A 57,500-nucleotide genomic window follows, 5' to 3' on the forward strand; every position below is an offset into this window, starting at 1 on the left:
TTAGTTTATATTTTTCTGAAATCTTATGTATTCCAACATTCAAAATCCAACGCTCAAACTCCGCATATTTTTAAACTCCGAGGTTTGTTTTTTGAGTTTAATTTTTTATATAATTCATTGCTCAATTTCTATTTATTTCAATGAGCTTTTTGTGTAATTTCTCATACAATTAAATGATTTTGAATTAAATAACTCAAAATAAGGAATTCAGAGAGAATTCCGATGGCATTTTACATAACTGGCTTTTATAAGATTTGTGCGACTGGAAAATCGGAGATTTATCGGACGTAGCAAATCGTTAGTTGAATGTTTGTCAGTTCGTTATTTAGTTTAAATGTAAGCATAAATTTTATGAGTTGTTGGCTGTAGTTTTAAATCTTTTCCATTATTTCTTTTGGAATAAATTGTTCTAATAAACTCTTTTGTTTTTCCTCAACAGTTATAAATTTCCAATTATCAATCCCATTTTCAGATAGAGAACAAACACTTTTTGTTGCTAAAATTTCAAAAAAATCAGTTTCATCATCTAATTTTACATTTTCAACTCCAAATGTGCTAACTAAACTGTTTCTTATCAAATTTAATCTAGCGTTTTTATCATCAGTTGTTTCATTTTCGGAATCTGAATTGAACTTCATATTCATTAAGCTTGAATATGTCAAAATAGAGTAGGATTTATCATTAATCGTCTCAATATCACCAATACTCAATATTTTTGGAGTTGTCAATTTAAACTCATAGGATGGGTTATTATATATTTGTTTCATTAAAACAATCAATTGTTCTTTTGGAATAATTTTAAAGAAATCATCTATCAGATAATCCATAGATTTTTCAATCTCTTCGTTTAAGATCAAAGTTAAATAATCATTAAAATCATTTTTAAGGTTTTCTTTTGAGTTCTGTCCAACTAAAATTGTTGTAAATAGAAGGAATATAATTCCTAAAGTTAAGTTTTTCATATTTGTTTTTTTTGCGTTATTACAGCCAACTTGTTATATACTTCTATTATATTGGTTTATCCGTATTATTTTTTTGGGATAAACGTGGGTTTTAGTTGTGCTATTCAAATATAAAAATAACATTGCAATAATGTTGAGGTTTTGAAATAAACTATTCTAGCAATTTATTACTTGCACGAATGTTTGTGGTTTGTTGGGACTATTCTAATGGAAATGGATTTGTTGGGTGTTCGAATTATGAGACCCCCAGTCAAGCTGAGGGTGACGATAAATAGGGTAAAGGCAAAGAGTAAGTGTTGACTGCTAAGGAAACTCTTACTGTGCGGAATTGGAAGCTGTATGCAATGTAGTGCAACGGAATGGGATACTGCTGGAAATGGGGATTTTATTTATAACACAAGAGCAATTAAAATGTTAAACTGCATCTTAAATTATTTTAAGTTTATTGTTAAATATCGATTGACTTTTCTTTTGTACTCTAAATAATTTATTTTATGCACAGACTGTAAATATTCCTCTTCCTCTAAAATCATTTTGTGAAAAATGACTACAAGTAGCACATATAAAACGATTATGATTCTAGAAGGAAAAATTAGAATGTATCCTAAAAAAAGAATGTTATAAGATAAAAAATAAGGGTTTCGACTAATGCTATAAATTCCTGTTGTAATTAATTTGGTTTCTTGATCATATTTTATACCTACTCTCCAAGAATTTTTCATTTCAATTAGTGCAAAAACACCTATCATAAAACCAATAAAAACAAGTCCAAGCCCTAATGTTTTAACCCAAGCGTATTCTGATAGGTCAATTTCAATAAACCATTTTGATTTAAGTAATGTTAAACGGAGCATTATGATTACATACATCATTGTCGAAATAAATATCGACATTGATAATTTTATAGATTTACCTCTTATGGATTGCTTTGTAGCTACATATGTCTTTATATTTCTAATTGCAAAAGCAAGAATAAAAAATACAAGTATGAACCCTAAATATATTTTTTCTAACATTATTAAAGTTGATTACATTATTATTTAGTGAAATAAATTATCAAAACGAAGAAGCACAGCTAAAATAATTATAATGAAGAGGATTGCTAAAACAATAGAACCAACTATTTTTTCTTTATAAGAAAGTTTAATTTTTACAGGGACTTCCTTTTTTTGCTTATACCGTTTTCCTTTATAATTTACAGGCATATTTATTCTATAAAAGTACTTTGATTTATTTAATTCCACTTCATTTTTTGGATACGAACGGCATTTAAAATGGCTAATAATGCAACTCCTACATCAGCAATAACAGCTTCCCACATTGTTGCCATACCCCAAGCTCCTAAAATTAAAACGAGTATTTTTATACTTAATGCCAACCAAATGTTTTGCCATATAATTTTGTTGGTTGCATTACCGATTTGTATGGCAGTTACAATTTTTGAAGGTTGATCTGTTTGTATTACAACGTCGGCAGTTTCAATGGCTGCATCACTTCCTAAACCTCCCATTGCCAACCCTACATCAGCTATTGTAATTACTGGAGCATCATTAATTCCATCGCCAATAAATGCAATTGTTCTTCCCATTGCCTTTAATTTTTCTACTTCTGAAATTTTATCTTCAGGAAGTAAATCTCCAATTGCCTTATCAATCCCTAATTCATTTGCAATGGTGTCAACAACTGTTTGTTTATCGCCCGAAAGCATTACTATTTCAATTATTTTTGGGATTTTATGTAAATTGGTAATTGCCTTTTGTGCATCCTCTTTTAAGGTGTCGGAAATAGTAATATATCCTGCATATTGCTGGTTTATAGCAACAACAATAATTGTTTTGTCATTTGAATTTATAGTTTCATCAAATGGAATATTGAATTTTTGTAACAATTTAGAATTACCAGCCAAAACTTCATACTCCCCAATTTGTCCTTTCATTCCATAACCTGAAATTTCTTCAATAGTTGTTGCCTTCAATTTTGAGTTATCAATTTTAACATAATTGACAATAGCTTGTGCAATGGGATGTGTAGAATTGGATTCTAAGACAGCAACTAATTCTAAAAATAAATTCTTATCAATGTTTGAGGTTACAATTTCCTGCACTTCAAATACACCTTTTGTTAAAGTGCCTGTTTTATCCATAACCACGGTATCGACTTTGGTTATTAAATCTAAATAATTAGAACCTTTAAATAAAATACCATTTTGTGATGCTGCACCTATTCCACCAAAGTAGCCAAGTGGAATAGAAATTACCAAGGCACAAGGACACGATATTACTAAGAATATTAAAGCCCGTTGTAACCACATTTGAAATATATAAGCATCCCCAAGAAAAAAGTAGGGCACAATTACTAATGCAATTGCCAACCAAAAAACAATGGGGGTATAAATTTTAGCTAAACGACTAATTAAGAGTTGAGTTTTTGCTTTTTTACCAACAGCATCTTGCACCAATTTAAGAATTTTGGAGAGTTTGGTATCTTCGTATTTAATGGTCACTTTAATTTCGATGACTTTGGTAAGATTTACCATTCCTGCCAGCACTTGCTCTCCTTTGTTGCAGTTTTTAGGAACGGATTCTCCTGTTAATGCAGCTGTATTTAAAATGGCATCATTTGAAATTAATTCGCCATCTAAAGCAATTTTTTCACCTGCTTTTACCCGTATTATTTGTCCAATTTTAACATCTTTGGGATGTTTTATTAAGGTTAATTCATTTTCTACAATGGTTACCTCTTCAACCTGAACTTTTAATAAGGCTTCAATAGAACGTTTGGCTTTGTTGACTGCACTTTCTTGAAATAGTTCTCCTACCACATAAAATAACATAACTGCAACACCTTCTTCATAAGAGCCTATTAAAAATGCACCTAAGGTTGCAACCGACATTAGAACAAACTCATTGTATATTGATCCTTTAACGATTAATTTTACAGCTTTTAAAAGAACAGGACCACCAATAAGCATATAAATTATACCAAACCAAATTAAAGGAACAGGTGCTCTAAAAAAAGGTGCTTCAAAAAAATCAAAACCAATACCCAACACTAGAAAAAGCAAGCTAATTATTGGAATTATGTAAGCTTTGTTTATAGCTAAAGTGTTATTAGAAACTACAGTTTCTTTAGTATAATCTACTGCACAGGCACCATCTTGACATTCGTTATTTTTACTCATCATTTGAACTATTTAATTCAAAATTAAGTAAATAGTGTGTGCAACGGAAGTGCATTAATTTGAATTACATTTGTTACAAATGCCTTTTACAACAAGATTTACATCTTCGGCAATAAAATCTTTAGGTAAGTTAATGTTTGGAATTTTGTGGTCTGTTAAACAAACAGTTTCATTGCATTGTTTACAATGAAAGTGTAGGTGTAAATCGGTATCAATATCACAATGGCAATTTTCTTCGCATAAAGCGTATTTTGTAATGCCTGTTCCATCGTCAATTTTATGAGCTAATTCACTTTCAACAAATGTTTTTAAGGTGCGATACAATGTTGTTCTGTCTGATTTAACAAAATACTCTTCAACATCGGTTAAGCTAATAGCGGATTTTTTATTTAAAAGAAATTGTAAAACCAACAGTCGCATTGCTGTTGGTTTTACGTTATTTTTCTTTAATATTTGTTCTAATTCAATCATATTAAACATCAATTTTTTTTATTGACTTCCCTGTTTTTATCTTATAAGCATCATTCACATCAGAGACATAAATAATACCATCGGTTGGATAAGGGGTTTTTGCGTTTTCACAAATTATTTTAACTGCTTTTTTAACTTCTTCATTTTGACAAATCAATTCTAATTTAATAACCTTGCTGTCTGCAAAATGAAATTTTAACGAAGGTACTGAATCTTCTCTTTTATAAGCGCCTGTTCCTTCACATTCAGATAATGTAACACTTTCAAATCCATTTTCTTTAAGAGCTTCTACAACATTTTCTAATTTTGTAGGTTTTATAAATGCTTTAATTTCTTTCATTTTAAAATATTTTAATGGTCGTGTTCTTCAAATTCTCCTTTGTTAAGTTCAGAATTTACATAATAAGCACCTTTTGTAACTATTAAGTCGTTTTTATCAATAGGGTTTGTAAACTGAACTTCCGTGAATCCTAAATCAGACACACCCTTAATTACTTGAATTTTTTCAAGTTCTATATCATTTTCATCTTTTACTCTTTGGATAAATACATAATCGAGACCTTTGTCGTTTACAAAAGCTTCATCTGGTAATGCAGCGGTCAATTTACTATCTGTTGCGATTCTAGCTTCAACAAACATCCCCGTTAACAAACCTTCGTGTGTTCCAATAATTTTAGCGTGAACTTTAACTGTTCTGGTATCCATATCAAAAGCTTTTCCTAATGCAAAAATTTCAGCTTCATACATTTTATTGGGACGTGTTGAGAGTGTAAAAGCTATTTTTTGACCGATGCTTAATTTTTCTATGTCTTTTTCAAAAACATTTAAGCCTAAGTGTAGGAAATCATTATCTACAATTTCAAACATTTCTTGTTCAGGAGCTACAGATTTTCCAATGTTAATTTCAATTTTTTGAATGTAACCTTGTATTGGTGCGATTACAGGAATTGAAGCAATTATTTCACCTTTATCAATAGTAGCAACATTAATCCCTATAAGATTTAGGGTAGCTTTAGTCGCATTTAAATCGGCTTTTGCATTTAGATATGCCGCTTCAGCTTCTTGAAATGCGCGGGCAGAAGTAATACCTTCTTTCTCTAATTCTTTTTTTCTCACATAATCTTTTTCTAAATAAGTTAAATTACTTTTAGCAGCAAGATATGCGCGTTGCATTGCTATAAATTCTGGATTGTTTAATGTTGCTATTACTTGCCCTTTTTTTACAAAATCACCTTCAACTACTGACACACTTTGTACACGCCCACCTATTATGGCGCTTACACTTGCCATATTTTGAGGAGGTAATTCTAATTGACCATTAACTTTTAATGATTCACCTAAATTTAACTCGCTTAGATTGTCTAATGCAATACCCATTATTTCTAATTGGTTTAGTTTTAAAGCAATTTTATTTGACTTTTCTTCATCATTATGATCACTATCTTCGGTTTGTTCATTTTTATGGTCATCACTGTCGTTATGTTTTGATGTACCATTTGCACAACTTATTATGGTCATAAAAAGTATCAATAGTGCGCTTATTTTTAAAATATTTTTCATCTTAATTGTATTTTCCTGTTAAGTAATTAATTTCGTTAACTATTTGATTATGAAGGTTAAGTGCGGTTAAATAATTGGTTCTTATGTCGATAGACTGTTCCATTATAGCAATGTATTCTACATAGCCAATTTCACCTTCTTTGTATGCTTTTATAGCTGATGAAAATAGTTTGTCGGCTAATACAATACCTGTTGAATCATAATATGCTAAAGCTGCTTTTTGTTTTTCGTATTCATTGAGTTTAGTTTTTAAAAACGTATCTATTTCTAATTTTGTTTCTTGATAATTTAAAGCTGCTATTTCAACATTTTTTTTAGCTGCTAGGGATTTTCCATTTTGAGACCAAAAGAATAATGGGATTTTTGCACCAACTTCAAAACCAGAAAATCCTTTAATACCATCAATTTGTTGATTGAAATAACCAGCAGATAGCTCTGGAAGAAATTTAGCATTCTCCAATTTATACTCACGTTCTTTGACATCAATTTCGTTTTGTTGTAATTGAAGTATTGGATTTTCAATATTTTCTTGGTTAGAAAATTCAAACGGAATTTTTGCTAAATCTTCATTTGAAATATCGAAGTAAACATTGGTATTCATTAATGATTGCAATTGCTTAGTTAAGCTTTCTATATCCAGTTCTACATCAGATTTCAATAAATTTACCGCTTCTTTTTTACCTTCTGCAGCAATTTTTTCAATTAAATTACTTTCGCCAAAAGCATATTTTTTTTCAGCAATTAAGACGAAGTTTTCATATTCTTTTTCTAGACTAGTAATTAAATTAGACTTACTTTTTGCATACCATAACTCTAGATATACAGCTCTAACATTACGTTCTAACTTATTTTTTTGAACAATTAAATTCGTTTCACTTAGTGTTAATTTTTCTGCTTGTAATTTAGCTTGTGTACCATAAATTGTTGGAAATTTAAAATCTTGTGAAATATTCCATTCATAATCTATTTGTGGTGAATTTATTTGACCACGTGTATAATTAACAGCTGTTTGATCAAGATCAAAATTTGTTTTTTTCAAGCTTTGTTGCTTTTCAATTTCTAAATAAGCGCTTTTTATTGAAGGGTTATTTTCTATTGCATTTTTAACTGCCTCATCAATAGATAAATTGATGGGTGCAGATTGGGCATAGGTTTTATTTAATGTCATACTTAATATGACACCAACAATTACAAGAGTTGTTTTATGATTTTTCATTTTAAGTTTAGATTTTAAAGAGGTGCCATTTTCAACAAAATAATACAGAATTGGTACTACTAAAAGGGTTAATAGCGTTGATGAAATTAAGCCACCTATAACAACAGTTGCTAAAGGGCGTTGTACTTCTGCACCTGCAGATGCTGAAATAGCCATTGGCAAAAATCCCATAATAGCAGCAATTGCAGTTAACAAAATAGGTCTTAATCTTTCTTCAGTAGCAGTAAGGATTCGGAGTTTTAAGTCGGTCATCCCTTCTAATTTTAAGCTATTAAATCTACTTACTAAAACCAAACCGTTTAATACAGCCACCCCAAACAAAACCACAAAGCCTACACCAGCTGAAATGCTAAAAGGCATACCACGTAAGGATAAACTTAAAATACCACCAATGGCTGCCAAAGGCACAGCCATATAAATCATAGTAGCTTGTTTTATGGAGTTTAATGCAAAGTATAGTAATATAAATATTAAAAATAGGGCAATAGGAACTACAATAGAAAGACGTTCTTTAGCTCTTAATAAATTTTCAAAAGACCCTCCATATTCAATAAAATAACCTTCGGGTAATTTCAATTCTTCATCAAGTTTCAATTGGATATCTTTTACCATAGATTCAACATCTCTACCTCTCACATTTACACCTACAGAAACTCTTCTATAAGTATTGTCACGAGAGATTTGCATTGGACCAGGTTTGTAACTAATATCGGCTAACTCTTTTAAAGGTATTTGTGTATTTGTATTTGGAAGGTCGACAAAAAGATTTTTTAGGTCTTCAATACTCTCTCTATTTTTTTGTGAGAAACGCACCACTAAATCGAAACGTTTTTCACCTTCGAAAATGATACCTGCATTTGCCCCTGCAAAAGCAGCACTTACATATTTATTTAATTTATCAATGTTTAACCCGTATTTGGCTAATTTTTCACGTTGATAAATTACGGTGATTTGTGGCAACCCTTCAGTTGCCTCGGCTCTTACATCGGCAGCACCTTCAACAGTTTGAATAATTTTAGCCATTTCTTCAGCTTTTACCGCTAAAATATCTAAATCATTTCCATAGAGTTTAATTGCAACATCTTCACGAACACCTGTGAGTAATTCATTAAAACGCAATTCAACAGGTTGGCTAAATAAAAAATTAGCCCCAACAATTGTTTTTAATTTTTCTTGCATTAGTTCAATTAGTTCTGCTTTATTATCTGCGGATGTCCATTTATTTACATCTTTTTCTAATATGATAAAGCAATCAGCAATATCCATAGGCATTGGATCGGTTGGAATTTCAGCAACACCAATTCGACCCACAACAGTTATCACTTCAGGAAAATTATTTTTGATAATATTTTCTACCTCTTCAGATACTTTTATAGATTCTGATAATGAACTACCTGGCTTCATAATAATTTGCATTGCAATGTCTCCTTCATCTAATTTTGGAATAAATTCTCCTCCCATATTTGAAAAGATAAACGCAGCGATTATAAATAGACCACCTGCAACTGCAATGGTAGTTTTTTTAAATTTTAAAGCACCTTGTATTAAAGGTTTATATACTTTAAAAATAGCCGCCATTACTTTGTTGCTAATATTGTTTAGCCAAGTTTCAGTACGTGTAAAAATATTGTTTTTGCCTTGTGGTGTTGGTTTCATAAATAGGGATACCATTACAGGCACATAGGTTAAACACAATAACAAAGCACCTAATACTGCAAAACCAAAGGTATATGCCATTGGAGTAAACATTTTACCTTCAACACCTGTTAAAAATAAAATTGGGGTAAATACAATTAGAATGATAAGTTGTCCGAAAAAAGCAGCATTCATCATCATACTACTCGATTTATAGGTTAACTCATCCATTTCAGCAGTAGTGATGTTGTTTTTGTTTTTCTTGAGGCGTTGCTCAATATGATGTACAGTTCCTTCCACAATAATTACCGCGCCGTCAACTATAATTCCGAAATCAATAGCGCCTAAGGACATTAAATTTGCCCAAACGCCTGTTGCTTTCATTAAAATAAAGGCAAACAGTAAAGAAAGTGGAATAATTGAAGCCGTTAATAATCCACCTCTTAAACTTCCTAATAAAAGTACGAGTACAAAAATTACAATTAAAGCACCTTCAATTAAGTTTTTAGAAACGGTACTTGTAGTACGTGCAATTAAATCACTTCGGTCTAAAAATGGTTTTATTTCTAAACCTTCAGGAAGTGATTTTTGGATATTCGCAATTCTTTTCTGAACATTTTTTATAACCTCATTTGGGTTTTCGCCTTTTAACATTAACACTTGTCCACCCACAGATTCTTGACCATCTTCTGTAAAAGCTCCATAACGTACCGCTGCTCCAAAACGCACTTCATCAGCCACATCTTTTATTAAAATAGGGGTGTTTTCTACATTTTTTACAACAATATTTTCAATGTCGGTTAAACTTCTTGCAAGACCTTCGCCACGAATAAAGCTTGCTTGGTGGTTTTTTTCGATATATGCGCCACCCGTATTTGAATTATTGGTTTCTAGGGCTTCAAAAACCTCATTGATACTAATACCCATACTGTTTAATTTGTTTGGGTTTAAAGCAATTTCGTATTGTTTTACATTTCCACCAAAAGAGTTTATTTCTACTACACCAGGCACTAATGCCATTTGACGTTTTACAATCCAATCTTGAATTGTTCTTAAATCAGACGGGGAGTATTTAGTTTCATAACCCTTTTTTGGAACAATAGAGTATTGGTAAATTTCGCCTAACCCGGTTGCGATTGGAGCCATAAAAGGTTTTCCAAAACCTGCAGGGATACTTTCTTGAATAGCTGTTAATTTTTCTTGTACTAATTGACGTGGTAGGTAAGTTCCCATATCATCGGAAAAGACAATAGTTACTACTGAAAGTCCAAAACGAGAAACGGAGCGTAATTCGATTACGCTGGGTAAATTGGCTACTGCCAATTCAACAGGATAGGTTACAAATTGTTCAATATCTTCCGTTCCTAAATTGGGAGCTACTGTAATAATTTGAACTTGATTATTGGTAATATCGGGTACTGAACCCAGTTTTATAGTTAACATTGAATTTATTCCAGCTCCTATAAGAACTAAAATAAATAGGCCTACAATTAATTTATTATTAATTGAAAAGCGAATGATTTTATCGATCATTGTTTTTTAAGATTAAGTTGTTAATATTTAAAATCAACCTTCAAAAATGAAAGTAGATTAAATTGTATTTATAACTTAAACTTGAGGAGGGAGGTAAATTTTGGAGTAATAGTTATTGGTGAAAGAAGTATTGTAAAAGGTAGCTACTTCTTTTGAAGGTTTTTCAGCATACACCACATAATCAATATGTTTTAATGGTCCAGTAACACTAACTGAACAGCAACTACACATACAAAAAGGAGAGCATAAATCGGAATGAGAATGATTGTCTAGATTGACAATTTCAGATACTGTTTCTGATTGTTGGTTGTTATAGCTTACATCGTCGCAAGGTAATGCAGACAATGAGAGTATAAATAATGCTAGTATGGTTGCTAAAAATTTCATTATGAATGCAAATATAGTAAAATTATATGTGCAATGGTGTTGCAAAAAAAACTTAGAGCCTAAGGTTTTGTAAAGGTTAAATTTTTAGTTGAGTAAGGAACAGATTGCTTCCCTGCGGCGCAATGACGTTTCAAACCTTCGATAAACTAAGGACAGGCACAGCACAGTGTGGGCTGTTACAAAAGGTTCTCGATACAATTTTTGTTCCTTTACAATACACAAAAATCACTCGAACTGACGTTGGGTTTGGTACTATTGGATGAGATACCGCATCAAGTGCGGGATGACGTAATTGTTGTGTTTTCGATGCTTTTTTATTCTGTTTTACTGCATAAAAACACTTGAAAATCCGTTGGGCTTATGAGCTAACAGCAACTTTTATTTTGTTGAATTGGTGGGCAAGGCACTGTTCCATAAGAGCAATAAACACAACAATCTCCTTCTTTTGGTTTTAGTACCGTTTTACAATTTTCACATTCATAAAAAAATTGACATGCGTTTGTTGGCATATCTTCTACTTTTTTATGTCCGCAATTTGGGCAGGTAATTTCTGATTTTAATTGAATTTCCATTCGGTTTTTTGTTGATTATTTTGTAAGTAGACTTAATTCTCTTAAAAATATGATTCTTAAATAAATTCAGATTTAAATTTATATTAAAATTACTACTAAAAATTGGGTATAAATAACATTTCTCATCTCAATAAGATTTGTTAACCTAAACCACTAGAACAGGGTTGGTAATATATTAGGCACGTGTTCTTTAAATTACTTAGTGTTATTTTGTTTTATTTTCTTGTTTTTCTCTTTGTAAAGTGCCCCTAAATCTATTACTGGGAGAGTGTATTTACCAAGTGGGTTGTACATTGTTATATTATCTATATAACTACGTAAATTATTAATGGCAATACTCAAACCTGAAATATTTATTAAATCATCTTTTTGTTTTTGAGCTACTATTTTGACTTCTTCAATTTCAAAAATAGACACACCTTCAATAAACATTTTATAACCTGGTAAGGCATTTTTAATGTTGTTGATTTCAACTTTTACAAATATATATATTTGACCATTATCTTGTAGTTTATGAGCAAAATCAAAGTCAATTTTATAGTTCCCAAATGTTTCAGTAATGTTCGTAGAATCTTCAGAAGGTTCAATAAAATTGTAGTTACAGTTTAATACAAAAAAGTCGGTTTGAATTAACGGTGATTTGGTTATTTTCATTTTTGATTTTTTAAGCTGATTGGTAATCTACTGTACTAAAGTTATAAGGACTAGCGCTATTTTTAATACGATTTGGTTTTGTGTTAAATGGTTTGTTTTTTATTATTTTTATATAATCGCCATTGTGAGATTGATAAAACTTATTTAAATACTGTGAAATATCGTCCTCTGAAATTTGAGAATTAATTTCACCTTCTAAAGCTATGCTAAAATCTATATTTAACACCTCTTTAATTTTGGCTAATGTTAAAAAATTAGGGTATTTATTTCCTCTAAACAATTGGGTAATATAACTTGCCGAAGTACCAATACTTTCTGCTAATTCTTTTCTGTTTCCATCGTTTTTATCCAATTCTTTTTGAATGATTGATAAAAATTTGGATGCCAATAATTTTGCTTCTACCTCCCATTTATCTTCTTTGTTTTCGAAGTTAAAAATACTGTCAAATTCATTATGCATTTCTTTCAACGATTTCGTACTCATAGTTTGAAATTTTGTTTATAATGTGTGTGATTTTTGGTGAGTTTTTTTGTGTTTTCTTTTTCTCAAATAGCTCAACGGCTACTACGGTAAATGTCTTATCGTCTTGTGTAAATTCTTTACAATAAATTCTATCATTAGAACGGCCTTTAAAAAATTTCATAGCTGTAACATTTTTTGCCTTTTTATTGATATTTTCTTTATCGTATAAATCGGGTACTCTTAGCTGATTTAGGATAATGCCAACCATATGATTGAATTTCTTTTGATGTAATTTTGCATACGCTAAAATGGTTTCAAAATTTTCAACATCAACACAAACACATCATTTGCCATCGCTACTTTTTCTAATTATTAATGCTTTTCTTCGCACAAAATTAAGCTATTGGTTAATTATTTCAAAGTTTTTAGCAATTTATTAACAGTACATTGTTAATAATTTTTGATTTGTAGTTGTTTAACAGTTTCTTTTTCATAGGTTTTCAATTTTTATATTCATTTTAATTTTATGAGTATGTTGTATTTAAACTACAACTGCAATTTTTTTTGTATAAAAATAAGGTTAATATATTATTTAACAAACATTAATTTGTACTTAATTGTTGTTGTTTAGTAGCTTAAAAAAAGGTGCTCATTTTAAATTAAAAAAGCTTCCTAAAAAGGAAGCTTTTAAAAAAATTGCTATGAAAAATATTAGAGGAACTTTCGTTCCTTAACAATTTTAATATAAAAACTATTACTGAACTCTATTTAATAATCAGCATTATTTCTTTGTTTACTTAGTGCCTTGAAAATGAAAATTACCATTTTCCATTTTAAAGGTATAGTCAAAAGTATGATTTTTCATATTAAAACCACCAAAGTGTTCATCAGTATCTTGGTGTTCATTGTCTAAATGTTGCATCCACTGAGAACCCATATTTTGCATATTTCCATTCATATTAGATTGCCCCATCATATGACCATACATGTTTTCAAATTCAGTACCTGTTAAACATGTATTTATCATATCTCCATCTTCATATAAATTTAACATAATTGTTGTGTCAAAATTATCATTGAAACAATGAACCTCAATTTGATTACCAACCATAGTTACTACCGCTGTAGCAGTATTATTGGATTTTGAACTTATTGATTTACCTGCTACATCAGTTGTTAAAGTGCCTTCGTAAACACCTGCAACATCACTAGTTACTAAATCATCATTATTATTACAGGCTGTGAAGAACAACGCAACGGTTATTACTAACATACCAGTTATACTTATATTTTTATGTAAATTCATTTTATTATTTTTAAATTGTTATACTATTTCAATTTGCATAACTAACATGCAAATTTTAAAAAGTAACATTTGAGGAATTTTTAATTTTACCTTATTTATGTTACTACATTGTTTTGGTTTGTTTTTTGTGCAGAAATTGCACTATAAGGTTTTAAATCAAATTCTAAAACACTGTATAAAAACTAGTATATCTTTAAAAATTAGCGGAGGTGAGTAGTTTTGATAATAACTACTTTTTTTAGCAATACCAATGAATACATTAAGGCTGTTAACATAGTCAATTGAAATATACTTGGAAGATTGAAAATTGAATTTAGTATCAAGATTTTTTTCAAAGATTGAACCTAACTTGCTATCAGAAACATTTGTACAACAACTTGATTTTGAAATGGAAGTATTATGGTTCTCCAATTTACAAATTGGCATATCCATATCACATTCATCGGCTTCTCCAAATAACGAAAAACTCTTTAACTTACCTTGGCAATAGTGCTCATCAATTATAACAAACGAGGATGAAAACAACACTAAGATTGTCATCAAAAAAGCCGATATTTTGATAGGTATATTTTTCAATTTTATAAACTTAATTATACTATCAAAAATACTTAAATATTGCAATTCTATAAGCAACTTAAGTTACATAACTCATTCTAATTTAGAAGTATTTAATCCATTTTTAAATCAACTTATTTAGTAGAGTTTTAAGACACCCTCTTTTTATAAAAAATATGATTTATGCAGCTAGTATTCTGTTTTTACAATCTTAAAAGAGCTAAAAAAAGCCTTCAACAATTTAATAAATTCTTGAAGGCTTTGATTCAAATATTAGAACCCAATTTCTTCGGGTTCATATTCTCTTATCCCTTCAAAATAATATTCCACTCCATCAATTAAAAATGTATAACTTAAGCTGTTATTTAACATATCAAAAGAGCCATAATGTTTGTCACTTTCTTTATGCTCTAATTCTAAATGTTGTATCCATTGCAAATTGTTGTTTTGCTTATATCCAACAATATTGGTTTGGGATAAACTGTGACCATACATTTTTTCAAATTCTTCCCCTACAAAACAAGTCATCATAAAATCACCATTTTCAAAAATATTAAGGCTAATGGCCGCTTCAAAATCTTCGTTGTAGCAATAAACTTGAATATTGTCGCCAACTACCGTTACTACTGCCGTTGCAGATTTTGGACTATCTTGAATGCTTGATTTACTTCCTAAGTTTGTTGTTAAACTGCCGTTGTAAACACCAATTACATGTGTATTGCTAATGACATCATCCTTATTACAAGAAATTATAACAATACCAATTGATAAGATTACTAAGCATTTAAAAATTATATATTTTTTCATGATTTTACTTTTTAATTAATATTTAGAAAGAAAGTGTTAAAGAAATGTATCATTTAGCACTTTCTTTCTTGTCTTTGGCAGGTTACTAGTTTGCTGATTTAATAAAATCAAATATTTTTTTTGACTCATCGGCTGTTAAATTTGCTCTAACTCTCATATGCATTTCGATTGTTGACCAATCAGTATCATTAAAATCTGCAGGTGATGGTGTGCTGTGACATCTCATACAAGTTTCTCCCCATAATTGTACACCTGATTTTCCTTCTACTAAAGCAGCTCTTTCAGGTGAACACGATATTGCTACTATTCCAATTAATCCTATTGCTATTACTGTTAATATTGTTTTCATAATTTTAAGTTTTTTAATTATATACCAAATGCCCATTGAATGGTAAATTGTTTTTTATCAATTAAACCACCACCGTGACCACCTGTACCATCAGTTATTTGATAATTGACTTTGATTGCTGAACGCCAACTTAACCAATAATTTATACCGAAGGCTGTTTGGTTTTGATTTGTTTCCCATTCTGCACCTTCAGGTGTGTTTAATTCAGAATAACGTCCTACAAACTCTAAGTTTTTAATAAAGTTACTACTTGAAGTTGTTGGTTTGTAACTTAATTGGGCGTAAAATGAATCACTTTTGTTATTAAATGTATATTCTTCTGAACCACCTAATCCATCAGGTTCATAATAGTTAGCATCATCAACAATAGATTGGTTGTATTGTGCTCTAATATCAATAATACCTCCCAGAGGATTAATTTTTTTAATAAAAGTGAAGTCATATGCAATTAATTTAGCGCCAACATTTTCATAATCAGAATCTGAATTTCCAACTTTTGAGTTCAAAAATGAAAATCCTAATTCAACAGAAGAATCTGTAAATGGTAAATAACCTAATCGACCTCCTAATGATTTATTTTTGTTGTTATCTTCATAATTGTCAAAATGTAAAATACCAGCTTCATCTGGCTCCATACTTCCGTCATTTAATTTAGGCCCATTTGTTGAATAAAGAGCATAATTAAATTTAGATCCGTATACATCAAAAGCACCTCTTAATTCAACACCTACTCCAGAAGAAGGAACAATACCATCGTGACCGAAACCTAAAGGGACAGAAGATAACTTATTAATCCACGAAGGATGTAAACGTTCCATAAAAGTACCAAAAGGCAGTAAAAATTTACCTGCTCTAATTGTCATATAATCGTTTAATGAATACATTACATTAGCATATTCAAGTGCTGTTTCTAATTCTCCATTTTCATAGGCAAATTCCAATTCAGTTTCAAACATAAACTTATCAGAAAATTTAAATAGTATTATGGGGGCAAAAGTTCCACTATTAAATGAAGACTCTTTTTCTCCTTCATCATTTAAAGATTGAAAACCTGCGCTACCATAACCTCTAATCATAAATTGAGTTTTGCTTGGTTTATCTTCTTGTTGAGCATATACTATTCCAACAAAAAAGATTGCTATTAAGGGTAAAATAATTCGTTTCATTTTATTATTATTTAAGTGATTTAAGATAACTTACTAGTTGCCAGCGTTGGCTTACCGATAGCGATTCTTTATAAGAAGCCATAGGAGCTTTACCTTCTGTTAGTTTCCAAAAGACAGCTCCATCAGTTTGTTTTTGAAATTTTTCAGATAAAAAATTGGCAGGTTTTGGGTTTAAGGATGCACTGGCCAGACCATCACCTTTACCTTTATCACCGTGACAGACGGCACATAATTGTTGGTAAATTGTTTTTCCTTTTTTAATTGCCGTAAGATCGTTCTTTAATGGGTTGGTAATTGCATCCGCACTTTTTGGAGCTACCCAAGTAGATTGAGCATTTGCACTTAAGAACCCTATGAATAGGCTAATGGTAATTAAGATTTTGCTTAAAGATTTCATATTTGTATAAATTGTTATAATTTTTATCAAAGTTATACTTTGCAGCAAGTAAACTTATACCCAAATACCCCCATAAAACATTGTTTAAAAAAAATACCAAGTAATACGTAGTTTTACGATTTTATTAAAATAACTGAAATTATTTTTTTTGAAAATTGGTTAATGAAGCTGGATTTTATGTAAAAAAGTAAGAAAGGAAATAATTAAATCAAATTATTTTGAATTGCATAATGTACTAATCCAATGGTGCTTTTTGCATGTAGTTTTACCATTATGTTTTTCCTGTGAGTTTCAACGGTTCTTATACTAATAAAAAGCTTATCTGCAATTTCTTGATTGCTGTAATCTTTAACAATAAGTTTTATTATATCAATTTCTCTATTGGTTAAAGGGGTTTTTTCATTAATTTTTATCTTCCCTTTATCCAAAATCGCATCATGTTTTAGGATCTCTTTATTATCATCACTTTCTCTTTGGTTATAAGCAATATATAATATACCTGTTTTTTGATTATTGCTATCGTAAATAAATGATTTAGAAAAAGTTACTGGTATGGCCTCATTTTCTTTTGTAAAATAAGTATTGAAAATATTTTGTGCAGATTCATCTTCAGTTGTAGTTGGTATATTTTTGTTTTCGCCTAAAAGAATCTTATTAATAGTTTCACCAATTAGCTCATTTTCTTGATATTTTAATAATTCTAATGTAGACTTATTAACTATCAAAATATCTCCATCAAGATTTGTAATTATTAATGATTCCTCAATTCTTTGAAGTATACTATTAAGGTAATCTTTTGATACCGTATTTTCAGATAATGCACGAATCATATTTTTAAATAAATTAGAAAAATTATCAATCTCATCTTGGATAACAGGTAGTTCTTTTATATTTGAATTTGGTGGAATGATTTTTTCAGCTATTAATGTTAAATTTTTTATTGGTCTTGTAATTTTTTTTACATAAAAGTATCCACCAACCAATAAAAGAATCATTATTATTACCATTATTATAATAATTAACCTTGATGCTTTTGAATTTGTGATTTCGTTTTTATTTATGTTAGTGTTAATCAATGTGGAAGAGGATGTTAATAATATATCAATTTTTTTTTGTGCATCAACAGCAACACCATCCATAACTTCCATCATGATAGCTCCTTCATTATTCCCAATTGGTTCTTTTAAATCAAATATATTTGCGCTTAATTTTTCAATTTCTTCTAGGATTTCTTCAATTTCCTCTAAAAAATGTTCGTTAAAATGATTGTTTTCTGAAATTTTAGAATTTTCTAATTGTTGCCTAGTAATAGTATTTAACTTTTTAAAATTTAAAAGTTCAACTTTATTGCCATGAATAAGATAATCATTAGCGGGCATTAATAGTTCAGAGAAACTCAATTTTAAATTTTGAAGATTGTTGTATTTATTAGTTTCCTTTAATACAATTTTAGAAGTATTTTCAAGTTTATGAGCACTTACAATTCCTATATAGGCAACAATAATATTAAGTATAAGTATAGCTATTATCCCAATTAATAACTTTTGGAATATTGTTAAATTTATTTTTAAAGATTTGAACATTTTTAGCATTTATAATAAATAATTATATTACTTTTTTTAATGATGGTGACCACTATGAATTATGGGTTCATCAAACATTGCTTGATATTGTTTGTTATTGTATTTTAATTTTAAATAGGCATTGTTATAATTATTGTATGCATAATTACCTAATTTTATCCAACCAAAGTCCTTATTAAATTGAAGTTTTCTTGAAATTTGTGTTCCATCTTTAAATACAACAATAACTCTTCCTTCAATTTTAGATAAATCAACGCTGTTATTTAAAGCATAGATTTTCAATTTTTTATCTCTTACAAGGTCTTTTCCACAAATTGTACATTTATCTTTTTCGTAACCAGTGACAGATTGGTGAGAACTACAAGTAAAAGAATTGATATCCATTTTAATTTCAAAATCTATAAAATCGACACTATTATCTTCATAAGCCTTGAAAATAGTTGAACCTTGCCCAACAACAATTGAACTATAACTTATTGTTAAAATAAGTATCATTATAATTTTTTTCATGCTACTATTTTTTAAAATTCCTTATTGATTTAGATGATGTAAACCATAGTAAAAAACCACTTAAAACTGTTAATAATCCAAGTAAGGAAAAAGCTCTTAGCAATAATGTATTAAAATTATCCCTTCCTTTATAATCCATTGTATGTGTCATCCATAAAAAATCAAACCATCTCCAATTTCTATGTCTTACCGTTTGAAAATTACCATCATTCAAAGAAACATACGCTTTTACATTTGCCTTATGGTCATAAGAAATTACATAAGCAGGTAATAGTCGTTCTCTATATTCATGATGTTTATTGGTTTCAGTTATTAATTCGACTTTACTCACTTTTAGGTTATTTAACATATGTTTCTTGGCTATTGATAAAGCCTCATTTTCTGAAATCCCTTTTTTAATTTCTCCAGTTATTGCACTATAAAGACCACTATTGTTAATCCAATAAAATGGCTGGTTATTAATTTCTTTCAATTGAATTGATTCAATTTTAAGTGAATCGTTTAACTTAGAAGGACTTATTAAATTAGTGAATGATTTAGGTATAGAATAAACATTCCTAAATTGGTCTCCGTGAATTTCATCAATATCTGTCCAGCTAAAGTAAAGACCACTTACTGTCCACATAACAAATTGCAAACCAATAATTAACCCTAAATATCTATGAATTTTCCGAATCTTTTTTTTCATCTTATAAACTGTCTCTTAGTTTAGAGAATGTTTCCATTAATTCTACTTTTTGCATTTTTGATAATTTTGCATTTTGATGAATTAATTTATACGAACTTAAAGGCATTTCGTCATCTCTAATTTGGTTGATCATTGATTTTAATTTACTTTTTTGTTTGCGAGTTGAATAATTTCCAAATTCGCTAAAATTTAACTCTTTTTTACCTTCAGTAACATGTTTTTCTAAAAACCAACTTACAGGTTGTATTTTATTGTACCAAGGATAATTGGTATTATTGCTATGGCAGTCGTAACAGGAGTTTTTAATAATTGACTGCACATTATTAGACACTTTAAAAACCTTATTGAAATCAGTTTCTAAAATATCAGAGCTCTGATTGCGTTTTGTGGGCACCAATTGGATACCCACAAAAACAATCATTCCAACAAACATTATTTTTTTAATAGTTTTCACTAATTAATTTTCTTTTGCATTTTTCCACAAGTTGGCATTTTAGTCCCCAAATATGGATTTTTAATTGTTTCGGTTTCACTTAACCACATTGCGCCTTTATTGTTATTATACATTGGGCAAAAGTCCTGGTATAATGTTTTATCCGTTCCAATTAATTCTATTAGGTCATTAACATCTTTACTTAATTCTTCAAAATGCTCTCTTTGGTGATCAATTGGACTTTCAATAATATGTTCTGCATGTTCTTTGGAATTTTCCATTATTTCCATGTAAGTACCATGTTGATCACCGCTTAATTTTGACATGTCAAAATTTGCAAACGCCGTAAGTACGCTATTTCCAGCTTCTGCAGCTTTATCTTTACTGTCTTCAGTAAGTGCATTTTTTAAAAGCAAATAGGCGTCAATAATTTCAGACAAGTTTTCATTTTTTTGAGATATAATTGAATCAGTATCTTGCATTGTCGCATTGTTCATATCATTTTGCTGATGACCATCAGCTTCTTCCATATGAACATCACTAGATTCTGTTTGTTTTTTATCATTTTTACATGCGCTTAAAAATAGTACAGAAAGCGCGATTACATACATTGATTTTTTCATTTTGTTTTGTTTTTAATATTAATAATTAGTGATTAAAGTTTATGTATTACATTTTTAAGTTTTTTGTTTATTTCAAAAGCAATTTCATTCAATTGTTCATTCTTTACAGCTTGCATTGAAACCATTGGATTAATTGCCGCTACCTCAACAATTCCAGGTTCAATTTCTTGTACAATAACATTACATGGTAACATAGTTCCAATTTTATCTTCTGCCAGTAAAGCCTTATATGCAAAAGGAGGATTGCAAGCACCCAATATTCGGTATTGCTTAAAATCAACATCTAATTTCTTTTTTAAAGTTTCCTGTATATTAATATCCGTTAAAATACCAAACCCTTCAGCTTTCAATTCTTCTGTTACTTTTTTGATAATCTCACCAAAATTTCCTTTAAGTGTTTTGTTAAAATAATAGTTCATTTTTTTTATTTTATTGATTTATTGATTGAAGTTCTTTAACCTCTCTAAACATCCTTTTCCATTTTCATATAATGAATGGCTTCTTTGATAGACAATGGTCTTGTTGCATTACCAGTTCTTAAATAAAATACAGTTTCACTTCCTTTTATTAAATAGGAAGGTTCATTTGTTTTTTGAATATCTAGAACACATAATTTTTTATTATTAATTGGATAAAAATAAACGTTCACCAAAGTGCAATATTCTTTTCCAATGTGTTTTGAAATTATTTCATAAATTTTTTGTTCAAAGCCATCACTGTTTTTTTGTTTTAAGGTTATAAAATCATTTTCTATTCCTAACACATTTCCCTGATCGGATACCCCAATAATTAATTTACCCCCTTTAGCATTCAAAAACCCTACAATAGTTTTAGCAATTACCATTTCAAGTTCTATGTTAGTTGTCTTTAAATTAAAATCATAGCGAATGGATGATTTGAATTCAAGAAATTGATTTTCGCCCTGCTGTATTAAATTAGAAATGTCCTTTTTTAAAAAATCAATATGTTTGCTTAACTTTTTGGTTCTAACTTTAAAAACACCTGCAGCAGCACCAAATATTCCACCCATTACAATAAAAAAGAGTGCCATATATAACATTTTAAATGAAAATGAATGTTTAAATCGATGTCCTAAAACTTCAATAAAAGACGAAAAAGTGATAGGTTCATTTTTAAATTCAAACCAATAAAGAACCATGGTAAAAGGGTGTAAAATAAAATAAAAAATTGCTATACCTAAAATTGTATAAATAGCAATTACTTCTTTATCTACTGATTTGTTAAAAAATTTAATTCCTGTTATCATGATTTTTTTATCTTATTTGCTATTACTTTTTCTCAGGAATTCCGGTTAATGCATTATAAAATGCTGCGATACTTGCACCAATTAACCAAAATAAAATAAATGTTTGAATTAAACCTAAACCAGCATCTAATAGGGATACATCCATTTTAATTATAGAGGTTGTATCTAATCCATGTAAAAGGTTATTAAAAAAGGCTATTGTTCCTTTCTGCCCCACAGAAAACATTAAAATAATACATCCCAAATACAATAATACACCTGTTAATCCACAGGCAATTCCCATTTTTTTCACATTAAATTGTTTCATCGTATTTATATTTAATTATTATTATCAGTTGAATTAAAATCTGAATGATTATTGTGCTTATGACTATGCATTGGAAATAAAAGATGAATTCCAAGCATTAACACAATAAATAAAAAAAATGATAATGAGTTGTTGATACCAAAAAGTGGCGCTATAAACAGTAATAGCAACGGTAAAACGCAGCCAAATATCATAATTAACATGTGGTTTTTATGTGATTTCATTTTTTAAAATATTAAATGTTGTTTGATAATTTCATTGTGAATTGATTTCAAATTGATTTTGCAATTTTTTCCATTATTGAATAGTCTGATCCAAATTTGCAAATAGCATCACATTGACTTCGCAATTCTGAAAACAGAATGTAATTGATATTCATTTTTGAATTTTTTATGACTGGTCTGTTTAACTGAAGTAATACATCTTTTTCCCTACTATCAGGGATAATGATATAAAAAACCTCATCGCCATTGGAAATGCTAAAATATAAATCGGACAATCGTAAAATACCAGAATAAATACTTGTGCTTTTTTCAACTTCAAATGCGCCAATAATGTTATTTGTACCTTTTTGAAACCAAACCACATCAATCAGCCTTATTGTTTTTTGGGTGTCTTTGTCTGTTGGTAATTCCGGAAATTTAGGAATTGAAATAAAAGAAAAATTTTGACCATTGTATGATTTGCTTTTATCATTACTGGCAGGAGTAACATCATAACCTAACGAAGATCCAATTTTTAATAAATGGTACTGCATTTCGTTATGAAGATTTTCTTCCAGTTTTTCATCTTGAATTTCTTTTTGGCGTTTTAGTATTTTCTTTTCAAATCTTGCGTGCTTTTCTTCGCTTAAGTATTCATCGTTGCCAATGAGCATTTTTTGGCTTCCAATTTCAAAACATAATCCTGCAATTGCTCCTAAATCATTGGATAATTCTGCTTTATACTTGCCGTTGGTTTCAATTAAAGTTTCCCTAATTTTTAAGTACTCTGTCCAACTGCCTAACTTCTTTTTATCTTTGAATAAAAAATTAAATCCGTTGAGAATGGCTGTATTGAATGGCGGAAACCAAGTTGGATGCAAGAAATATAAAATACTGGCTACCGCCGGACCCAACCCTTTTATTTTTAATTCATCTAATTTTACGATTTCTTTTATAACAAGTTCTTCTGTTTTTGCATGAATGCAGTTTTCGAGAAATTGTCCAAAAGCAATTTTATTGTTTTGATTTTCGTAAATATCAGGAATTCTTAATTTTGGTTTCCAATAAAAAGGATGTGCAACACCAACAAAAACCTGTTTTTGTTCTGCAATACAACTTAAAACCAATTCTAAACTACTGCCTTTAAAATCATTTGGAAAACCCTTGTTTTTAACATCGGCAATCACTTGCAAAACGCCTCTTCGAATGGTTCGAAATGCTTTTAATCTTTGGTCATTATCTACAAACCAAGTATTGTAAACACTTTCGCTATCCGTTTTGTATTGTTGGACGATTTGTGAGAAGTTGCTCATTGTTATTTTATTTGAAAGATTTCGACTGTCCCAAGAACAGTATTAAATTTTTGTGAAATATTTATTTGTTCATTTTAATTTCTGGAAGTTTCTCTTCCAATTCTATCCGCTCAATAATTGTGTTTTTTATTGTAACCTTATTTTAAATTTTCACTCTTCTTAATCTTAATGAATTTAAAATTACTGATACAGAACTAAAACTCATTGCCAATGCTGCGATAATTGGAGATAACAAAATTCCGAAAAAAGGAAAAAATATTCCTGCAGCAATTGGCACACCTAATACATTATAGGCAAAGGAGAAAAATAAGTTTTGTTTGATGTTTTTCATCACAGCATGGCTTAGATTTTTTGCTTTCACAATTCCTTGTAAATCACCTTTAACAAGTGTAATTTCTGAGCTTTCAATAGCTACATCTGTTCCTGTTCCCATAGCGATACCCACAATTGCCTGTGCTAAGGCAGGAGCGTCATTGATACCATCACCAGCCATAGCAACAATTTTTCCTTCTGCTTGTAGTTTTTTAATAAATTCTAATTTATCTTCAGGCAAACAACTTGCTTTAAAGTTGCTTAAATGCAATTCATCAGCAACTGCCTTTGCTGTATTTTCATTATCTCCAGTAAGCATAATGACTTCAATACCACTAGCCATTAATTTTTCAATAGCTTCTTTACTTGTCGTTTTAATAGCATCGGATATACTTACATAACCTACGGTAATATTATTCACAGCAATATAAGATACCGTTTTACCTAATTTTTGCTCTACTATAACTTCATTTTTTAATGTGTTAGAAACTTTTATATTTAATTGTATTAATAATTTTTCATTTCCTAAAGCAACTTTGTTATTGTTAACAATCCCGGTAATTCCTTTTCCTGCAACTGCTTCAAAATCTATAGCTTTTACCAGATCAATTTTATTTTTTTTAGCATAATTTACAATTGCCAATGCCAATGGATGCTCACTATGTTGATTTAACGATGCGATGCTAGTTATTAGGCTTGTGGTGTCCCCTTCAACGGAAAATACTTTTTCAACCGATGGTTTTCCTTCAGTAAGTGTTCCAGTTTTATCGGTAATCAACACATTTACTTTGTTCATTAATTCTAAGGCTTCTGCATTTTTAATTAGCACACCATTTTGCGCACCTTTACCAACACCGACCATTACAGACATAGGCGTTGCTAACCCCAGTGCACACGGACAAGCAATTATTAATACTGCCACTGCATTTACAAAACCATAAACTCTAGCTGGTTCTGGACCAAAATTTGCCCAAATGATATAGGTTAAAATTGAAATCACTACTACAATAGGAACAAAATATTTAGAGATGGTATCGGCTAATTTTTGAATAGGAGCACGTGATCGACTGGCGTCACTTACCATTTGAATAATTTGTGATAATAATGTGTCTGAACCTACTTTTTCAGCTTTCATTATGAAGGATTTAGTACCATTTATAGTACCTGAACTTACTTTGTCCTCAGATTTTTTATCTACCGGAATTGGTTCACCTGTTATCATAGATTCATCAATACTACTGCTACCTTCAACAATAACACCATCAACTGGAATTTTTTCACCAGGTTTTACTCTTAAAAAATCTCCTACATTTATATCATGAATTGAAACCACTTTATCTTTTCCATTAACAACAATTGTAGCTTCAGAAGGGGCAAGTTTAAGTAGTTCTTTTATGGCGCCACTAGTTTGGCTATGTGCTTTGGCTTCTAACAATTGCCCTAATAAAACTAGGGCTAGGATAACAGCTGTAGCCTCAAAATATAAGCTGACATCACCAGATTCACCTTTAAATTCTAAAGGGAAAACATTTGGGTACAATAAACCAACAATACTAAATAAAAATGCTGCACCGGTACCAATTCCCACTAAGGTAAACATGTTTAAATTCCAAGAAATAATGGATTTATAACATTTGATAAAGAACATCCAGCAGGTATAAAATACGATAGGAATTGTTAAAAAAAGCTGTAACCAATCCCAGTATATTTGAGGCATTAATTTTGGTAATGGGTTTATTGGTAAATGCATTGCCATGGTAATTATCAAAACAGGAACTGCTAAAAAAGTAGAAATTTTCATTTTTTTAGCCAACATCTTGTAAGTTTTCAATTCCTCACTTTCGTCTGGTTCCATTGGTACTAAATCCATACCACATTTTGGACAAGAACCTGGTGAGTTTTGAATAACCTCAGGATGCATTGGGCAAGTATATTTAGTTTCAACCTGTAATTTTGGCTGTTCTACCAAATCCATTCCGCATTTTGGACAACTACCTGGAGTTTCATATATTTTGTCTGCCTCACAATGCATTGGGCAATAAAAAACTCCATTTCCTTTTTCAACTGTTTTGGGGTGTTCAAGATGAAGATGGCTGTGCGATGTGTTTTTAATAAAAGGTTCAATTGTATAATGCAAACCAGCCTTTAATAATATTTCTTGCAGTTTCTCAATTGAAATATGTGAAGTCATTTCAACTTTAATTTCACCTAATTTTAAATTTGCTTCAACGTTCTTTATTTCTTTTAAATTACTTAAAGCAGCTTCAACATTTGTTTTACAACCACCGCAAGTCATTCCTGTTATTTTGTATGTATGTTTCATAATAATTTAATAGTTAAAGTTTAAAACCGCATAATGCGCGTGCTTCTTTTAAAATTTTGTTTTGTTTTAGCGCAGGTATTTGAATTTCATCCAAAAGGGAAGTTTCAATACATAATTGTTTACATAAAACAATATTTTTATTAAGTAACGCTTGTTTTTCCGATTTTTTAAGTGTGTTTAGACAAGTGATTGGATATAACCCTGATGTACTTATTATATCTTTTAAGCTTCCGTTTTTAGGGTAATCCCAGCCTAAAAGTTTTAAGCCCATACACTCGGCATATTGAATTGCATCTTCACTAAATCTGGTATTATTAACAACCCAACCTTGATGAAATTTGTGCCCATGACCTTCTTGTTTAACCCACTGTTTTTCAATATCTAAAAAACGAGATTGGATGTAAAGTGGTATTTTAACACTGCATTTGGTGTTGAAAGAACTATGAAATTTGCATTCAATCATAAAATGATTGTTATCTTTTTCGGCCACCACATCCAATTCATGTTGTACACAAAAACCTTGAGTTATAACTCCAATTTTTACTGAATAACCTTGTTGTTTTAATAATTCACCAACAAATATTTCAAAAGGAAAACCCGTTGGGCCAAATTCCAAAATTCCTTTTTTTAAATTATATCTTGCAGCAGTTGGACGTGCATGATTTTTTAACTTTTCAAATGCTTTTTTGTAAATTTCTTTAGTAGTAATACCGTTAAATAATAAAAATTCTATCTCTGTAACAATTTTTTCTACAACTGAATCTGATGCGCCAGATTTTGATAAAGAAGCTATAAGTTTAGCTCTTTCAAAATTGGCAAGTTCTCCGTTATCTTTTAAAATTTGAATATTACTCATGGCTTTCCTTATTATTAACCTTAAAATTACGAATGATTAAACGATTACTTTTGTCATAACTAAAATAACTTATGGCCCAATTTAAACCTACCAATAATTTATTTTTGAAACCGCTTATAGACATTAAATGAACAAATGACCAAACTAACCATGCTGCGTATCCTGAAAATTTTATTTTACCAATATCTGCAACAGCTTTGCGTTTACCAACAGTTGCCAAAGAACCTTTATCTTTATAAATAAAAGGTTTTAGCGGTTTATTTTGAATTGTTCTAAGAAAGTTTTCAGCTAAATAATCACCTTGTTGTATAGCCGGTTGAGCTACCTGAGGATGGCCTTTAGGTGTTTTATCTGAAATAGAAGCAGCAACATCACCCATGGCAAAAACATTATTATAACCTTCAACTTTAAGGTATTCATTGGTTTTTATTCTTTGACCATGAATTATAAAATTGCTATCTAGTCCTTCTGGTAATTGCCCTTTTACTCCAGCAGCCCAAATTAAATTTCGAGCATAAATTTCTTTTCCACTTTTGGTTTTTACAACCTTACCATCATAATCTACAACAGCTTCATTCAATAAAACTTCAACATTTAAATCTTTTAAATATTGGGTGACCTTTGAAGAAGCATTTTCAGACATTACAGACAAAATTTTCTGACTTGCTTCTACCAAATAAATTTTCATGATTGATGAAGGATATTCAGGATAATCTTTTGGTAAAATGTATTTACAAAATTCAGCCAAAGCACCAGCCATTTCAATACCTGCAGGTCCACCACCAACAATTACAAAATTAGTTAGAGCGTCTCTTTCATTAGTGTTACAAGTAATTGCAGCTTGTTCAAGATTTTGCAACATCATGTGTCTAATATTTAACGAGTCGCGAATATCTTTTAGTCCTAAACTATTTTCTTCAACCGATTTTAATCCGAAAAAATTAGTTGCTGTTCCAGTTGCAATAACCAAAAAATCATAAGTTAATAAGCCTTTATCGGTATATACGGTATTTGTTGAAGTTTCTATTTTTAAAACTTCAGCTAATCGAAATGTTACATTTTTATAATTTGATAATTGTTTTCTTAATGGGAAAGCAATACTATCGGGCTCTAGTCCGCTAGTTGCTACTTGATATAATAAGGGTTGAAATTGATGAAAGTTATTTTTGTCAATTAAAATAACTTGAAAATTTTTATTTTTTAATTTTTTAGCAAAGGCTAAACCGGCAAAACCACCACCAATAACAACAATTCGCTTAAATTTAGAAGGAGGTAAGCAAATTAAATCAGTTTCACAACCAGTTATGTTTGTGCAACAGTTGGAAGGTTTATTGGTTTGCATAACTTTTAGATTTAAGGGAGTGATTACAACAATATTATTCTTTAAATTTAGGGTTTAAAAAGAAAAAGGAATATTGCTGTAAAACAGTTTTTAGAAAATATAATTTTATATTCCCTTTTCTTTTGTTGAGAACTTTAATAACCATTTACGAAATGGTTATTTAGGATTTTATATAATCTTTATAGGTTTGCTCAGATTCAAAATAAAGAACATCGTTATTTCCTGCTGGGCTTAGCACTATAAATGCAACAGCTTTATCTACTTCTTTGCCTGTTGAAGGATCAATTGCGTAACGAGTTTCTCTCATTGTTTTTAATTTTACTACACAACCTTCACAACATCCATAATAAGTTTTATTTTCAAACTCAACAGGAATTTGATCTATCCCCATAAATTTGTTATTAACATAACAAACTTTACTTGATTCAATTTTAGCTACTCCAGCCGATTTTGAAAGGGTCTCTTCAGAATATTCAATTTTTGTTTTTTCTGAAGATTCGGTTTTCTGTTTCGTTTTAGTAGTACAACTACTAATTAAAGCAGCTAAAAAAAAGAAACCAATAATTAAAAAATTTCTATTTGTTTTCATAATTTCACGAAGTTTTATTGTGCCTGAGTAAGAAAAGAGAATTAAAGTTCAAGAAAAACAATCAATCAAATCTTCAATGAATATAGTCTCTTTTCTTAACGCCAGGACTTTTGTTAATGTTTATGTTTATGGCCGTCTTCTTTTTTATCGTCCATTTTTTTCATTTCCATTTTTTTCTCAACTAAGTTCATACCACATTTTGGGCATTCACCTGGTTTATCACTAATTACTTCAGGATGCATTGAACATGTATAAACTTTCGTCACTTTTTCTTTCTGCATTTTACTATGATCCATATCCATTGTTGATGAATCTTGATTCATTTTAGAATGGTCCATTTTCATTTCCATTTTAGAATGGTCCATTTCCATTTTTGTACTGTCTTTTTTCATTTTAGAATGATCCATTTCTTGAGCATTCATTGTTGATAATCCTACAATAGCTATTACTAAAACAGCTAATACTTTTTTTGTGTTCATAATTTTTTGTTGTTAATTCTCGTTATTTATTATATAAAGGTCTGAATACTAAGCTACAATTTTGTGCATAATTATGTTTAAATTGTATCTAATTTCCCACGAGACCCTATGTTTTTATACTGTGTAGGTGTTATTCCAGTAATTTGTTTAAATTGTCTAGATAAGTGTTGCGGACTGCTATAATTTAATTCATATGAAATTTGACTTATTGTTAATTCATTGTAAGAAATTAATTCCTTCACACGCTCTATTTTTTGTTGAATAATATAATTTTCAATGGTACGTCCTTCTAATTCAGAAAAATTTCTGCTCAAATGTCCGTATTCAATTTTTAAATTTGATGCTAAAAAATTTGAATAATTTTGATTGAATAATTTGTGTCTCCCATAGTAAATATTCTCAATAATGAGTGTTTTAATTTGATTTACTATTTGGAAATCGAATTTTTCAACTATTTCAAACCCTTCTTTTTCCAAAATATTTTTTAATTTATTTAATTCATCATTTGAAAGGTTTTTATTGAAATGAATTTTACCTAATTCAACACGTTCAAATTGTATTTCATGAGTTGACATTTCTTCTTTAACAACTTTTATACAACGGTCGCAAACCATATTTTTAACAGTTAATATAAAGTTTGAGAGTTCCATAATTAGATGGTTTCTCTAATTCTAGTTTTACTCTCTACATTACTAACATAAATAAGCCCATCTCCACTATGCCCAGTTTGCGCATGGGTTTTTATAGTTTTAATAATTTTAGGAACCTCTTCTTTGTTACAAACTAGCTCAATTTTTACAACTTTATTATGTAAAAAAGGAAAATCTAAACTTGGATATTCTGTATCAGGATCTGTGTAATCTCCAACACCTTCACCTTTAAAAACTGTAAAGCAACAAAAGTGTTCTTTTTTGAGATATTTGGCAACTGTGTTTAACTTTTCTGGTCTAATAAATGCTTTAATTTCTTTCATAATTGTACTGTTTTGAAGAAATACCCCGCAACTTTTATTTGCGGAATATTTCTTAAGTTGTTTTATTCAATTATAGTTTTATTGTCACCACATTTAGGCATTGAAGTTCCTAAATATGGGTTTTTAATTTTTTCATCTAAGCTTAACCAATAAGCACCGTTATTATTATCGGCCATTGGGCAAAACTGTTCATATACCTTTTCATTTACACCAAATAATTTGACAGCCTTTATGAAATGTGCCGACAAATGTTTAAAGTGATTTCTTTGAATACTAATATCAGTGCTTTTTGAAATAGCACTGGCAGATGTCGTAATTTCTTTTGAAATAGTCATCCAATGCATATGAGCTTCATTGTTTGTTAATAATTTCATATCCATTGTACCCAATGATTTTAGTAATTCACTAGCAGATTTTTGAGCAGCGGTGGCGTCGTCTTTAGTTAAAGCATCTTTTAAATTGATGTACTTATTAAGGACATTATTTAACTGATTTTGAAATTCTTCTGAAACAATGATTCTACTTTCCATTTTTGAATGGTCGGTTGTTTCTACTTCCGTAGTATTCATTTTTTTCATTTCATCATCGCTCATGGGAGTTTTTGTGTCCATCTTTTTATCACCACTCATATCCATACCTGCGTGACCTAAGTTTTGTTTTTCAGCAGTTGGGTTCATCATACTCTGTTTACCCACCAACTGAGCAGAAGCATCAATTTTAAACACGCCGTTTGTGGCTACTATTTCACCTTCTTTTAAGCCATTTGTAACAATATAAAAATTACCCAAATCTGCGCCTAAAGTAATTTCTCTATAGGTAAATGAGATGGTTTTTTCATGAGGCACTTTTACATAAACCACCGATCTTTTTCCTGTCCACAATACCGCAGTTTTAGGAATGATTAACGCGTCTTTTGCGTTTTTTAATGTTGCTTTGATGATGCCATTTGCAAACATTTCAGGCAATAATTTTCCAGCTGTATTTGGCATTTCAACACGTACTTTAGCAATTCTTGAACCTGAAGAAATGAATGGGTCTATATAACTCACTTTTCCTTTAAATGATTCACCAGGTAAAGCCTGAATGGTGTATTCAACTTCATTACCTATAGAAATCCATTCAATATCTGCTTCATACGCATCAAACATAACCCAAACTGAGCTAAGGTTGGCAATATCAAATAAAGTGCTGCCTTGTTTGAGGTAATCGCCTACTTCAACATTGCGTTTCATCACATAACCTGAATAGTCTGAAAGGATATCGATTTGCTCTTGTACGCTGCCTGATTTTTCAATAGCATCAATTTGATTGTCGGTCAATTTCCATAATTTCAATTTGTTACGTGCTGCAGTGTATAATGCAGGATATACGTTTTTTGAATTGATGGCTTCAAACAATTCCTTTTGTGCTGAAATCAATTCTGGGGAATAAATACGTGCAATTTTTTGTCCTTTTACCACATTTTCACCAGTAAAATTTACATAAAGTTGTTCAATTCTACCCGGAATATGAGAAACTTGTGCGTATAAATTGCGTTCATTGGCTTGAACTTTTCCAAGTAAACGAATTTCTTTTTCGGCATTGGCTTTTTCAACCTCACTTGTTTGAATATTTGCTAATTGATAAGCTTCTTCAGATAACACAATTTCATCGGCATTAATGTTTTCAGCAGTTGCATTGGTTTCTAAAGGAATCAATTCCATCCCACAAATTGGGCAATTTCCTGGTTCTTGCATTTGAATTTGAGGATGCATTGAGCAGGTCCAAAGTTGTGTAACTGGGTCTTGAACAAATTCATGTTCTGATTCATTATGGGATGCTTCTGAATTTCCTCCAGAAAAAACACTCCCTAGTAAGATTCCGATTAATAAAATAGCGGCTCCTAATATGTAATTTTTATATTTTTTCATGATTGTATTTTTTTAGTTTCCTAATAGATAATTTACAAAAGCAACAGCGACATTTTTATCGATAATGGCTTTTTGATGCTCTAATTCGTATTTTAATAACTGACGTTCAATCCGCAATACTTCTTCAAAATCTGTTGAATTTGTGGAGTAGGAAGTGATTAAAATATCTAACACTTTTTTAGCTATTTCGGCTTGTTTTTGGTTTAAATGAATACGTCTGTTTCCATCACTAAAATCTTTATAAGTATTTTGGTAAATGGTGCTTAAGGTGTTTTCTTGGTCTTCTTTTCTAGCAGTTTCAGCTTCCTGCATATATTGTGCTTCTGCAATCATCGCTTTGTATTTTTTGCGATACAGCGGAATAGAAACTCCAATTTGAGGAAACATCATTGCATCATTTCCATTATTTGGATCAACAGACATTGGGTTTTCTCCAACTATAACATAGTTGAAGCCGACAGTGAATTTTGGAAGTCCTTCTTTTTTTGCGGCAGTTTCTTGATTTAAAAATGCCGTAAGTTTATGATCGATACTTTTTAGGTGATGGTTTGAAGCGTAAATTGAATCGAGCATTGTCAGTTCATTTAACGGAATTTCATCTTGCCATAAAAGCTCAGGAACTACTATTTCATCAAATTCATTTCTGTTGAGTAAATTGTTGAAAGTAACCTGCAACACATCTTTTGAATCTAAAAACAACGCCAGTTGATTTTCCAAATCGTTGAGCTCTAATTCTACGCGCAATTCATCAACAATAGAAGCGTTTCCTGCTTCAATTTTCACTAAGGAAAGTCGTTTAAAAACTTCTAAAATTTCAATGTTTTTCTTGGTAATATCTATGGCTTTTTCAATAAAATAATAATTGTAATAAGCTGTTTTTATTTCAAAAAATATGTTTGATTTAGTATTTTCAAACACTTCATATTTGGCCTTTGCCATTTCAGAAGCCACATCTTTTTTTGCACCAAGCGAACCAAACCAAGGAAAACTTTGCGCCAAATTAAATGTTGCTTTTTGTGGTCCTAATCTTGTTTCCACAGGTTGAATAAAATACCCAAAAGCAAAAGTAGGATCGGGTAAGGCACCAACTTTTGGCACCTGTTGCATTGCTACCATATAATCGCTGAACATTGCTTTTAATTCAGGATTGTTAGTGGCTGCTATTTTCAAATAGTCGTTCAGATTTTCTTGTGCTTGTGAAATTTGCACAAACAGCAGTAAAAAGAAGGACCATAATAGTGTTATATTTTTCATCTTTTTAGTCATTTTTAAGTGCTTTTAACTGTTTTTTATTTCGTTTGTTGATTTCACCTTCACGCCAAAAACATTGTAAAATTGGCACAATAAACATTGTCATAATTTGAATGGTCATCCCTCCAAAAGTTGGTATTGCCATAGGCACCATAACATCCGCTCCTTTTCCTGTGGCTGTTAAAACAGGAAGCAACGCTATAATGGCAACTGCTGCCGTCATCATTGCAGGTCGAACTCTTTTTGAACCTGCTTCAATTACCGCAGCCCTAACTTCATCAATAGTTTGTGGATTTTTTTCTTCAAAAGTTTGATGAATATAAGTTCCCATAATTACACCATCATCGGTAGCGATTCCAAATAAGGCAATAAATCCTACCCAAACAGCAACACTTAAGTTAATAGTGTGAATTTGAAACAAGTCTCGCATATTAACACCTGCAAAATTGAAGTTTAAAAACCAAGGTTGACTGTATAGCCAAATTAAAATAAACCCACCTGCAAATGCCACAAACACTCCTGAAAAGTGAATGGTTGAAGCGATTACAGTTTTAAATTGAAGGTATAAAATGATGAAAATAATCAGCAAACTAATTGGTATTACAATTGCCAATCGTTTGGTTGCTCTTAATTGATTTTCGTAATTACCTGTAAAACGATATGTAACTCCATCGGGTAATACAAATGTTCCGGCATCTAATTTTTGTTTGATGAGTGCTTGAGCATCTTCAACCACATTGGTTTCAGCATAGCCATCTTTCATATCAAAAATCACATATGACGTTAAAAAAGTATCCTCACTTTTAATTATTTGTGGACCTCTTGTATAAGTGATGTCTGCTATTTCACCCAATTCAACCTGCGTGCCTGAAGGAGTTGGAATCAACAGTTTTTTAAGATCATCTGGATTGTCTCTATACTCACGTGCATAACGTACACGAACAGGAAACCGTTCACGCCCTTCAACCGTGGTTGTGAGTTGTTTGCCACCAATGGCAACACCCAAGGTTGATTGCATATCTTTTACAGACAAACCATAACGAGACATGGCTTGCCTATTTAATTTCATTTCTAAATATGGTTTTCCTACAACCCTATCTGCAAAAACAGTAGATGCTTTGATACTTGGCACTTCTTGTAGTATTTTTTCAAATTCAAAACCTACTTTTTCAATGGTTTCTAAATCTGGTCCAAATACTTTAATTCCCATAGGTGCTCGCATACCAGTAGACAACATAATAAGTCGAGTTTGAATAGGTTGTAATTTTGGAGCAGAGGTGAGTCCAGGGAATTTAGAATGTGCTACAATTTCATTCCAAATATCGTCTGGTTTTTTAATTTTCACACGCCATTGTCTGAAGTATTCACCATCTTCATCTTCAATCAATTCCTCTTTAGAAATTTTTCTAAAAGTATCTTCCCCATATTTATAAGTTGTTCCATCTGCTAAAACAAAGGCATCGTCTTTATTAACTTTAAAAGCTATTTTATGTCCACCTTCATTGATCATATACTCTGGTAAAAAATTGATGGTATTCTCGTACATAGAAGTAGGTGCAGGGTCTAATGCTGAATTTACACGCCCCCATTTACCTACAGAAGACTCAATTTCTGGAATAGACATTAAATGCCTGTTTAAACTTGCCTGTGTCTCCATATTTTCAGAGATACTTGAGTGTGGCATCGTAGTCGGCATCAACAAAAAAGAACCTTCGTTCAAGGCAGGCATAAATTCGTTGCCAATGCCTGGGAATGTTTTTTCCAAACTTTTCCAAACCGAGGTATTTTTGATGGGTTGCGGTAAAAAGCCAACTGTTTTATTAATACCCAACCAAGCAACAACTCCAAAGATTAAAACAAATATTGGCAACATTAAAAACTTCCATTTATTCACCAAACACCATTTTAAAATTGGGGTGTAAAAGTGTACAATCAACATTAAAAAACCGAGGATAACACAAAGTAGCAACGATACAAAAATAAGGTTTGTAAATGTTGAATTTGAAGCGCCTAGCGGCAACCATTCAATGGTTAAAAAATAAATAACAACCAAAGCCGCAATTACAATATTGATGATATTTGCTACTTTTTCTGAATAAGGTAATTGAATGCGGTTTTTAAATAAACTTCGTGGCGAAACAATGGTTAATAAATTATTGACTCCCACTAAAATTAAAGCAATAGCAATCACACTTCCAAAAGTTGCTAAGAAAACCACTCCAAAACCAATCAATATTGAATTGAAGATTCTACTGGTTTTCTTTTTATCTATTTTTATAGAAAATAAAATATGTGCCAATGCAGGAATAAACATAATTCCAATAATTAATGACGACATTAATGCAAATGTTTTTGTAAAAGCCAAAGGTCTAAATAGTTTCCCTTCGGAAGCTTGCATGGCAAATACAGGTAAAAAACTTACTACAGTTGTTGCTAACGCAGTCACAATAGCCCCAGCAACTTCAATAGTTGCCAAGTAAATGAGTTGTGTTAAGTTTTTGCCTTTTACACCTTCATTTTCGGGCAATTCTAAATGCCGTATGATATTTTCAGTAAAAACAATACCTACATCGACCATGACCCCAATAGCTATTGCAATACCCGAAAGTGCAACAATATTGGCATCTACATGAAAGTATTTCATTAAAATAAAGGTCATCAACACCCCAACAGGAAGCAACATGGATATTAAAACCGAAGCCCTTAAATTCAACACCAAAATAATAACCACCAGAATACTGATTAAAATCTCGTGTGATAGTGATGATTCTAAAGTACCTAACGTTTCATGAATCAACCCAGATCGGTCATAAAAAGGAACAATTGTTATTTTTGAAACTGTACCATCTGCCAAGGTTTTTGAAGGCAATCCAGGCGCTACTTCTTCGATTTTATTTTTTAGATTCTGAATTACTTCTAACGGATTTGCACCATAACGTGCAACCACAACGCCGCCTACGGCTTCAACGCCACTTTTGTCCAAACCGCCTCTGCGACCAGCAGGACCAAACTGAATTTTAGCAACATCTTTTAAGCGAACAGGTACATTTTTGCGAGCCACCACGACACTTTCTTCTAAATCAGATAGATTTTTAATATACCCCAAACCTCTCACTAGGTATTCAGTTTTATTGTATTCCAACGTACGAGCACCAATATCTAGGTTGCTATTTTTAACAGCATTCATAATCATACCAACATCAACATTGTTGGCTTTCATTGCATCAGGGTCAATTTCAATTTGGTATTCTTTTAAAAACCCACCAACAGATGCTACTTCGGCAACGCCGGTAGCAGCTGTTAAATAGTAACGAACATAAAAATCTTGAATGGTTCTCAATTCTTGAGGATCCCAACCACCAGTAGGTTTGCCTGTTTTGGCATCTCTGCCTTCCAAAGTATACCAATAAACTTGTCCGAGCGCAGTAGCATCGGGTCCCAAGGCAGGTTTAACATCTTCAGGTACAGTGCCGGGCGATAATGAATTTAATTTTTCGAGAATTCGGGTACGGCTCCAATAAAAATCCACATCATCATTAAAAATAATGTAGATACTTGACAAACCAAATATAGAATTACTTCTAATGGTTTTAACTTCAGGAATTCCCAACAAAGCAGTGGTGAGTGGGTAGGTAATTTGATCCTCAATATCTTGAGGTGATTGTCCTGCCCATTCGGTAAAAACAATTTGTTGATTTTCGCCAATATCAGGAATAGCATCAACAGGCACGGGATTTCTTTCGATTAGAGAGGTCTTCCAATCAAAAGGAGCGGTTACAATACCTCCTATAATAAAGGAAAACAGTACTATAAATGTTATTAACTTGTTTTCAAGAAAATAACGTATGATTTTATTAAGCATATGAAATTTGATTTTTATATTATTTAATATAGAATGAAGCCATTTTTTTAAATAAAAAATGACCTAAACGGAGCTATTCTATTGATTTACTAATCATTGAAAAGAAGTAAAAAAATAGACAACTATTAAATAAATAAAAATCAAATACGAAAAACACCATAAAGAACATTCAAGTCCCTATCGGCTAGTGGGGGAGAGTAGTCTTTAAAAGTATTGATTTTAGTATCAAAACCTTCAAATAAATTTAAATAAGTATAGGTAAAACTAGCTAAAAAAACTTGCTGTTCTAGGTTTAAATTGGTGTAAACAACACTCAATTCATCTTGACCTTTTACTTGTTTTATAATATCAGAACAACAATCTTTTATAAAAGTGTTACAATCGCTATTTGCAGGTGCACTTTCCATTGCCATTCCACATGATTCAGCTTTTGAAAACATAGCGAAATCTACCAAGTGATCACCACAATAGTGTTCACTAAAGCTAAATGACATTGTAGTAAAAAGCACTACAAAAGCCATTAAAATTGCTGATATTTTCTTAAAGAATTCATTCATAACTTAATGCAAAGTTAATTATTTATTTTAAAAAAATATTAAAATGTTGTTAAAGTTAACAATGAGTTATAACTTAGATATATATAATTATCAGATAACCAAACTGTTATAAATCATTTTTTTGATGGTAAATTACATTCTTTTATCTATTGCTTTTTGATCAAAACTAATGAGGTTAAACATTGCTCTTAATCTGCTTCTTACTCTGCTGCCATAACGTTTTTCAATTTCTTGTGCGTTGAGGTTAGTTGTGATGTGGGTTTTACTATGGTTGTTTGTGATTGGTTGTTGGTTGATGGCTTTCACTTCGACTTCGCTCAGTGACCGATTTTCAATAATCTGAGGATGACGCATAAAAAGGTCGTAGCGTGAGAGTAAAATTTCGCCCATTACATTGCATTCTTTGGCGTAGTGACTGCCCATTGGTTCTATTCCTAAATCGTCAAAACAGTAGTTTTTGGTGTCGTTGTATTTATCCAGGACTTCATAACCTGAGGTGTTGAAATTAAATACAATATTTCGCGTTGGTATAAGCTCGTAGTTTGTTTTGTGTGGTGCAAGATGTAATAATAACTTCATTAGGGAAGTTTTACCGCATCCTACGGGTCCGGATAGTAATAATCCTTTGTTGGTGTCAATTCCCATTTGTGCGCAGCTGTAATGGTCTTGAATGAAGTAACAACAGAGTTTGAAAATAAGGGGTTCGTCTTCTTTGTAGATTCTGAAGTTTTTCCCAAAAAGCATATGTCCTTTGATGTTGAGGTAGGTTTTTATTTTTTCGAAATCGTAGTGAACGGTGTTGTCGATAATTTCTCCTATTTGGAATTTTGAGGTTCCTTCGGTTTTGATGTGAGGTGTTGGGTTCATAGTGGTTAATTTTTTTCTGTTGTTCTTTTTTTTGGCTTGCACTTTCTTTTTCCATTGATGAAAAAGAAACAAAAAATCTAGGCTTACGAACCTATCTCTAAATTTTTCAATCACTTTCTAAATTTTAGGAACTCGCTGTGCTCAAACAGCCTAAAATTTTACGAAAGCTCTTTTCAAATTTCACGAGCTATGTTCGATATGCCGTTTTGATTTACAATGGTTCATCGTAATTTTTGTTTTGGTTGACGTGGAGGTTGTCTTGAAAATGGTCAAGTAGTAAATCGTTTTCATTTGTTTTTGATTTTTTTCTTGATTTTTTAGAAATTTTAAAATCGGTTGTTTTTAGCATCCAACTTTCTGCAGCAGCTTGCCAATTTTCAATTGGATTGTTGCCTTTTTTCCATCCGATAGATTCGTAGTAATTGAAGAATTTTTCGGATTCATTTTCGGGCCAATTCTTTTTTTTAAAAAAATTAAAAATCTCTTTTATAGAGAGAGGTTTATTATTGTTTATATTATGTTTATTCATGTTTATATTAGATACCAGTGCTTGTCCATTAATGGTAGAGTCTAAATACAAGGCTTGCTTATCGCTTGTACTGAAATTAAACAACTTCACTTTACTGCCTTTGTATGGATTGTGGGATGGACTATAAAGGATATATTTCCAATGACTTAGCTCTTTTATGCAACGGTGATATGTTGTATTTGAACCGATTTTAGAAAACTTCATGATTTCTTCGCGATTGATATAAAATTCATTTGGAAAACGATTGTAGTTCCAAAACTGAAATAAAGCTAAATACAAGCTTATATGTGTTGGATTTAAGCGATTGTCTTTTGAAAATTGAATATAAACTCCGTTGAGGTGTTTGATGTAGTTCATAGGGTAAAAATTAAAGTTTAATATTTGCACTTCGATCCTTCGATAAACTCAGGACAGGCTGAGCTCAGTGTGACATTTAAGGAAAAGTGGAATAATTAAAATTTGTTATGAATACTATTTTCTTTTATAACTTTGTTTATTTCGTCAGCTTCATAAATGATAACTCCACCAATTTTTGTATAGGGTAATGTTCCATTAATTCTTAAAGTTTGAAGTGTTCCTGGACTTATTTTTAGAAGTTTTCTTACTTCAGAAGATTTGAGGTATTTTTTTGTATCAACTGAGGTTTTTATTTTTAATAGGTTTTTAATTTCATACAATAGTTCAATTTTGAATTCTCTTAAATCATCTGTTGTTAAAATTTGTGCTGGCATTTTTCAATTGTTTTAGAATTAATAATTTGTTTATAGCGATTTGACTTTCGTGCTACAAAACTCAAATGTTTTAATAAGAAAAAATAGTAGTTTTTTAAAAACTCCTAAAAATTAAATCAATTAAAAGTTGTAAAGTGCAGATTGTGAGCGTATTGTTAGGGTAATTTTTTTTGAAAATATATTTAAGATTGATTTTATTATATAATAACTTTTAAAAAGGCATCAAAAAGGGGTAAAAAAGGGGTGAAAAGCGGACTTTTTTGTGTGTAAAACGACATTTTAGGAGTAACTTTTACTCCTAAAAGCTCCTAAAAATATAGCTTGTAAGTTACTGTTATTGTGTTTGTTATAATTTTTTCCAATATTTCCTCAAATCGTTTAACAGTGATTTTTTCAATTTATCTAAAAATTTTGTGTGGTTTGTTTTTCTAGCACTTATTTGGTCAAGAATCTTATAGATATTTCCAGGGTCTATACCAAAGTGGTTTATACATAATTCTTTAAGTTGTTTTGTCGATAAATTACCATTGTCAATAGATTTACAAGCATTTAAACTACGTAATAATTCAATTAATTCTGTAGGTGTACCCGTCCAAGGTATTTTAGTGCTGTAAGTATTTTGAACTTCTTGAATTGAGGGTTTAGCGTTTTTATCTTTTAATAATTCTAATTCGTTGGTATAATATTGTGTTAGTAGGTCATTTGCAACAATTTCTGAAGCAAGATGATCTCTGGTAGTACGAAATTCAGGGTCTTCAAAAATTGTAGAATTGTCAATATATAATTCGAATTGATCTATACCTCTTAAAAAATAAGTTTTATCATTTTTGGTTTCATTAAGTTTATAATAATTTACAAAATTAATGTACTTGCAATTTTCTAGTCTAATATAGCTTAATTGTAAATCTACATATTTGCGTTGTTTTGATTTGCTACCAGCAGGTTTTTCTATAAGGTACGCATTTAAAGCAAGGTAGAACCTGAGCCTTCCTTTGATGTATGGCTTTTGCTTTTTAAAAAAGTAAATTTCCTCTTTAGGAGATTGAAAACCATTTAATTTTACTTCTTGACGAAGTTCATTTAAGCAGTTTTCATTGAGTTTAATTTTTAGATTTAAACTGATTAATTGATTGTGATTTGATTTATCAATTTCAATAATTGACGCATCTAATTTTGAGATGATTGAGGCAATTTTTGGCATTGTGGGGTTTTTAAATCTTTTTCTTGTTTTAAAATTAATAAAACCCCTTTAATGAATTGATATAAAGTTAATCAAATAACATCATTTAACATATTGTTAATTAATTCACAGCTTTTTTTTCATTGTTTTCATTTGATTTATTGTTATTTAAGATAGCTCGAAGAGCATTCATATCATCACTTACTTTTCTTTCAATTACACGAGCATAAATTTGAGTGGTTGCAATTTTTGTATGTCCTAACATTTTTGAAACTGTTTCAATGGGAACTCCATTGGTTAGGGTTACGGTAGTGGCAAAAGTATGACGTGCCATATGGAATGTTAGGTTTTTGGTGATGCCTGCTGCCTCAGCAATTTCTTTTAAGTATAAATTCAACTTTTCATTGGTAATTACTGGAAAAAGTGTTCCTGATACTTCTGTCATCGGATGGTTTTCATATTTTATTAGTAGGTCCAATGATTTTTCTAATAAGGGAACTTTGACAGGTGTTTTTGTTTTGTGTCTTTTTGTGATAATCCATTTATTTCCATCAATTCCTATGTGTACATTGTCTTTTGATAATTCCATAATATCAATGTAGCTGATTCCGGTATAGCAACTGAATACAAATAAATCACGTACTCTTTCCAAGCGCTCAATAGGGAAGTGGTAGGTTTCTAAATTGGATAGTTCATTTTGAGAAAGAAATTCTCGTTGAGTTTTTTCGAAGGTTGGTTTCCATCTTATGAATGGGTCTTTAGGTAGCCATTCTAAATGGTAGGCGAGGGTCACCATTTTTCTAAAACGTTGAATGTGTTTCATTACGGTATTTTGTCCCATTGCTTTAGGGTGGCCATTAGGCCAATAATTATGAAGATAATTTTCAAAGTCACAAATAAATTTATAGTCTAACTGATTTAAGTAAATATCTGTAGTTTTTCTTTTATGCTCTAAAAATTTTGTAACATAGTTTTCAGTGATTTCAAAGTTTCTGACAGTACCAGGAGCTAAAGTGTTTTTAATTTTATTAGAATGGTAATCTATTAAATTTAGAAGTGTTTTGTGGTTTTCTCCTTCGCCTAAAAAGGTTGATTTAATTAGTTGTGCTGTAATTAATTTTTTTTGATTAAATAAATCTAAATGAATATTTTGCAGTTTAGCTTTTATTTGCTCAATAAATTGGTTTTGTTTTCTTGCTTTTTCACTATTACCCTTTAATCGAGATTTAGATTTATCCCAGTGGTCAATGTTAATTTTACGCTTTAAGCTAATATTTGCTCGTTTCTGATTAACAGTAATTCTTGCAAATAATTCAGCTTCATTGTTTTTAGCACGCGAAGCATTAATCCAAATAAGGATTGAAAAAGTGTTTTGTGTTTTCATAGTTGTCGTCTTTTTAAGTTAAACTTTGTTTAAGACGAAAGTCAAATCAACTATGGTTTTTGGTCATTTGGTCAACAATGTTGACCGCGCAATTTTTTGTTGACCGATTTGTTGACCAAATATATGAAATTAAATCAATTATAATGACAGTCTCAAAAATAAAAATCCTTGTAAAACATAGGATTTACAAGGATTTGGTTTTATTTGATTGTTAATCTAGTGACCTCGACAAGATTCAAACTTGTAACCTTCTGAGCCGTAATCAGATGCGCTATTCAGTTGCGCCACGAGGCCGTTTTAACGGGTGCAAATATAATACTTTTTTACAATCTACAAACTATTTTTTGTAACAAAATATCGCCAACCTATAATTGCAAGCTGCCATTTTTTTGCTTTTGCCATATCTAGACCGCTTTTTGTAAAGCTTGGACAAACAAATTTGTTAACTTTTGCTAATATTTTATAGAATTTTTTTTTCATATTTTAAAGATAATAAGTATCGAAAGTGTGTTTTTATTGTGTTTAAAATCAAAACATTAGTAATTTTTTGTTAAGAAAAAACCCATTAAAGTTACTAATTTAATACAATAATACTTCTTTTTTTACAAAATATAACTTAAAGATGTTTTAATAAAAATGATGAATAAAAAACCAATTTCTTTTTATTTTTTTAACAATTATTTAGACGAATTTATTTCAAGTATATTTGTTAAATTTTTTTTATGAATTTATTATTTGTTATTTCAGGTTTATTACTATTGGTTTTAGGTGGTAATTGGTTATTAAAAGCAGCTGTTGGATTTTCACTTAGATTAAATATTCCTAAAATTGTAATTGGAATGACAGTTGTTTCTTTTGCAACTTCTTTGCCAGAATTAATTGTAAGTGTTAATTCAGCCTTAGAAGGGCACCCAGATCTTGCCTTAGGTAATGTAATAGGGTCTAATATTGCAAATTTAGGGTTGGTATTGGCGGTAACAATTTTAATCTCAACGATAAGTGTCGAGAAAAGTTTTTATAAAATTGATTGGCCTGTAATGATGATTGCTTCAATTTTATTGTATTTTTTTATTGCTTTTGATGGTGTGTTGCAGCGATATGAAGGCGTTATTTTGTTTTCTTTTTTAATTATCTTTTTAATTTATTTGTTAAAATATCAAACAAGTGCTGTTGTAGATGAATTACCTGAAGATGATGTTGAATTGCCTTTGTATAAAGGTTTGATTTTTTTATTAATGGGCGGTGTTGCGCTTTGGGGAGGCTCAGAATTACTTATAAATGGTGCAGTTGGTATTGCGACCAAATACAATGTAAGTGAGCGTATTATAGGTATTACTATAGTTTCAATAGGTACAAGTATACCTGAGTTGGCGGCATCTGTAATTGCGGTAATAAAAAAGGAGAAAGCCATTTCATTGGGAAACCTAATTGGTTCTAATGTGTTTAATATTTTAGCCGTTTTGGGTATTACTTCTATAATTATGCCAATAAAAGTAGTAGATCAAGGTTTGTTAACAAATGATTTGTTGTGGATGCTGGGTTTTGCCATTATTGTTTTGCCATTAAATTTTATACCAGTTATGATGAAATTGAGCTGGAAAGAAGGTTTAATTTTAGCTTCATTATATATTTTATTTATAATAAATATGCTGAGTTAATTACATAAAAAAAACACTGCCGTATAAGCAGTGTTTTTTAATTTATATAAAAGCTGTAAATTATATTTTAGCTGTTTTAACAGTTTTAATAATTCTTGCAGCAATTTTGTAAGGATCACCGTTAGAAGCTGGTCTACGATCTTCTAACCAACCTTTCCATCCTTTTTGAACAGTAATAATTGGAATTCTAATTGAAGCTCCTCTATCTGAAATTCCGTAAGAGAAATCGTGAATAGAAGCAGTTTCATGTTTACCAGTTAAACGTTGATCGTTAAATGCACCATAAACAGCAATATGCTCAGCAGTAACAGGACGGAATGCTTCACAAATAGCTTCGTAAGTTTCTTTAGAACCACAAGTTCTTAATGTAGTATTTGAGAAGTTTGCATGCATACCAGAACCATTCCAGTCAGTATCACCAAGTGGTTTTGGGTGGTATTCAATATAGTAACCGTGTTTTTCAGTCAATCTATCTAATAAATATCTAGCAATCCAGATTTCATCACCAGCTTTTTTAGCTCCTTTAGCAAATAATTGGAATTCCCATTGTCCACAAGCAACTTCTTGGTTAATACCTTCAAAGTTTAAACCAGCAGCGATACAAGCATCAGCATGTTCTTCAACTAAATCACGACCATGTGTATTTAAACCACCAACTGAACAGTAGTACATACCTTGAGGTTTTGGATAACCACCTCTTGGGAAACCTAAAGGTAATTCAGTTTTAACATCCATAATAAAGTATTCTTGCTCAAATCCAAACCAGAAATCATCATTGTCATCATCAATAGTAGCTCTACCGTTAGAAACGTGTGGAGTTCCATCAGGATTCATAACTTCAGTCATTACCAAATATCCATTAATTCTTTCTGGATCAGGATAAATTGCAACTGGTTTTAAAACACAGTCAGAAGATCCACCTTCAGCTTGTTTTGTTGATGAACCATCAAAAGACCATAATCCAATTTCTTCAAGTGTACCTTGGAAATTTTCGTGCTCTTCTACTTTTGTTTTACTTCTTAAGTTTTGGGTTGGTAAATAACCATCTAACCAAATATACTCTAATTTAATTTTAGCCATATTGTTTAAAATTTTAATAAAAAATAATCATTGTCTCGCAAAAATAATTATTTAAGGCTTATTACCCTCATTTTTGGGGTATAAAATTTATAATGTATGTTATTTTTATAAATACCCTATTTTTTTTAGGGGTAATTACAAAAAAGTGAAATAAAAAACCTAATATATTGAAAATTGTATTTTAAAAATCTTGTATCTTCGTATCCTAATAAATATTTATGTACTATGTCGAGTTTACGTTTTAAAGCTATGGAGCTTGTTCAAAGCAGAAAACCAGTTGAAATTTTGGAGTTAAATAGGCGTTCAGAGTTGTTTGGTAAAAATGTGTTTAATGAAATAGCAATGCGTCAATATTTAACAAAAGAGGCATTTGAAGGCGTTATGAGTGCTATTGAGCTTGGTAAAAAAATTGATCGTAAAATTGCAAATCAGGTTTCTTCTTCTATGAAAGAATGGGCTTTGGCTAAGGGTGTTACACATTATACCCATTGGTTTCAGCCTTTAACTGGAGCAACTGCTGAAAAGCATGATGCTTTTTTTGAAACTATTGGGTCTAGTATGGCTATAGAAAAATTTGAAGGAAGTCAATTGGTTCAGCAAGAACCTGATGCCTCAAGTTTTCCTAATGGCGGAATTAGAAATACTTTTGAAGCTCGTGGTTATACTGCTTGGGATCCAACTTCGCCCGCATTTATTTATGGTACAACTTTATGTATTCCAACTATTTTTGTTTCATATACCGGCGAAGCACTAGATTATAAAACACCTTTATTAAGAGCTTTACACGCAGTTGATGCTGCTGCTACAGATGTTTGTAAATATTTCGATAAAAATGTAAAAAAGGTAACATCTTCATTGGGGTGGGAGCAAGAGTATTTTTTAATTGATAAAGCTTTAGCAGCTAGTAGACCAGATATCAATTTAACAGGTAGAACTTTGTTAGGTCATTCTTCAGCAAAAGGCCAACAATTAGATGATCACTATTTTGGATCTATTCCAACCAGAGCGCTAAATTTTATGCGAGATTTGGAAACAGAATGTATGCTGGTGGGGATTCCTGTAAAAACACGTCATAATGAAGTGGCTCCAAATCAGTTTGAATTGGCACCAATTTATGAAGAAGCTAATTTGGCTGTTGATCACAATTCATTATTAATGGATATGATGGGACGTGTTGCTTCGCGTCATGATTTTAAAGTGTTGTTTCACGAAAAACCGTTTGAAGGAGTTAATGGTTCAGGTAAACATAACAATTGGTCTTTATCTACAGATACAGGTGTTAATTTGCTATCGCCAGGTAAAACTCCAATGAGTAATCTTCAATTTTTAACATTTTTTATCAATACCATTCAGGCTGTTTATAAATACGAAGATTTGTTAAGAGCATCAATAGCTTCAGCAAGTAACGATCATAGACTTGGTGCAAACGAGGCTCCACCTGCAATAATTTCGGTATTTATTGGAGAGCAATTAACCAATGTTTTAGAAGAATTAGAAGGTGTAACAAAGGGTAAATTATCTCCTGAAGAAAAAACGGATTTAAAGCTAAATGTTGTAGGTAAAATTCCTGATGTTTTACGTGATAATACCGATAGAAACAGAACTTCATCTTTTGCTTTTACAGGTAATAAATTTGAATTTAGAGCTGTAGGTTCAACAGCAAATTGTGCCAGTCCAATGACAGTTTTAAATACAATTGTGGCAAAACAATTGAAAGATTTTAAAAGTGAAGTTGATAAATTGATAGATGAAAAAGGACTTAAAAAGGATGAAGCAGTTTTTAATACTTTAAGAGAATACATCAAATCTTCTCGAAATATTTTATTTGAAGGCAATGGTTATAGTGAGGCTTGGGAAAAAGAAGCAAAAAAGCGTGGTTTAAGCAATAATAAAACCACACCAGAAGCTTTAAAAGCAAGAGTAACCAAAAAAGCAATTGATTTGTTTGAAGAAATGAATGTAATGAGTAAAATAGAAACAGAAGCTCGTTATGAAATTGAAATTGAGGAGTATACTTTGCGAATCCAAATTGAATCTAGAGTTTTGGGGGATATTGCAGGTAATCATATTGTACCAACTGCTGTTCGTTACCAAAATATGTTAATTGAAAATGTAAGAGGTTTAAAAGAGATTTTTAATAATGATTTTGAAATTCACGCAAAAGAGCAAATAAAATTAATTAAAGGTATTTCAGAACATATTGAAGCAATTCATTTAAAAATAGATGAAATGATCAATGCTCGTAAAAAAGCAAACAATTTAAAAGATGTTGTGAAAAAAGCAGAAATGTATTGCTTTGAAGTAAAACCATTTTTTGAAGAAATTAGGTATCATTGCGATAAATTGGAATTGATGGTTGATGATGAAATTTGGCCTTTAACTAAATACCGAGAACTTTTATTTACACGATAATAGCTTAAAAATAGCGTTATTGAGCATATATAAAAACCGAATGAAAATTATCATTCGGTTTTTAGTTTTTTAAAGTGAAAAAGATAAATTACTTTTGCAAAACAACAAATTAAAGAAGAATGAGTTCAGAAGTCAGTAAAAGATACAGTCAAAGAGGTGTTTCGGCATCAAAAGAAGATGTGCACAATGCGATAAAAAATGTAGATAAAGGATTGTTTCCAAAGGCATTTTGCAAAATTGTACCCGATTATTTGACTGGCGATAAAGATTACTGCCTTATTATGCACGCTGATGGTGCAGGAACAAAATCGTCTTTAGCATATATGTACTGGAAAGAAACTGGAGATGTTTCTGTATGGAAAGGAATTGCTCAAGATGCTTTAATAATGAATATAGACGATTTGTTGTGTATTGGTGCAACAGACAATATTATGTTGTCTTCAACAATTGGTCGTAATAAAAATGTTATTCCGGGTGAAGTTATTTCTGAAATTATAAATGGTACAGAAGAATTGTTACAAGACTTAAAAAGTTTTGGTGTTGAAATTCATTCAACTGGTGGTGAAACTGCGGATGTTGGAGATTTAGTACGTACTATAATTGTAGATTCTACGGTAACTGCCCGTATGAAACGAAGTGACGTTATTGACAATGCTAACATAAAACCGGGTGATGTTATTGTTGGTTTGGCTTCTTTTGGTCAAGCAACTTATGAGAAAGAATACAATGGCGGAATGGGTTCTAACGGATTAACATCTGCACGTCATGATGTTTTTGGAAAGTATTTAGCAACTAAATATCCTGAAAGTTTTGATGCAGCTGTACCAAGTGAATTGGTGTACTCTGGTAATACAAATTTAACAGATGCTGTTGAAAATTCGCCAATAAATGCTGGTAAATTGGTGCTTTCACCAACAAGAACTTATGCACCAATCATCAAAAAAATATTAGAAAACTACAATTCAAGTGACATTCACGGAATGGTGCATTGCAGTGGTGGAGCGCAAACCAAAATTTTACATTTTGTAGATAATGTACACATTGTAAAAGACAATATGTTTCCAATTCCACCGCTATTTAAATTAATTCAAAATCAAAGTAAAACAGATTGGAAAGAAATGTACCAGGTGTTTAACTGTGGTCACAGAATGGAATTGTATGTTTCGCCAGAAATTGCAAATGATATTATTGAAATTTCTAAAAGTTTCAATGTCGATGCGCAAATTATTGGTAGGGTAGAGGCTTCAGCAACTAAAAAGTTGACCATAAAAAGCGAATACGGACTTTTTGAATATTAGCTAAATTAAAAATGATAGGTTAAATAAATGCTTTTTAAAAGCATTTATTGTTGTGCAATATTTTATCAAGAAATTATTGTAATTTTGCAATCCAATAAAAAAAGAAGATGTTAGACAAGTTAAGAATTATAAAACAACGATTTGATGAGGTTTCTGATTTAATTATCCAACCAGATATTATATCAGATCAAAAGCGCTACATCAAAATCAATAAAGAGTACAAAGATTTAACTGCTGTGATGAAAATTGGCGATGAGTATACAGCTTTGTTAAATAATATTGAAGAAGCTAAAGAAATTATTGCTGATGGTTCTGATGAAGAAATGACAGAAATGGCAAAAATTGAATTAGAAGAAGCTACTGTTCGTTTGCCGCAATTGGAAGAGAAAATTAAATTTATGCTTATTCCTAAAGATCCAGAAGATGCTAAAAACGTAATTGTTGAAATTAGAGCAGGTACTGGTGGAGATGAAGCAAGTATTTTTGCTGGAGATTTATACAGAATGTATAGCAAGTATTGTGCTGAAAAAGGTTGGCAAACTGAAGTTGAGGATATTAGTGAAGGAACTTCAGGTGGATTTAAAGAGATTATTTTTAGTGTTACTGGTACTGATGTGTATGGTGATATGAAATTTGAATCTGGAGTACACCGTGTACAACGTGTGCCGCAAACTGAAACACAAGGTCGTGTGCATACATCTGCAGCAACGGTTATGGTACTTCCAGAAGCCGAAGAATTTGATGTTGAATTAAAACCTAGTGATATACGTACAGACTTCTTTTGTTCATCTGGACCAGGTGGTCAATCTGTAAATACAACTTATTCAGCAGTGCGTTTAACACATATTCCAACAGGTTTGGTTGCGCAATGTCAGGATCAAAAATCTCAACATAAAAACAAAGAGAAAGCTATGAAAGTATTGCGTTCTCGTTTGTACGAACAAGAATTAGAGAAAAAATTGGCTGCAGATTCTGCAAAAAGAAACTCTTTGGTTTCAAGTGGTGACCGTTCAGCAAAAATTAGAACTTATAATTATCCGCAAGGTCGTGTTACAGAACACCGAATTGGTTTAACGTTATATGATTTATCAAACGTAATTAATGGTGATATTCATAGAATTGTTGAAGGATTGAAAGTTGCAGAAAATACTGAGAAATTAAAAGAATTAGGTGAAGTTTTTTAATTTATAATCACATAATTTAAAGCAAAAGCAAGAATGAAAATTCTTGCTTTTTTTGTTTTATAAATCAACTAATTAAGGCTTCAAATTAAAACAATCAATGTATATTTGCCGCTTTCAAAATAAAAATTTAGACCAATGATTACAGTTAACGATATTTCAGTGCAATTTGGAGGAACAACTTTATTTGATAAAGTTTCATTTGCCATTAATGAGAATGATAAAATAGCCCTAATGGGTAAAAATGGTGCTGGAAAATCTACTTTGTTAAAAATAATTGCAGGTGCAAGTAAACCTTCATCAGGAAATATTTCTGCTCCAAAAGATGCTAAAATTGCGTATTTACCACAGCATTTGTTAACAAAAGACAATGCAACTGTTTTTGAAGAAACTTCAAAAGCATTTGCTGAAATTTCAAAAATGAAAACTGAAATTGATCAAATTAACGAAGAACTTACGGTAAGAACAGATTATGAAAGTGATGAGTACATGAAATTAATTGAACGTGTTTCTGAATTAAGTGAAAAATATTACGCTGTTGAAGAGGTAAATTATGAAGCTGAGGTTGAAAAAGCATTGAAAGGTCTTGGTTTTGAACGTGAAGATTTTAACAGACCAACTTCCGAATTTTCTGGAGGATGGCGAATGAGAATCGAGTTGGCAAAAATATTGTTGCAAAATCCGGATTTGATTTTACTTGATGAGCCTACCAACCACATTGATATTGAAAGTGTATTGTGGCTCGAAGATTTTTTAATCAATTCGGCAAAAGCGGTGATTGTAATTTCGCATGACAGGGCTTTTGTAGACAATATTACCAATAGAACTATTGAGGTTACTATGGGTAGAATTTACGATTACAAGGCTACGTATTCTCATTATTTAGAATTGCGTAAAGATAGAAGAGTGCATCAGCAAAAAGCGTATGATGAGCAACAAAAAATGATTGCTGAAAATATGGAGTTTATAGAACGTTTTAAAGGAACTTATTCTAAAACCAATCAGGTACAATCTCGTGTGCGTATGCTCGAAAAATTACAGTTGGTTGAGGTTGATGAAATAGATACATCGGCTTTAAAATTAAAATTCCCACCTGCACCTCGAAGTGGGCAATATCCAATAGTTGTAAATGAATTGTCTAAAAATTATGACGATCATATCGTTTTTAACAATGCCAATTTGGTAATTGAACGTGGTCAAAAAGTAGCTTTTGTAGGTAAAAATGGTGAAGGAAAATCGACCATGATTAAAGCCATTATGGGTGAAATTGATTTTGAAGGTAAATTAGAAATTGGTCACAATGTGAAAATTGGATATTTTGCTCAAAATCAAGCTGCTTTATTAGATGAAGATATTTCAGTTTTTGATACAATTGATCAAATAGCTGTTGGTGATGTAAGAACAAAAATTAAGAACTTGTTAGGTGCATTTATGTTTAGTGGCGACGATATTACTAAAAAGGTAAAGGTACTTTCTGGTGGTGAAAAAACGCGTTTAGCTATGATTAAACTATTGTTAGAACCTGTAAATGTTTTAATTTTAGATGAGCCTACAAACCATTTAGATATGAAAACCAAAGACATTATTAAAGATGCTTTAAAAGACTTTGATGGCACTTTGATATTGGTATCTCACGATCGTGATTTTTTAGATGGTTTGGCTTCAAAAGTATTTGAATTTGGAAACAAACGTGTAAAAGAACATTTTGAAGATATTACCAGTTTTATGGCAAACAAGAAAATGGAAAGTATGCGTGAAATTGAAAAATAGAATTGATAATATTAAATAGCCTTTTCTTCCTTATTTGCTTTAATTGATGCAATAATTCCTGCAGCTAAAGAAACAGCTATCACTAACAATGATATCCATTCTGCAAATTTAATATGATGAGCTAAGATCAATTTTATACCTACAAAGGTCAAAATAGCGATTAAGCTGTATTTTAAATAATCGAATTTTGCCAACATATTGGATAAGAAAAAGTACATAGATCTTAATCCTAGTATGGCAAAAATATTTGAAGTAAACACCAAAAACGGATCTGATGTAATTGCTAAAATTGCGGGAATACTATCCAAGGCAAAAAGGATATCAGTAAATTCAATAATAATAAGTGCTATAAATAGTGGTGTTGCCGCATTGATATGTTTCATTTTAACAAAAAAATGCTCACCATTCATATGACTAGTAATTGGTACGAATTTTCTAATTTGTCTGTATACAAATGATTTTTTAGGTTGAAATTCTTCATCTTTAGAGACTAGCATTTTAAATGCAGTGAATATTAAAAATGCTCCAAAAATGTAAGTTGTAAAGCTAAATTTATTAATTAAAATCACTCCAAAAAATATCATCAGTGCTCTAAAAATAATGGCACCTAATATTCCCCAAAATAAAACGCGATGTTGGTATTTTAAAGGTATTTTAAATGAAGTAAAAATAACGGCTATAACAAATATGTTATCTACACTTAATGAAAGTTCAATTAAATATCCTGTTATGTATTTTATGGTTGCATTGTTAGGTGTTAAATTGTCGGCATTAGCAATCAAGCCAGAACCATATAACCAGTAAATTACACCTGAAAAAAGGAATGAGATTGTTACCCAAATAGCTGTCCATTTTGTTGCTTCTTTTGTTGAAATAATATGTGGAGTTCTATTAAAAACGCCTAAATCTAGTGCTAAAAATATTAAAATAACAGCAATAAATGTTCCCCAAACTAGCATACAATAATAATTTAATTTTGGGTAAATATATGTAAAAAATAAGGAATTATATTTGGAATTAAAGCCCAATTAAAAATGAAAAAACCCAATCAAATGATTGGGTTTTTTTATATAAGCAAGAAATTAAAAATCTATTTTACTTGATCTACAACGGCCTTAAAAGCTTCTGGGTTGTTCATAGCTAAATCGGCAAGAACCTTACGGTTCAATTCAATATTGTTAGCTTTAATTTTTCCCATAAACTGTGAGTAAGACAATCCATATTGACGAGCTCCAGCGTTGATACGTTGAATCCATAATCCACGGAAAGTTCTTTTTTTGTTTTTACGGTCTCTATAAGAATAAACCATTCCTTTTTCAACCGCATTTTTTGCTACTGTGTAAACGTTTTTTCTACGTCCAAAGTAACCTTTTGCTTGCTTCAATATCTTTTTTCTACGAGCTCTTGAAGCAACTGAATTTACTGATCTTGGCATAATTTCATTTGTTTTTTGTAGTAGGCGATAAAATTAATTTATACTTGTTTAGCACTACTCCAAGGTTAATAATTAAATTCCCTGTAACTTTATTATCTTAAAGTTAACTGTTGTAAAATGTTAGCTTCATCTGATTTATGTACTAAACCAGCGTGTGTTAACTTTAATTTACGTTTTTTAGACTTTTTAGTCAAAATGTGACTTTTAAAAGCGTGTTTTCTTTTAATTTTTCCAGAACCAGTAAGCTTAAAACGCTTTTTAGCACTAGATTTTGTTTTCATTTTAGGCATCTTTCTTCTACTTTTTTATCTTGCTTAATATTTTTTGGAGTGCAAAAGTAAACTTAATTATCTAACATTACACTATCAAAGTCTTATTTCTTTTTTGGTGCGAAATACATAATCATTCGCTTTCCTTCTAATTTTGGTAGCTGCTCTACTTTTCCGTACTCTTCAAGTTCTGTTGCCAATCGTAATAATAAGATATGTCCTTGATCTTTATATATAATTGAACGTCCTTTAAAAAATACAAAAGCTTTTAGTTTTGCACCTTCCTGTAAAAATTTAATAGCATGTTTCTTTTTAAATTCAAAATCATGCTCATCGGTTTGCGGACCAAATCTAATTTCTTTTACAATTACTTTTGTAGCTTTGGATTTTTGAATTTTTTCCCTCTTCTTTTGCTCGTATAAGAATTTCTTATAATCGATTATCTTACAAACTGGAGGTACTGCTTTTGGAGAAATTTCTACCAAATCCAATTCTAATTCTCTAGCTAAAGATTTTGCTTTTGAAATTGGATATACTCCAACTTCAACATTATCTCCAACTAAACGTACTTCTTCAACATATCGAATATTTTCATTAATTCTATGTTGATCTTCCTTTAATACTCTTAAAGGTTTTCTTCCTCCTGAACTTCTCTTGATTGCTATGACTGTAAAATTTAAATTAAACTTAAAATTGTTCTAACGTGCTATTAATTTCTTTTTTCAATAACGAGATAAACTCGTTAGTTGTAATTGTTCCTTGATCTCCTTCTCCTTGTTTTCTTACTGAAACTGTTCCATCCAATTCTTCCTGCTCACCTACAATAATCATAAATGGAATTTTATTCATTTCCGCATCTCTGATTTTTCGACCTGTCTTTTCATTTCTATCATCTACAAGAGCGCGAATTTCGGAATTTTCTAGCAAATGTAAAACATTTTCGGCATATTTTTGATATTTCTGACTGATTGGCAGTATAATAACCTGTTCTGGTGTTAACCAAAGCGGAAATTTTCCAGCTGTATGCTCAAGTAATACGGCAATAAAACGCTCCATAGAGCCAAATGGCGCACGGTGAATCATTACCGGTCTGTGTAATTGATTGTCAGCACCTTTATAATGTAAATCAAAGCGTTCAGGTAAGTTGTAGTCAACCTGGATAGTTCCTAATTGCCAACTTCTACCCAAGGCATCCTTTACCATAAAGTCTAATTTTGGTCCATAAAAAGCCGCTTCACCATATTCAATTACATAGTCTAATCCTTTTTCTTTGGTGGCATTGATAATGGCATTTTCAGCTTTTTCCCAATTTTCATCACTACCAATGTATTTTTCTTTATTTTCAGGATCTCTTAATGATACCTGTGCTGTGAAATTTTCAAAACTCAACGATTTAAACACATACAATACCAAATCAATTACACTTTTAAATTCTTCGTCTAATTGGTCTGGCGTACAAAATATATGTGCATCGTCTTGTGTAAATCCTCTAACACGAGTTAATCCGTGTAATTCTCCACTTTGCTCATAACGGTAAACGGTTCCAAATTCAGCAAATCGTTTCGGTAATTCTTTGTATGAGTATGGTTTGTTGTTGTAAATTTCACAGTGATGTGGGCAGTTCATAGGTTTCAATAAAAATTCTTCACCTTCTTTTGGTGTGTGAATTGGTTGAAAGCTATCTGCTCCATACTTTTCATAATGTCCAGAAGTAACATACAATTCTTTCTGACCAATATGTGGTGTAATCACCATTTCATATCCAGCTTTTTTCTGAGCTTTCTTTAAAAATTGCTCTAATCGCTCTCTCAATGCGGCTCCTTTTGGCAACCAAAGTGGTAAACCTTGACCTACTTTGGCCGAGAAAGTAAACAACTCAAGTTCTTTACCAAGTTTTCTGTGGTCACGTTGTTTTGCTTCTTCCAACAATTCTAAATACTCTGTAAGCATTTTTTGTTTAGGATATGAAACACCGTAAATACGAGTTAACTGATTGTTTTTTTCATCACCACGCCAGTAAGCTCCGGCAGCACTCATAATTTTTACAGCTTTTATAAGTCCTGTATTTGGTATGTGTCCACCACGACATAAATCTGTAAAGTCAGAGTGGTCACAAAAAGTAATTTCACCATCAGTTAAATTTTCAATCAATTCAACTTTATATTGGTTACCTTCTTTTTTATATTTATCCAAAGCATCAGCCTTGCTTACGTCACGCATTTTAAATTCGTGCTTACCTCTGGCTAGCTCCAAAAACTTATTTTCAATTGTTTGAAAGTCTTTTTCCGAAATAACATCTTCGCCTAAATCTATGTCATAGTAAAAACCATTATCAATAGCAGGTCCAATAGTTAATTTAACTTTTGGGTAAAATGATGTTATTGCCTGGGCCAATACGTGGGCCGATGAGTGCCAAAAAGCTTTTTTACCTTCAGCGTCATTAAAAGTATACAGCGTTAAATCGCCATTTTCAAGAAGTGGTGTCGTCGTTTCTACTGTCGTATTATTGAATTTAGCCGAAATCACGTTTCTAGCAAACCCTTCACTTATACTATTAGCAACATCCATTGGAGTGCTACCGCTTTGAAATTCTCTTATCGAGCCGTCTGGTAATGTTATTTGAATCATGTTCTTTTATTAAGGTTGCAAAGATATTAGAAAACTATTAGTTGCGCAATATCTTTTTATAATCAAATAAACGACAAAAAAAGCAGTTGAATAAGGTTCTGCAAGCAGTTTAAAATGGTTGTTATAAAGTTTACTGATAATAATTTAGTGTGCGTTCCCCGAAAAGGGGCCAGGCTATCCGCTATATCTTTTTTGTAATTACGCCAAGCTTCATTACAAAAAAGGATGCCGCTGCTATCCTTAACGCGATTAAATCAATCAAAAATCGTGGGATAATACTATTATATTGTTAAAAACTAAGCGCAATAGGATCGTTTTAGTAGTAGATTGTTTATACCATATTAACATGTATAGATTGCAATTGCAGTTTGGTTCAAAAAAGGAAGTGTTAAGTAAGTAGACTTTCAAAAAATAATTTAGGTGTAAATACCACGTTTTAAGGTTTGTATAAATAAAACAAAAAATTAAATAAAAAAACATTGC

At 30.9% G+C, this 57,500-nt stretch carries 55 protein-coding genes and 1 tRNA gene; 5 read left to right on the forward strand and 51 right to left on the reverse strand.

Features of this window, described 5'->3' with window-relative positions:
* Window positions 1-371 precede the first annotated feature (371 nt).
* From EC396_RS08665 to EC396_RS08885, 45 genes are all read right to left on the reverse strand, one after another.
* A complete protein-coding gene (locus EC396_RS08665) occupies window positions 372-962 on the reverse strand; it encodes a hypothetical protein (RefSeq protein ID WP_129366317.1) in 591 nt (196 codons plus the stop codon).
* 431 nt (window positions 963-1,393) lie between these two features.
* A complete protein-coding gene (locus tag EC396_RS08670; RefSeq protein WP_240665669.1) occupies window positions 1,394-1,855 on the reverse strand; it encodes an isoprenylcysteine carboxylmethyltransferase family protein in 462 nt (153 codons plus the stop codon).
* 341 nt (window positions 1,856-2,196) lie between these two features.
* Window positions 2,197-4,143 (reverse strand): heavy metal translocating P-type ATPase, encoded by a 1,947-nt coding sequence (locus EC396_RS08675; protein ID WP_240665670.1) that lies wholly within the window; start codon window positions 4,141-4,143, stop codon window positions 2,197-2,199.
* 54 nt (window positions 4,144-4,197) lie between these two features.
* On the reverse strand, window positions 4,198-4,614 hold the full coding sequence (locus EC396_RS08680; protein ID WP_129366320.1) for a Fur family transcriptional regulator: 417 nt from the start codon (window positions 4,612-4,614) through the stop codon (window positions 4,198-4,200).
* A 1-nt stretch (window position 4,615) separates the two neighbouring features.
* Entirely contained in the window at window positions 4,616-4,954 is a 339-nt protein-coding gene (locus EC396_RS08685) for a P-II family nitrogen regulator (RefSeq protein ID WP_129366321.1), read from the reverse strand.
* Between the two features lie 11 nt (window positions 4,955-4,965).
* Window positions 4,966-6,174, reverse strand: coding sequence for an efflux RND transporter periplasmic adaptor subunit (locus EC396_RS08690; protein ID WP_129366322.1), 1,209 nt, complete (start codon window positions 6,172-6,174; stop codon window positions 4,966-4,968).
* A gap of 1 nt (window position 6,175) precedes the next feature.
* On the reverse strand, window positions 6,176-10,558 hold the full coding sequence (locus EC396_RS08695; protein ID WP_129366323.1) for a CusA/CzcA family heavy metal efflux RND transporter: 4,383 nt from the start codon (window positions 10,556-10,558) through the stop codon (window positions 6,176-6,178).
* Window positions 10,559-10,633: 75 nt separating this feature from the next.
* On the reverse strand, window positions 10,634-10,945 hold the full coding sequence (locus EC396_RS08700; RefSeq protein ID WP_129366324.1) for a DUF6660 family protein: 312 nt from the start codon (window positions 10,943-10,945) through the stop codon (window positions 10,634-10,636).
* A gap of 365 nt (window positions 10,946-11,310) precedes the next feature.
* The gene (locus tag EC396_RS08705) at window positions 11,311-11,517 is read right to left on the reverse strand and encodes a GDCCVxC domain-containing (seleno)protein (RefSeq protein ID WP_129366325.1); all 207 of its coding nucleotides are present in this window, start codon (window positions 11,515-11,517) and stop codon (window positions 11,311-11,313) included.
* A gap of 195 nt (window positions 11,518-11,712) precedes the next feature.
* Window positions 11,713-12,171, reverse strand: a complete 459-nt coding sequence (locus EC396_RS08710) for a hypothetical protein (RefSeq protein WP_129366326.1) — start codon at window positions 12,169-12,171, stop codon at window positions 11,713-11,715.
* Window positions 12,172-12,181: 10 nt separating this feature from the next.
* The gene (locus tag EC396_RS08715; protein ID WP_129366327.1) at window positions 12,182-12,655 is read right to left on the reverse strand and encodes a helix-turn-helix domain-containing protein; all 474 of its coding nucleotides are present in this window, start codon (window positions 12,653-12,655) and stop codon (window positions 12,182-12,184) included.
* A complete protein-coding gene (locus tag EC396_RS08720) occupies window positions 12,624-12,902 on the reverse strand; it encodes a hypothetical protein (protein WP_129366328.1) in 279 nt (92 codons plus the stop codon). The genes EC396_RS08715 and EC396_RS08720 overlap by 32 nt, the downstream gene beginning before the upstream one ends.
* Window positions 12,903-13,427: 525 nt before the next feature.
* Entirely contained in the window at window positions 13,428-13,940 is a 513-nt protein-coding gene (locus tag EC396_RS08725) for a hypothetical protein (RefSeq protein ID WP_129366329.1), read from the reverse strand.
* A gap of 828 nt (window positions 13,941-14,768) precedes the next feature.
* Window positions 14,769-15,302, reverse strand: coding sequence for a hypothetical protein (locus tag EC396_RS08730; protein ID WP_129366330.1), 534 nt, complete (start codon window positions 15,300-15,302; stop codon window positions 14,769-14,771).
* A gap of 85 nt (window positions 15,303-15,387) precedes the next feature.
* Window positions 15,388-15,651, reverse strand: a complete 264-nt coding sequence (locus EC396_RS08735; protein WP_129366331.1) for a cytochrome c — start codon at window positions 15,649-15,651, stop codon at window positions 15,388-15,390.
* Window positions 15,652-15,668: 17 nt separating this feature from the next.
* Window positions 15,669-16,817 carry a hypothetical protein gene (locus tag EC396_RS08740; protein WP_129366332.1) on the reverse strand — a complete coding sequence of 383 codons (1,149 nt, stop codon included), beginning with the start codon at window positions 16,815-16,817 and terminating at the stop codon, window positions 15,669-15,671.
* 7 nt (window positions 16,818-16,824) lie between these two features.
* Window positions 16,825-17,214 carry a cytochrome c gene (locus EC396_RS08745; protein ID WP_129366333.1) on the reverse strand — a complete coding sequence of 130 codons (390 nt, stop codon included), beginning with the start codon at window positions 17,212-17,214 and terminating at the stop codon, window positions 16,825-16,827.
* Window positions 17,215-17,417: 203 nt separating this feature from the next.
* Complete coding sequence (locus tag EC396_RS18090; RefSeq protein WP_240665671.1) at window positions 17,418-18,797, reverse strand: LuxR C-terminal-related transcriptional regulator; 1,380 nt, start codon at window positions 18,795-18,797, stop codon at window positions 17,418-17,420.
* Between the two features lie 36 nt (window positions 18,798-18,833).
* On the reverse strand, window positions 18,834-19,307 hold the full coding sequence (locus EC396_RS08755) for a hypothetical protein (protein ID WP_129366334.1): 474 nt from the start codon (window positions 19,305-19,307) through the stop codon (window positions 18,834-18,836).
* A gap of 4 nt (window positions 19,308-19,311) precedes the next feature.
* Window positions 19,312-19,995: a PepSY domain-containing protein gene (locus tag EC396_RS08760; protein ID WP_129366335.1), complete on the reverse strand. Its 684-nt coding sequence runs from the start codon at window positions 19,993-19,995 to the stop codon at window positions 19,312-19,314.
* 1 nt (window position 19,996) lies between these two features.
* Window positions 19,997-20,449 (reverse strand): heme-binding domain-containing protein, encoded by a 453-nt coding sequence (locus EC396_RS08765; RefSeq protein WP_129366336.1) that lies wholly within the window; start codon window positions 20,447-20,449, stop codon window positions 19,997-19,999.
* A complete protein-coding gene (locus EC396_RS08770) occupies window positions 20,449-21,051 on the reverse strand; it encodes a DUF3347 domain-containing protein (RefSeq protein ID WP_129366337.1) in 603 nt (200 codons plus the stop codon). Before EC396_RS08770 ends, EC396_RS08765 begins: the two co-directional genes overlap by 1 nt.
* Before the next feature lie 32 nt (window positions 21,052-21,083).
* Window positions 21,084-21,470 (reverse strand): DUF302 domain-containing protein, encoded by a 387-nt coding sequence (locus EC396_RS08775; RefSeq protein ID WP_129366338.1) that lies wholly within the window; start codon window positions 21,468-21,470, stop codon window positions 21,084-21,086.
* 44 nt (window positions 21,471-21,514) lie between these two features.
* Window positions 21,515-22,318, reverse strand: coding sequence for a helix-turn-helix domain-containing protein (locus tag EC396_RS08780; RefSeq protein WP_129366339.1), 804 nt, complete (start codon window positions 22,316-22,318; stop codon window positions 21,515-21,517).
* A 22-nt stretch (window positions 22,319-22,340) separates the two neighbouring features.
* Entirely contained in the window at window positions 22,341-22,625 is a 285-nt protein-coding gene (locus tag EC396_RS08785; RefSeq protein ID WP_129366340.1) for a DUF5676 family membrane protein, read from the reverse strand.
* A gap of 11 nt (window positions 22,626-22,636) precedes the next feature.
* Window positions 22,637-22,849, reverse strand: coding sequence for a hypothetical protein (locus tag EC396_RS08790; protein WP_129366341.1), 213 nt, complete (start codon window positions 22,847-22,849; stop codon window positions 22,637-22,639).
* Window positions 22,850-22,896: 47 nt separating this feature from the next.
* Window positions 22,897-24,141, reverse strand: a complete 1,245-nt coding sequence (locus tag EC396_RS08795) for a hypothetical protein (protein ID WP_129366342.1) — start codon at window positions 24,139-24,141, stop codon at window positions 22,897-22,899.
* 142 nt (window positions 24,142-24,283) lie between these two features.
* A complete protein-coding gene (locus EC396_RS08800; RefSeq protein WP_129366343.1) occupies window positions 24,284-26,776 on the reverse strand; it encodes a heavy metal translocating P-type ATPase in 2,493 nt (830 codons plus the stop codon).
* Window positions 26,777-26,789: 13 nt separating this feature from the next.
* Complete coding sequence (locus EC396_RS08805; RefSeq protein WP_129366344.1) at window positions 26,790-27,632, reverse strand: ATP cone domain-containing protein; 843 nt, start codon at window positions 27,630-27,632, stop codon at window positions 26,790-26,792.
* Entirely contained in the window at window positions 27,625-28,974 is a 1,350-nt protein-coding gene (locus EC396_RS08810) for an NAD(P)/FAD-dependent oxidoreductase (protein ID WP_129366345.1), read from the reverse strand. The genes EC396_RS08805 and EC396_RS08810 overlap by 8 nt, the downstream gene beginning before the upstream one ends.
* 160 nt (window positions 28,975-29,134) lie before the next feature.
* Window positions 29,135-29,563: a hypothetical protein gene (locus EC396_RS08815; RefSeq protein WP_129366346.1), complete on the reverse strand. Its 429-nt coding sequence runs from the start codon at window positions 29,561-29,563 to the stop codon at window positions 29,135-29,137.
* A 113-nt stretch (window positions 29,564-29,676) separates the two neighbouring features.
* Window positions 29,677-30,042 carry a heavy metal-binding domain-containing protein gene (locus tag EC396_RS08820; protein ID WP_129366347.1) on the reverse strand — a complete coding sequence of 122 codons (366 nt, stop codon included), beginning with the start codon at window positions 30,040-30,042 and terminating at the stop codon, window positions 29,677-29,679.
* A 77-nt stretch (window positions 30,043-30,119) separates the two neighbouring features.
* Entirely contained in the window at window positions 30,120-30,692 is a 573-nt protein-coding gene (locus tag EC396_RS08825) for an AraC family transcriptional regulator (protein WP_129366348.1), read from the reverse strand.
* Between the two features lie 2 nt (window positions 30,693-30,694).
* A complete protein-coding gene (locus EC396_RS08830) occupies window positions 30,695-31,015 on the reverse strand; it encodes a P-II family nitrogen regulator (protein ID WP_129366349.1) in 321 nt (106 codons plus the stop codon).
* A 62-nt stretch (window positions 31,016-31,077) separates the two neighbouring features.
* Window positions 31,078-32,925: an efflux RND transporter periplasmic adaptor subunit gene (locus EC396_RS08835; RefSeq protein ID WP_129366350.1), complete on the reverse strand. Its 1,848-nt coding sequence runs from the start codon at window positions 32,923-32,925 to the stop codon at window positions 31,078-31,080.
* Between the two features lie 12 nt (window positions 32,926-32,937).
* Complete coding sequence (locus tag EC396_RS08840) at window positions 32,938-34,179, reverse strand: TolC family protein (RefSeq protein ID WP_164975232.1); 1,242 nt, start codon at window positions 34,177-34,179, stop codon at window positions 32,938-32,940.
* Window positions 34,180-34,183: 4 nt separating this feature from the next.
* Complete coding sequence (locus EC396_RS08845) at window positions 34,184-38,038, reverse strand: efflux RND transporter permease subunit (RefSeq protein ID WP_129366352.1); 3,855 nt, start codon at window positions 38,036-38,038, stop codon at window positions 34,184-34,186.
* Window positions 38,039-38,178: 140 nt separating this feature from the next.
* A complete protein-coding gene (locus tag EC396_RS08850; protein ID WP_240665672.1) occupies window positions 38,179-38,595 on the reverse strand; it encodes a hypothetical protein in 417 nt (138 codons plus the stop codon).
* 132 nt (window positions 38,596-38,727) lie between these two features.
* Window positions 38,728-39,576 carry an ATPase gene (locus EC396_RS08855; protein ID WP_370276456.1) on the reverse strand — a complete coding sequence of 283 codons (849 nt, stop codon included), beginning with the start codon at window positions 39,574-39,576 and terminating at the stop codon, window positions 38,728-38,730.
* Between the two features lie 97 nt (window positions 39,577-39,673).
* Complete coding sequence (locus tag EC396_RS08860) at window positions 39,674-40,348, reverse strand: hypothetical protein (protein ID WP_129366353.1); 675 nt, start codon at window positions 40,346-40,348, stop codon at window positions 39,674-39,676.
* A gap of 95 nt (window positions 40,349-40,443) precedes the next feature.
* A complete protein-coding gene (locus EC396_RS08865) occupies window positions 40,444-40,722 on the reverse strand; it encodes a helix-turn-helix domain-containing protein (RefSeq protein WP_129366354.1) in 279 nt (92 codons plus the stop codon).
* Window positions 40,723-41,068: 346 nt separating this feature from the next.
* On the reverse strand, window positions 41,069-41,923 hold the full coding sequence (locus tag EC396_RS08870; protein ID WP_129366355.1) for an RteC domain-containing protein: 855 nt from the start codon (window positions 41,921-41,923) through the stop codon (window positions 41,069-41,071).
* Window positions 41,924-42,023: 100 nt separating this feature from the next.
* The gene (locus EC396_RS08875) at window positions 42,024-43,286 is read right to left on the reverse strand and encodes a site-specific integrase (protein ID WP_129366356.1); all 1,263 of its coding nucleotides are present in this window, start codon (window positions 43,284-43,286) and stop codon (window positions 42,024-42,026) included.
* 220 nt (window positions 43,287-43,506) lie between these two features.
* A tRNA-Arg gene (locus EC396_RS08880) sits at window positions 43,507-43,580 on the reverse strand.
* A gap of 36 nt (window positions 43,581-43,616) precedes the next feature.
* Window positions 43,617-43,766, reverse strand: coding sequence for an SsrA-binding protein (locus EC396_RS08885; protein WP_129366357.1), 150 nt, complete (start codon window positions 43,764-43,766; stop codon window positions 43,617-43,619).
* A 242-nt stretch (window positions 43,767-44,008) separates the two neighbouring features.
* Here EC396_RS08885 and EC396_RS08890 point away from each other — a divergent pair, with 242 nt between their 5' ends.
* Window positions 44,009-44,944 (forward strand): calcium/sodium antiporter, encoded by a 936-nt coding sequence (locus EC396_RS08890; RefSeq protein WP_129366358.1) that lies wholly within the window; start codon window positions 44,009-44,011, stop codon window positions 44,942-44,944.
* A 60-nt stretch (window positions 44,945-45,004) separates the two neighbouring features.
* Here EC396_RS08890 and EC396_RS08895 read toward each other — a convergent pair whose 3' ends face one another.
* Window positions 45,005-46,024 (reverse strand): glutamine synthetase beta-grasp domain-containing protein, encoded by a 1,020-nt coding sequence (locus EC396_RS08895; RefSeq protein ID WP_129366359.1) that lies wholly within the window; start codon window positions 46,022-46,024, stop codon window positions 45,005-45,007.
* Window positions 46,025-46,249: 225 nt separating this feature from the next.
* Here EC396_RS08895 and EC396_RS08900 point away from each other — a divergent pair, with 225 nt between their 5' ends.
* The 4 genes from EC396_RS08900 to EC396_RS08915 all read left to right on the forward strand — a co-directional run bounded on the left by EC396_RS08900 (window position 46,250) and on the right by EC396_RS08915 (window position 52,685).
* Window positions 46,250-48,436, forward strand: a complete 2,187-nt coding sequence (locus EC396_RS08900) for a glutamine synthetase III (protein WP_129366360.1) — start codon at window positions 46,250-46,252, stop codon at window positions 48,434-48,436.
* 119 nt (window positions 48,437-48,555) lie between these two features.
* Window positions 48,556-49,734, forward strand: coding sequence for an AIR synthase related protein (locus EC396_RS08905; RefSeq protein WP_129366361.1), 1,179 nt, complete (start codon window positions 48,556-48,558; stop codon window positions 49,732-49,734).
* Between the two features lie 107 nt (window positions 49,735-49,841).
* The gene (prfA, locus tag EC396_RS08910; RefSeq protein ID WP_129366362.1) at window positions 49,842-50,918 is read left to right on the forward strand and encodes a peptide chain release factor 1; all 1,077 of its coding nucleotides are present in this window, start codon (window positions 49,842-49,844) and stop codon (window positions 50,916-50,918) included.
* Window positions 50,919-51,053: 135 nt separating this feature from the next.
* On the forward strand, window positions 51,054-52,685 hold the full coding sequence (locus EC396_RS08915; protein ID WP_129366363.1) for an ABC-F family ATP-binding cassette domain-containing protein: 1,632 nt from the start codon (window positions 51,054-51,056) through the stop codon (window positions 52,683-52,685).
* An 11-nt stretch (window positions 52,686-52,696) separates the two neighbouring features.
* On the opposite strand, the gene EC396_RS08920 is transcribed toward EC396_RS08915, so the two are convergent.
* From EC396_RS08920 to thrS, 5 genes are all read right to left on the reverse strand, one after another.
* Window positions 52,697-53,644 carry a TerC family protein gene (locus EC396_RS08920; protein ID WP_129366364.1) on the reverse strand — a complete coding sequence of 316 codons (948 nt, stop codon included), beginning with the start codon at window positions 53,642-53,644 and terminating at the stop codon, window positions 52,697-52,699.
* Window positions 53,645-53,775: 131 nt separating this feature from the next.
* Window positions 53,776-54,120 carry a 50S ribosomal protein L20 gene (gene rplT, locus EC396_RS08925; protein WP_129366365.1) on the reverse strand — a complete coding sequence of 115 codons (345 nt, stop codon included), beginning with the start codon at window positions 54,118-54,120 and terminating at the stop codon, window positions 53,776-53,778.
* A 92-nt stretch (window positions 54,121-54,212) separates the two neighbouring features.
* Window positions 54,213-54,410, reverse strand: a complete 198-nt coding sequence (gene rpmI, locus EC396_RS08930) for a 50S ribosomal protein L35 (protein WP_129366366.1) — start codon at window positions 54,408-54,410, stop codon at window positions 54,213-54,215.
* 83 nt (window positions 54,411-54,493) lie between these two features.
* Window positions 54,494-55,048: a translation initiation factor IF-3 gene (infC, locus tag EC396_RS08935; protein ID WP_255421337.1), complete on the reverse strand. Its 555-nt coding sequence runs from the start codon at window positions 55,046-55,048 to the stop codon at window positions 54,494-54,496.
* 28 nt (window positions 55,049-55,076) lie between these two features.
* On the reverse strand, window positions 55,077-57,017 hold the full coding sequence (gene thrS, locus EC396_RS08940) for a threonine--tRNA ligase (RefSeq protein ID WP_129366368.1): 1,941 nt from the start codon (window positions 57,015-57,017) through the stop codon (window positions 55,077-55,079).
* Between the last annotated feature and the right edge of the window lie 483 nt (window positions 57,018-57,500).

Origin of the sequence: Lutibacter sp. HS1-25 (assembly GCF_004121075.1) — a bacterium.
In the GTDB taxonomy this organism is placed as follows: domain Bacteria; phylum Bacteroidota; class Bacteroidia; order Flavobacteriales; family Flavobacteriaceae; genus Lutibacter.

What these genes read in the sequence shown, in the direction of transcription:
- EC396_RS08835 (WP_129366350.1), bottom strand. Translation starts at nt 32,925, where the DNA reads ATGAAAAAATATAAAAATTACATATTAGGAGCCGCTATTTTATTAATC.
- EC396_RS08730 (WP_129366330.1), bottom strand. Translation starts at nt 15,302, where the DNA reads ATGAAAAAATATATAATTTTTAAATGCTTAGTAATCTTATCAATTGGT.
- EC396_RS08890 (WP_129366358.1), top strand. Translation starts at nt 44,009, where the DNA reads ATGAATTTATTATTTGTTATTTCAGGTTTATTACTATTGGTTTTAGGT.
- EC396_RS08865 (WP_129366354.1), bottom strand. Translation starts at nt 40,722, where the DNA reads ATGCCAGCACAAATTTTAACAACAGATGATTTAAGAGAATTCAAAATT.
- EC396_RS08705 (WP_129366325.1), bottom strand. Translation starts at nt 11,517, where the DNA reads ATGGAAATTCAATTAAAATCAGAAATTACCTGCCCAAATTGCGGACAT.
- EC396_RS08810 (WP_129366345.1), bottom strand. Translation starts at nt 28,974, where the DNA reads ATGCAAACCAATAAACCTTCCAACTGTTGCACAAACATAACTGGTTGT.
- EC396_RS08920 (WP_129366364.1), bottom strand. Translation starts at nt 53,644, where the DNA reads ATGCTAGTTTGGGGAACATTTATTGCTGTTATTTTAATATTTTTAGCA.
- EC396_RS08795 (WP_129366342.1), bottom strand. Translation starts at nt 24,141, where the DNA reads ATGAGCAACTTCTCACAAATCGTCCAACAATACAAAACGGATAGCGAA.
- EC396_RS08830 (WP_129366349.1), bottom strand. Translation starts at nt 31,015, where the DNA reads ATGAAAGAAATTAAAGCATTTATTAGACCAGAAAAGTTAAACACAGTT.
- EC396_RS08815 (WP_129366346.1), bottom strand. Translation starts at nt 29,563, where the DNA reads ATGAAAACAAATAGAAATTTTTTAATTATTGGTTTCTTTTTTTTAGCT.
- EC396_RS08845 (WP_129366352.1), bottom strand. Translation starts at nt 38,038, where the DNA reads ATGCTTAATAAAATCATACGTTATTTTCTTGAAAACAAGTTAATAACA.
- EC396_RS08770 (WP_129366337.1), bottom strand. Translation starts at nt 21,051, where the DNA reads ATGAAAAAATCAATGTATGTAATCGCGCTTTCTGTACTATTTTTAAGC.
- EC396_RS08840 (WP_164975232.1), bottom strand. Translation starts at nt 34,179, where the DNA reads ATGAAAAATATAACACTATTATGGTCCTTCTTTTTACTGCTGTTTGTG.
- EC396_RS08915 (WP_129366363.1), top strand. Translation starts at nt 51,054, where the DNA reads ATGATTACAGTTAACGATATTTCAGTGCAATTTGGAGGAACAACTTTA.
- EC396_RS08895 (WP_129366359.1), bottom strand. Translation starts at nt 46,024, where the DNA reads ATGGCTAAAATTAAATTAGAGTATATTTGGTTAGATGGTTATTTACCA.
- EC396_RS08870 (WP_129366355.1), bottom strand. Translation starts at nt 41,923, where the DNA reads ATGCCAAAAATTGCCTCAATCATCTCAAAATTAGATGCGTCAATTATT.
- EC396_RS08885 (WP_129366357.1), bottom strand. Translation starts at nt 43,766, where the DNA reads ATGAAAAAAAAATTCTATAAAATATTAGCAAAAGTTAACAAATTTGTT.
- EC396_RS08850 (WP_240665672.1), bottom strand. Translation starts at nt 38,595, where the DNA reads ATGAATGAATTCTTTAAGAAAATATCAGCAATTTTAATGGCTTTTGTA.
- EC396_RS08675 (WP_240665670.1), bottom strand. Translation starts at nt 4,143, where the DNA reads ATGAGTAAAAATAACGAATGTCAAGATGGTGCCTGTGCAGTAGATTAT.
- EC396_RS08700 (WP_129366324.1), bottom strand. Translation starts at nt 10,945, where the DNA reads ATGAAATTTTTAGCAACCATACTAGCATTATTTATACTCTCATTGTCT.
- EC396_RS08900 (WP_129366360.1), top strand. Translation starts at nt 46,250, where the DNA reads ATGTCGAGTTTACGTTTTAAAGCTATGGAGCTTGTTCAAAGCAGAAAA.
- rpmI (WP_129366366.1), bottom strand. Translation starts at nt 54,410, where the DNA reads ATGCCTAAAATGAAAACAAAATCTAGTGCTAAAAAGCGTTTTAAGCTT.
- EC396_RS08715 (WP_129366327.1), bottom strand. Translation starts at nt 12,655, where the DNA reads ATGAGTACGAAATCGTTGAAAGAAATGCATAATGAATTTGACAGTATT.
- EC396_RS08780 (WP_129366339.1), bottom strand. Translation starts at nt 22,318, where the DNA reads ATGATAACAGGAATTAAATTTTTTAACAAATCAGTAGATAAAGAAGTA.
- EC396_RS08760 (WP_129366335.1), bottom strand. Translation starts at nt 19,995, where the DNA reads ATGAAAAAAAAGATTCGGAAAATTCATAGATATTTAGGGTTAATTATT.
- rplT (WP_129366365.1), bottom strand. Translation starts at nt 54,120, where the DNA reads ATGCCAAGATCAGTAAATTCAGTTGCTTCAAGAGCTCGTAGAAAAAAG.
- EC396_RS08710 (WP_129366326.1), bottom strand. Translation starts at nt 12,171, where the DNA reads ATGAAAATAACCAAATCACCGTTAATTCAAACCGACTTTTTTGTATTA.
- EC396_RS08805 (WP_129366344.1), bottom strand. Translation starts at nt 27,632, where the DNA reads ATGAGTAATATTCAAATTTTAAAAGATAACGGAGAACTTGCCAATTTT.
- EC396_RS08755 (WP_129366334.1), bottom strand. Translation starts at nt 19,307, where the DNA reads ATGAAAAAAATTATAATGATACTTATTTTAACAATAAGTTATAGTTCA.
- EC396_RS08740 (WP_129366332.1), bottom strand. Translation starts at nt 16,817, where the DNA reads ATGAAACGAATTATTTTACCCTTAATAGCAATCTTTTTTGTTGGAATA.
- EC396_RS08680 (WP_129366320.1), bottom strand. Translation starts at nt 4,614, where the DNA reads ATGATTGAATTAGAACAAATATTAAAGAAAAATAACGTAAAACCAACA.
- EC396_RS08745 (WP_129366333.1), bottom strand. Translation starts at nt 17,214, where the DNA reads ATGAAATCTTTAAGCAAAATCTTAATTACCATTAGCCTATTCATAGGG.
- EC396_RS08690 (WP_129366322.1), bottom strand. Translation starts at nt 6,174, where the DNA reads ATGAAAAATATTTTAAAAATAAGCGCACTATTGATACTTTTTATGACC.
- EC396_RS08875 (WP_129366356.1), bottom strand. Translation starts at nt 43,286, where the DNA reads ATGAAAACACAAAACACTTTTTCAATCCTTATTTGGATTAATGCTTCG.
- EC396_RS08695 (WP_129366323.1), bottom strand. Translation starts at nt 10,558, where the DNA reads ATGATCGATAAAATCATTCGCTTTTCAATTAATAATAAATTAATTGTA.
- EC396_RS08670 (WP_240665669.1), bottom strand. Translation starts at nt 1,855, where the DNA reads ATGTCGATATTTATTTCGACAATGATGTATGTAATCATAATGCTCCGT.
- EC396_RS08825 (WP_129366348.1), bottom strand. Translation starts at nt 30,692, where the DNA reads ATGGAACTCTCAAACTTTATATTAACTGTTAAAAATATGGTTTGCGAC.
- EC396_RS08785 (WP_129366340.1), bottom strand. Translation starts at nt 22,625, where the DNA reads ATGAAACAATTTAATGTGAAAAAAATGGGAATTGCCTGTGGATTAACA.
- thrS (WP_129366368.1), bottom strand. Translation starts at nt 57,017, where the DNA reads ATGATTCAAATAACATTACCAGACGGCTCGATAAGAGAATTTCAAAGC.
- EC396_RS08735 (WP_129366331.1), bottom strand. Translation starts at nt 15,651, where the DNA reads ATGAAAACAATATTAACAGTAATAGCAATAGGATTAATTGGAATAGTA.
- EC396_RS18090 (WP_240665671.1), bottom strand. Translation starts at nt 18,797, where the DNA reads ATGTTCAAATCTTTAAAAATAAATTTAACAATATTCCAAAAGTTATTA.
- EC396_RS08725 (WP_129366329.1), bottom strand. Translation starts at nt 13,940, where the DNA reads ATGAATTTACATAAAAATATAAGTATAACTGGTATGTTAGTAATAACC.
- EC396_RS08860 (WP_129366353.1), bottom strand. Translation starts at nt 40,348, where the DNA reads ATGAACTACATCAAACACCTCAACGGAGTTTATATTCAATTTTCAAAA.
- EC396_RS08790 (WP_129366341.1), bottom strand. Translation starts at nt 22,849, where the DNA reads ATGAAATCACATAAAAACCACATGTTAATTATGATATTTGGCTGCGTT.
- EC396_RS08775 (WP_129366338.1), bottom strand. Translation starts at nt 21,470, where the DNA reads ATGAACTATTATTTTAACAAAACACTTAAAGGAAATTTTGGTGAGATT.
- EC396_RS08820 (WP_129366347.1), bottom strand. Translation starts at nt 30,042, where the DNA reads ATGAACACAAAAAAAGTATTAGCTGTTTTAGTAATAGCTATTGTAGGA.
- EC396_RS08665 (WP_129366317.1), bottom strand. Translation starts at nt 962, where the DNA reads ATGAAAAACTTAACTTTAGGAATTATATTCCTTCTATTTACAACAATT.
- EC396_RS08685 (WP_129366321.1), bottom strand. Translation starts at nt 4,954, where the DNA reads ATGAAAGAAATTAAAGCATTTATAAAACCTACAAAATTAGAAAATGTT.
- prfA (WP_129366362.1), top strand. Translation starts at nt 49,842, where the DNA reads ATGTTAGACAAGTTAAGAATTATAAAACAACGATTTGATGAGGTTTCT.
- EC396_RS08800 (WP_129366343.1), bottom strand. Translation starts at nt 26,776, where the DNA reads ATGAAACATACATACAAAATAACAGGAATGACTTGCGGTGGTTGTAAA.
- EC396_RS08720 (WP_129366328.1), bottom strand. Translation starts at nt 12,902, where the DNA reads ATGGTTGGCATTATCCTAAATCAGCTAAGAGTACCCGATTTATACGAT.
- EC396_RS08905 (WP_129366361.1), top strand. Translation starts at nt 48,556, where the DNA reads ATGAGTTCAGAAGTCAGTAAAAGATACAGTCAAAGAGGTGTTTCGGCA.